This is a genomic window from Ochrobactrum sp. C6C9 (assembly GCF_022627935.1).
Classification (GTDB): domain Bacteria; phylum Pseudomonadota; class Alphaproteobacteria; order Rhizobiales; family Rhizobiaceae; genus Brucella; species Brucella teleogrylli.
The window spans coordinates 1-57671 of record NZ_JABXGB010000021.1 but is presented as its reverse complement, the minus strand read 5'-3'; the positions used below and the strand labels follow the sequence as shown (position 1 = coordinate 57671).

Sequence of the window (57671 nt, the reverse complement as noted above, 5' to 3'; positions counted from 1 at the left end):
CGTGGCGGAAGCTGGCGGCAACAGCACGGCCCGTGCGCATGAAACGGCGCGGCTCGGTTTTGATGCCGCCGACGCGCATCTCTTTACGCCCGATGGCCTGTCGCTCCAGCGCCGTGACCGCCATCCGCTGATCCTGTCTGAAAAGAAAACGCATCTTTAAAGAAGCATTTCCAGCAAAAGCGCGAAGCGGTTTTGCGTCGGATAATGCGTAAGGAAAAACAATCACATTATCGGAGAAAGTCCATGAGACTGAAAGACAAGGTTGCCCTCATCACCGGCGCTGCGCGTGGCATCGGGCTTGGCTTTGCGGCGGCCTACGCGCAAGAGGGTGCAAAGGTCATCATTGCCGATATCAATATCGAGCGCGCGGAAGAAGCCGCGCGCGGTATCGGTCCATCCGTGAAGGCGGTGAGGCTGGACGTGACCGATCTGGGCGCAATCGACAAGGTGGTGGCCGCCATCGATGCCGAATATGGCGGCATCGATATTCTGGTCAACAATGCCGCAATCTTCGACATGGCACCGATCAATGAACTGACCGAGGACAGCTACGAACGCGTTTTGGGCATTAATCTCAAGGGCCCCCTTTTTATGATGAAGGCGGTTTCGAATGTGATGATCAAGCGCGGACGCGGCGGCAAGATCATCAATATGGCGAGCCAGGCGGGTCGCCGTGGTGAGGCGCTGGTGACGCTCTATTGCGCATCCAAGGCGGCAATCATCTCCGCCACGCAGTCGGCGGCTCTCGCTCTGGTCAAGCATGGCATCAACGTCAATGCGATTGCGCCGGGGGTGGTCGATGGCGAACATTGGGATGTGGTGGATGCGAATTTCGCCAAATGGGAGGGCCTGAAGCCGGGCGAGAAAAAAGCAGCCGTGGCGAAGTCGGTGCCGATCGGTCGCTTCGCGACGCCGGAGGATATTACCGGCATGGCGGTGTTCCTCGCCTCGTCCGACAGCGACTATATTCTCGCCCAGACCTTCGGTGTCGATGGCGGCAACTGGATGGCGTAAGGCGAGGCCGGGATAGTGCAATGAAAGCGATCTATTTTACCGGCCATGGCGAAGCAGGCATGGCCGATCTGCCGGAACCGGCATTGCTGCCGGGTCACGCGCTGATCGACGTCAAGGCGTCGGGCCTCTGTCACACAGACATTGATGTCCTGCATGGCCGCTATGGGTCGAGTGCCTTTCCGCTGGTGCCGGGGCATGAATATGCGGGCAGGGTGATGGCCATCGCCGAAGACGTGACCAATGTGAAGGTCGGCGACCGCGTTGCGGTCGATCCGAATATTCCCTGTGGTCACTGCCGCGCCTGCCTCAAGGGGCTGACCAATCTCTGCTCCGACCTGAAAGCTTATGGCGTGACCCATAATGGCGGCTTTGCTGGCATGAGCCTCGTCAATGCCAGCCATCTCCATTCTATCGGTGATCTGCCTTATGATATCGCGGCCCTTGCCGAACCGTTGGCCTGCGTGCTGAACGGGCTTGGCGCGGCAGGCTTGAAGACTGGCCCGCACGGTACTGAAAATGCGCTGGTTTTCGGGGCAGGCCCAATCGGCCTGTTGCTGGCCCTGTCGCTGAAAGCGCAGGGCGTGTCCGAGGTTGCGGTCGCCGACATCAATGAACACCGGCTGGCTTTCGTTGAAAGCCTCGGGCTTGAGCCGGTCGTGTCCGGTTCGCAAGCGCTGGACAGGCGCCAGCGCAGCTTTGATTTTGTCGCCGACGCCACCGGCATAGCCGGGGTGGTCGAAAGCATGGTCGGCTTCACCGCCGATGGAGGAACCGTTCTGGTATTTGGCGTCTGTGCGCCCGACGCACGAATTTCAGTGGCACCCTTCGAGATTTTCCGTCGCCAGATCAGGATTGCCGGTTCGCATTCTTTGAACCGAAACATTCCGCAGGCATTGGACATATTGAAACAGGACTTTTCAAACGGTGGCTCTATGGCGCGGCTCATTTCCCACCGGCTGCCGCTGGAGCAAATGCTGCCATTCTTCACCAAAAATGGCGGCGATCCCGCGACCATGAAAGTCCAGTTCGTACCCGATTGAATAGAGGATACCGTCATGACCAAGCTATCGCGCGCAACGCTTCAAAGCTTCGATAAGGTGCACAAGCCCGGCTACGATCCTGCCGGGTTGAAGCCGGGTATCGTGCATTTCGGCGTCGGCAATTTTCACCGCGCCCATCAGGCAGTCTATCTGGACGATCTGTTTGCGACCGGCGAGGGGCATGACTGGGCGCTGGTGGGTGCCGGTGTGCGTGGTAGCGACGATGCCATGCGTGATACGCTCAAAGTCCAGGACTGGCTGACCACCGTTGTGGAACAGGAAGCCGATCATGCAGGCGCGCGCATCACCGCATCGATGGTCGATTATGTGACGATTTCGACCGAGGAAGGGCGCAAGGCCCTGATGGCCTATCTGACATCAGCCGATACGCGCATCGTTTCGATGACGATCACGGAGGGCGGCTATTATATCGACCCGGCGAGCCAGACCTTCGATCCGGCTCATCCGGATATCGTGGCGGATGCCGCGCATCCGGACCATCCGAAAACCGTGTTCGGCCTGATCGTTCAGGCGCTGAAACTGCGCAAGGCGGCGGGTGTCCAGCCTTTCACGGTCATGTCCTGTGATAACATTCCGGGCAACGGGCATGTGACGGAAGACGCCGTGACGGGGCTTGCCAAGCTGAGCGACCCGGCCTTTGCCGACTGGATTTCTGCCAATGTCGCTTTCCCGAATTCGATGGTGGATCGCATTACGCCCGCCACCGGCGCGCGCGAACGCGAGATTGCCGCGAAGGATTTCGGTGTCGATGACGGCTGGCCGGTCTTCTGCGAAGTTTTCAAGCAATGGGTGATGGAGGATAATTTCCCGACCGGACGCCCGGCTCTGGAAAAAGTCGGCGTCACCTTCACCGATCAGGTTGCCGCTTATGAACTGATGAAAATCCGCATCCTGAATGGCGGCCACGCGGCCATCGCCTATCCGGGCGGCTTGCTCGACATTCATTTCGTGCATGAGGCCATGGAGCATCCGCTGATCCGGCGCTATCTGGAGAAGTTGACCAAGGATGAGATCATCCCGGAAGTGCCGCCCGTGCCGGATACCGATCTTGAAGCCTATCGCGTGTTGATCGACAAGCGCTTCGCCAATCCAAGCATCGGCGACACCATCCGCCGCTTGTGTCTCGATGGCTCCAACCGCCAGCCGAAATTCATTCTGCCCACCGCTGCTGACCGCGTGGCGAAGGGCCATTCGGTGACCGGGCTTGCGCTCGTTTCCGCTTTCTGGTGCCGCTATTGCTATGGCACCACAGATAGCGGCGCTGTTATCGAGCCGAATGATCCGTCATGGGATCGCCTGACCAAGCAGGCAGCGCGCGCCAAGGCCGACCCGGCTGCGTGGCTTTCCATGGATGATATTTTCGGAGCGCTTGCCGCCAATCCCGCCTATGTCACCGCGTTCAGCTCTGCACTGAAAGCAATCTGGCGGGATGGCACGGTCAAGACATTGGAACGCTATCTTGCAGGTCAGCAGTTTTAATTACAAAGGAGCTGCAATCAGATGCCCGGTCGCGGCGTGGCGCATGACTTCCATCGGCACGCCGTAAATCTCCCGAAGCTGATTGGGCTCCATCACACCGGCGGGTGTTGATTGGGCGATCAGGCGGCCACTGTGCAGCGCGAAGATGGAATCGCAGAAGCGGGCGGCCATGTTCACATCGTGTAGGACGATGAAAACGCTCAGTTCCTTCTCCTGCGACAGCTTGCGTACCAGCGACAGAACTTCCAGCTGATGGGCAATATCGAGCGCCGATGTGGGCTCATCGAGAAGCAGGCATTGCGCATCCTGCGCCACCAGCATGGCCAGCCAGACGCGCTGGCGTTCGCCGCCGGAAAGCGTATCGACAAGCCGGTCCGCAAAAGGTGCTATGCCGGTCAGTTCGATGGCCTCTTCCACCTTCGCCCGGTCGGTATCACCAAAGCGGCCCAGAGCGCCGTGCCACGGATAACGGCCAAGCGCGACCAGTTCCTTGACCAGCATGCCCGATGCGGATGCCGTCTGCTGCGGCAGATAGGCAAGCTTGCGTGCAAATTCGCGGTCGCCCCATTGGTCGAGGCGCTTGCCTGCAAAATGGATTGTGCCTCCCGACGCTGGCTGCTGGCGGGCAAGTATTTTAAGCAGTGTCGACTTGCCTGAACCGTTATGTCCGATCAAGGCTGTCACACTTCCTGCCGGTATCGACATGGTCAAAGGCTGCAACAGCGTGCGCCCGGCAACCGAAAAGCTGACATTCTCAAGTTCGAACAAGTTGGTCATCAATCGTCGTCCTCTGGCGCAGTGCTTTCCCTGCAATAACGCAGCTTTTCGAAAGTTGCCACAAAAACATGAGTAAGTTATACCTCTTTTAGATTAAGATTTCAGGAAAGCAGATTTGGGTTTCCATCCGCATATGAAAAGCCGGATCGAAGACGTCACCTTGCTGGACGACCTTCACTATCGCGTCTGGAATGGCGCGATTGCCGACGTGTGGTCTGTCGAATGTGGTCCCGGCGCGCGCGGTGAATATGTCTCGCAAGCGCCACGCCTGTTTCTCGTCTGCGAAAGCCAGGGCGCGCTCGATATCCGTCCCGGCAGCAAGGGGCGTGCCGTTGCGCAAGGCGCGAACCCTTCGCGTCTTTGCTATATTCCGGCGGGCATGACGATCTGGAGCGAGAGTGCGAGACCGGGTAAGCTCAAGCATCTTGATCTGCATCTCGACATCAACACGCTGCAGCAGCGCTTTGGTGGCGCGCTCGACAGGGCTGCGGTCGAGCGTCCACGCCTTTTGTTTTCCAATGCCAGGATTGAGCAGATCGGCGGGCTTCTGGCGGAAGAGTGCCTGTCCAATGCGCCGTTGCACGATCTCTATGGTGAAGGCCTGATCAACGCGCTTGTCGCGGAACTGTTCGGGGCGGAAGCGCAGCCGCGTGCAGGCGCGAGCAGGCTGTCACCATGGCGGCTCCGGCGCGTGACAGATTTCATCGAGGACAATTACGCGCGCATCATCCGCTTGCAGGAACTGGCCGATCTGGCTGGTCTGTCGGAAACATATTTCTGCAGCGCCTTCAAGGCATCGACGGGGGTGTCGCCCCATAGCTGGCAGATGGAGCGACGCATCGCGCGTGCGCAGGCGCTGCTGCTTCAGGCGCACACGCCGCTGCCGCATATTGCGGCGCTGGTCGGGTTTTCCGATCAGGCCCATTTCACGCGTGTTTTCAAGAAGCAAACCGGCACAACGCCGGCGGCATGGCTGAGACAACAGGTGTAGCAGAGCCACAGAAAGGATTGCTTTTTTACTGCACGCTGAGATGAACTGAAGATCGTTCAATTTGCCATAAAAACGAACAATCCTGCCGAATATTCTTGATATAAGCACTCATATTAACGCGCCCGTCTGCGGGGTCGCGGGAGCCTGTGAAGGTTCGCGTTTTTATCCGTCTTAGGGGTCACATCATATGCCGTCGATGAAGCACAATCTTCTCGTCCTGCTGGCAAGCGGTACTGCGCTTGCCGCCATTCCTGCCTTGGCGCAGGAAGACAGCAAACCCCTTCAGCTAAACACGGTTGTCATTCAGTCTGATGGAAATGGCGGCACCACGCGGGCCGACGGTGTTGCGCCGGTCCGGGGCTTTGTGCCTCAGGCGACCACCACCGGCTCGAAGGACAGCGTTGCAATCGACAAGATCCCGCAATCCGTATCGGTCGTCGGGCGCGATCAGATGGATGCGCTCGGCGCGCAGAAGATCGACGAAGCCTTGCGCTATACGCCCGGCGTGCTGGCGCAGCCTTTCGGCGTCGATAATGACACGAACTGGCTCTATATTCGCGGTTTCGACGCGACGGCCAATGGCACCTATCTCGATGGGTTGCAGAATTTCAGCTACGGCTTTGGCGGCTTTTTAATCGACAGTTTCGGTATCGAGCGCATCGACGTGCTGCGTGGTCCGGCATCGGCTCTTTATGGCGGTGCCAATCCCGGCGGTATCGTGAATTACATCAGCAAGCGCCCGACCGGCGAACGCCTGCGCTATCTTGAGGCGGGCATCAACAGCTATGGCAATGGCTATCTCGGCTTCGACATTGGTGACAAGGCGACGGAGACGGTTAATTACCGCGTCAACGGCAAGATCCAGGGTGGCGACAACTATACGGATTTTTCCAAGGAATTTCGTGGCGTCATCTCGCCAAGCATCGAATACAAGCCGGATGAATCGACCAGCCTGACCATTCTGGCCAACTATACCCATCTGGACCTGACGCATGATGGCGGCTTTCTGCCTTACTATGGTACCGTGGTGCCGACCGAGTTCGGCAAGATTTCGCGCAAGGCGAATTTTACCGAGCCGGATGTCGATTCCTATAATCGCGAACAGCTATCGATCGGCTATGAATTCGAACACACATTCGACAGTGACTGGACCGTCCGTCAGAATGTGCGTTACGGCTTTGCCAATGTGAAGGAGCATAGCCTCTACCCTTACGGCTATGACGGATTTCTGGCGCAGCCAGCTGCTGGCAATCCCTACCTCGCCCGCATCAATTTCAAGCACGATACCACGGTCAACACCTTTCAGGCTGATAACCAGCTTGAAGGCAAGGTGACGACCGGGGCCATCGACCACAATCTGCTGTTCGGCGCGGAGTACCGCTATTTCCGCATCGACCAGATGCAGCAGACCGGCGGCGCAACGATCATCGACGCCTATAACCCGGTTTATGGCGAGCCGCAGGGGCCTATGTGGGACCCCTATATTGATCAGGATCTGCGCCGCAATCAGGTGGGTGTCTATGCGCAGGATCGCATGGAATTCGGCGATGGCTGGATACTGACGCTGAATGGTCGTTACGATCATGTCTGGACTGAAGCCTCAGGTCTGCCGAGCTTCGAATATGATACGGGCCGCTTCTCCGGTCGTGCAGGTCTCGGCTATGAGTTCGAGAACGGCATCACGCCTTATGTGAGTGCTGCGACCTTCTTCAATCCGATTATCGAGACCCTGTATGACGGCAGCTATGCCAAGCCGGAAACCGGCGTTCAGTATGAAGCCGGTGTCAAATATCGCCCGGCATTCTTCGATGGCCTGATCACCGCGTCCTTCTTCGATCTGACCAAGGAAAATTCGCTGACCGGCTCCAGCTTTGCCCGTGAACAGCTCGGCAAGGTCAATTCGCGCGGCTTCGAACTCGAAATGCAGGCCAATATTGCCGAGGACTGGAAGGTGACGGCAAGCGTGACCGCCTATGACCTGAAGGTCAAGGAAAACGCCTCGGACCCAACGCTGGTCGGCAAGCGTCCTTATCTCCTGCCGGAGCAACAGGCTTCGGTCTTCGTCGAGTATAAGGTGCCCGAAGGCGCGCTGAAAGGCGTGACGCTGGGCGGCGGCGTCCGTTATATCGGCTCGTCCTATGCCGACGAGCAGAACACGCTGAAAGTGCCCGCTGTGGCACTCGCCGATTTGAAACTCGGCTATGAAAAGGATAATTGGGGCATCGATCTCAACGTGACCAATCTTTTCGACAAGGATTATGTTGCTGGATGTCAGGGCGTCTATGTCTGCGGTTATGGCGAGGGCAGGAAGGCTTTGCTCAAGGTGCACACCAAGTGGTGATGCGACGGTTTTCGCCGCGCGTTCCGTCATGACAGTCACCCGTCGCGCGGTTCTCGGATTCGCAGGCGCCCTTTTTGCGGCGCCTGCACTGCGTTCGGCCCATGCCGCGACGATGCGTTTTGCGGTGATCGACTGGGCCATGCTTGAGACCGCTCTGGCGATCGGCGCTGTGCCGGTGGCAGCGGCAGAACTGCGCCAATACAGGCAAATGCAGCTTGAGCCGGCGGTGCCGGAAAATGTCGCTGATCTTGGTCTGCGCGGAGCGCCCAATCTTGAGCTTCTGCGCATGATGGAACCGGATCTGATCGTCGCGTCCAATTTTTACGAATATCAGCGTGCAGCCTTCGAGCGCATCGCGCCGGTCTTCGCGCCGACTGTCTATAGCGCCGGTCAGCCGCCCTATGCGATGCTGGAAGAGGCGACGTTAAGTCTTGGGGAAAAGCTCGGTCTGGCTGCGGAAGCGCGCGCTTACGTCGCGACTGTTGCACGCGAGATTGCGGAGGCGCGGCAGCGCTTCGCTGCGATACCGGGACGGAAGGTCTTCGTCATCAGTCTGGGCGATGCCCGGCATTTTCGCGCTTTCGGGCGCGACAGCCTGTTTGGCGATGTGCTGGTTCGGCTCGGTTTTGAGAATGCGTGGACGCGCGATACAAGCTATTCAGCCGCGGCGCCGGTGGGGCTGGAGCAATTGGCCGAAACGCCGGACGCATCCATCGTGATCGTCGGCCCGACCGATCCTGAAACGCTTTATCGTCTGCCGCAAAATGCCTTGTGGAACGCGCTGCCCGCTATCCGTGAAAAGCGGGTTCTGTTTCTGCCGCCGCTCGATCATTTCGGCGGATTGCCTGCCGCGCGCCGCTTTGCCCAGCTTCTTCGTGAAAACTGGAAGAGCAGCCCATGACGGAGAAGAGTGTTGCAGGCATAAGGCCGCTGCTGTTCTGGGCGCTGCTCGCGCTTGTCGCGGCACTGATGGCCGCTTTCGAATTCACGCGGGCGCTGAATGCCCCTGCCGGTTCACCGGAACTGCTGGCGCTGCACCGGGTCATCGCGTTTGACACCGTCTTACCGCGCAATGCTATGGCCCTGATCTGTGGCGCAGGCCTTGGGCTTTCCGGCCTGCTGTTGCAGCAGGTTTTACGCAATCCGCTCGCCGAACCCTCGACGCTCGGCATTGCTGCCGGAGCGCAGCTCGCCATGACGGCGGGTATACTTTATCTGCCCGCAGCCTTCATCTTTCGAGAATGGCTGGCTTTGGCGGGCGGTCTGGCGGCGGTCAGTCTGGTGCTGGCGCTCAACTGGAAACGCTCGCTGGAACCCGCTTCTGTCATTCTCTGCGGAATGATCGTGTCGCTGACCGCAACGGCGGCAAGCACGGCGCTCATCCTCGCCAATGGCGAATATGTGTTCTCGCTGTTCGTCTGGGGCGGCGGTTCGCTGGAACAACAAAGCTGGGGGCCGGGCATTGCGCTCTCCCTGCGGGTTCTGATCGGCGGCGGGATTGCCTTCTTCCTGCTGCGCCCGTTGACATTGCTGGCGCTCGACAATGCCAATGCGCGCAGCCTCGGCCTGTCGCTGGCGGCAAGCCGCCTTCTGGTGATTGCCATTGCCGTCTGGCTGGCGGCAAGTATCACGGCAGAAGTCGGCATATTGGGCTTTGTCGGTCTGGTCGCTCCGACGCTGGCGCAGCTTTCCGGCGCGCGCCGTCTCAAGACAAAGCTGATCGCCGCGCCCGCCATTGGGGCAATTCTGCTCTGGTTGACCGATGGCTGCGTCAGCCTGTTGCAGGCCGTCACCGGCGACCGCCTGCCGGTGGGCGCTGCGACTGCATTGCTCGGCGGTCCGCTGCTGCTCTGGATGCTGCCGCGTCTGCGCATGTTTGAATGGCCGTCGGGCCAGAGCGAGGCCAGCGCTGTTCGCCTCAAGCGTACCGGCTTGTTCTTCGCCATTTTGCTGCTGCTTGTCCTGCTTGTGGCCGCCATCACGCTGGGTCTCGGCCGGGGGCAGGACGGTTTTGTCCTTGCCCGTGGTGAAGTGTTCGATGCGCTTTTCGACTGGCGCGTGCAAAGACTTGCTCTTGCGGGCCTATCGGGCGGCATGCTGGCATTGGCCGGAGCCATTCTCCAGCGCATGACGGGTAACACGCTCGCCAGCCCCGAAATTATGGGCGTCGGCCTTGGTGCTGGTGCGGGTTTGGCGGTGGTTCTCCTGCTTCCCGTCGCAAGCCTTTCCCTGCAATGGCTGGGCGCTTCCATCGGCTCGGTGCTGGCGCTGATCTTCATTCTGGCGATTGCCGCGCGCAGCGGTTTTGGTGCGGAAAAGCTGCTTCTGGCCGGTGTCGGCCTTGGCGCTATGGTCAGCTCCATTCTGACAGCCATCATTGCAACCGGCTCTCCACAAGCCTTTGTCCTGCTCGGCTGGTTGAGCGGTACCGGCACGCAGGCGACGCCTATGCAGCTTTGGCTGGCCGCTCTTGCGCTGGCTGCCAGTTTCACGATCCTGCTTGCTTTGTCGCGCTGGCTCGACATTCTGCCGCTTGGTTCGGTGACGATGCGCACCCTCGGTCTTTCGCTCGTCCTGCCGCGTCTTGTGATCGTGCTGATTGCAGCGCTTCTGACAGCGATTGCATCGATGATGGTGGGGCCGCTCTCGTTTGTCGGGCTGATCGCTCCGCATCTGGCGCGCAATTTCGGCCTGCATACGCCGAAGCGCTTCCTGACGGCATCCATGCTGATCGGCGCGCTGATGATGGTAAGCGCCGATTGGCTCGCGCGGATGGTGGCCTTTCCCTACAATCTGCCGCTTGGCCTGTTCGCCTCGCTTCTGGGTGGGGCCTGCTTCATCGCGCTGCTATCGCGGCGCGGGTAGCCTTTATGACGTGGCCTTCGCCGGGGCGGTTCTAAGCACGCGCCAGCCGAGAAGACTGAAGCCGATGGTCATCAGCGGATTGAGAATGTTGAAAAAGCAAAAGCCGAGATAGGCGGTGGTGCTGACCCCCAGCGCCGCAGCCATATAGGCGCCGCAACTGTTCCATGGGATCAGCGGAGACGTCACGGTTGCGCTGTCGCCAATCACGCGGGAAAGAAGTGCCGGTGCCAGTCCGCGATTGGCAAAAGCCTGCTTGAACATGCGCCCCGGCAGGGCAATGGAAATATACTGATCGGACGTGACGACATTCGACAGGACAGCGGTTCCTGCGACGGTCGAGATCAGACTGGCATCGGATTTCGCGCGATGGATCAACGGGTCGATCAGGCGATTGAGAATGCCTGCATGTTCGATTACCGCGCCAAAGGCGAGCGCCGTGATGATGAGCCAGATGGTCGTCATCATGCTCGCCATGCCACCCCGGCTGAGAATCATGTCGATATCGGGATCGCCGACGGAGCTCGTATAGCCGGTGGCAAGCGCCAGCCATGCGCCTTTCAATAGGGCGAGCGCACTGGGAAGTGCTGCATCATTGGCAAATGCGATCACCCGTTGTGGGTCCATGATGACGCCCTGGATAGCGCCTGCCAAAGCGCCGCTGAATATCGCCACGACCGGAGATACCCGCGCTACCGACAGCACGAAGACCAGCAGCAGGGGCAGGAAAGCCCAGAGCGAAACCTGAATCTGGCTGTCGATCTTTGTGAGAAGCGAGCTTGCGTCAAAATCGTTTTGCTCACCAAGAAAGCCGAACAGCACAATGGACAAAAGCAAAGCGGGGATCGAGGTCCAGAGGGATTCCCGGATGTGGTCGAATATTTCCGAACCGGCGGAGGCGGCCGCCAGATTGACCGTGTCGGAAAGCGGCGATGCCTTGTCGCCAAAATAAGCGCCGGAAATGACGGCGCCCGCTGTGATTGCGGGGGAAAGGTCCATATGAGCCGCGACACCCATAAGCCCGATGCCGATAGTGCCTGCGACGGTCCATGAACTGCCGATGCTGAAGGCCACCACCGCGCAGACAATGGTGGTCGTCGCGTAGAAATAATCGGGGTTGAGAAGCTTCAGCCCGTAATAGACCATGGACATGATCGTGCCGCTGAGCGCCCATGTGCCAATCAACGCGCCAACCGCCATCAGGATGAGAATGGCGGGCAAGCCGGTCGCGATCCCGTCAACAACGGCGGCGCGGACCGCGGCCCAGCTCGATCCGTTCTTATAGGCAACACCGGCGGCGATCAGCCCGCAGACCGCAAGGGCGATCTGGTTGGGGCCGGACGAGGCCGCATCACCAAACAGATAATAGGAAAGGGCGAGGAAAACGATAAGCGCAATACATGGAACAAGTGCATCCAGCATGGATGGAATATGACCGCCAGTGGTCGGCGCCGGTTCGTTTTCGCTCACCTTGTGGTCTCCCCTGATAGCGACTTTAGTAGATTAAACGCTGAAAACTCCGGTCTTCCCTCAAAGACCGGAGCTTCCAATATTTCATTCAATGCCAGGTCAGTTTTGAAAAGCCTGTACTGACAATGGTTCCTTTTTTGCCATCGACAATGCCGGGAATGTCGGCCAGCGCGCCGATGGCGGCGGATTTTCCGGTCGCCTTGGCAAAATTGCAGGCGGCATCCACCTTCGGTCCCATCGAACCTGCCGGAAACTGATAGTGCGAAAGGGATTCCGGGGTCGCTTCGTGGATGCCCTTTTGCGTCGGCTTACCCCAGTCGGTAAAGACCGCTTCGGCGTCGGTCGCCATGATGAAGAGGTCGGCGCCAAGTTCACGTGCGAGAAGCTCGCTCGCCAGATCCTTGTCGATGACGGCCTCCACGCCGCCAAGCGAGCGTTCCTTGCCTTTCTCATACATGGTGGGAATGCCGCCGCCGCCCGCGCAGATGAGAATGGTGTTCTTTTCAAGCAGCCATTTCAACGGGCGAATTTCGAAAATCCGCTTCGGAAGCGGCGAGGGCACAACCCGTCGCCACTTGTCGCCGTCCTGCTTGAAGGTCCAGCCTTTTTCGCCACGGATGCGGTCGGCATCGTCTTTGGAATAGACCGGGCCGACGAACTTGGTCGGGTTTTGGAAGCCGGGATCATCGCCATCCACCTCAACCATGGTAAGGACGGTTGCGATGGGAATGTCGAATGGCAGAACATTGCCAAGTTCCTGTTCCAGCATATAGCCGATCATGCCTTCCGTCTGGGCGCCAAGCACGTCCAGCGGATAGGCCTCGTCAGGCTTGTAGGCAGCGCCCTGCAAGGCAAGCAACCCCACCTGCGGACCATTGCCATGGGTGATGATGACCTGATGGTCCTTGGTGACCGGCGCGATGGCTTCGACAGCGGTGCGGATATTCCTGCGTTGCACCTCGGCTGTCATCGGCTCGCCGCGCCGTAAAAGGGCGTTGCCGCCCAATGCGATGACGATGCGCATTCTCAATCTCCAATCGTTGCCACAAGCAGGGCCTTGATGGTGTGCAGACGGTTCTCCGCCTGTTCGAATGCGATATTGGCGTGGGATTCGAAAACTTCGTCGGTCACTTCAAGACCGTCCGAGATGCCGAACTGATCGGCAATCTGCTTGCCCACGACGGTTTCGGTATCGTGGAAGGCTGGCAGGCAATGCATGAACTTCACCTGCGGATTGCCTGCGGCTTTCATCAGCGCAGCATTGACCTGATAGGGCTTCAGCAGCTTGATGCGTTCGGCCCAGACTTCCTTCGCTTCGCCCATCGACACCCAGACATCGGTGTGGATGAAGTCCACGTCCTTGACCGCCGCCTTGACGTCATCGGTGATGGTGACCTTTGCGCCCGATGCAGCGGCGAGGTCTTCTGCAATCTTGCGATATTCGTCAGCGGGCCACAGTTCTTTCGGTCCGCAGATGCGGACATCCATGCCCATCAGGCTGCCGACGATCAGAAGCGAATGACCCATATTGGACCGCGTGTCGCCGACATAGGCATATTTGATCTGGGGGATCGGCTTGTCGCTGTGTTCCCACATGGTCAGCACGTCGGCCAGCATCTGTGTTGGATGATATTCATCGGTCAGGCCGTTATAGACCGGTACTCCGGCATATTTGGCCAGCGTTTCAACACCGCTCTGCGATGAGCCGCGATATTCGATAGCGTCATACATACGCCCCAACACACGCGCCGTGTCCTTGAAGGATTCCTTGTGGCCGATCTGGGATCCGGCAGGATCGAGATAGGTGACATTGGCGCCCTGATCCGAACAGGCGACCTCGAAGGCACAGCGGGTGCGTGTGGAGGTCTTTTCAAAGATGAGGCAGATTTCCTTGCCTGACAGGTGCTTTTGTTCGGTGCGGGCATATTTGGCGCGCTTCAGATCGCGCGCCAGATCGAGCAGGAAGCGGAATTCGCGTGGCGTGTAATCCTGCACCGTGAGGAGGGAACGATTGCGCAGATTAAAGCTCATGATACGTCTCCAAAACTATATAACGTTGCGATGGAAGTCCGGTCCTCAGACTGGATCGCGCCATATGGGGCAAGTCATGCAATGCCCGCCGCCCCGACCACGGCCCAGCTCTGAACCGCGAATGGTGATGACTTCAACGCCCGCCTTGCGCAACAGCGTGTTTGTGTAAGTGTTGCGGTCGTAGGAAACCACCACGCCGGGCTCCAGCGCGACGACATTGTTGCCGTCGTCCCACTGTTCGCGCTCGGCTTCGTAGGCGTTGCCGCCAGTTGCCACCGAGCGGAGTTTCTTCAGTCCCAGCGCTTCCGCCGTCACTTCCAGCAGGTGCTTTGTTTCGGGACGAACGGCGATTTTTCCGTCGTCGCCCGGATAAATGCTGAAGCAGCGAATTTGGTCCACGACTTCGCCAAAAATGGTCACGAGGTCGCGGTCGCAGAAGCTGAACACCGTATCGAGATGCATGGCCGCACGGCTTTTCGGCATCACACAGGCGATGACGCGGGTGGCGGCATTGGCGGCAAACAGCGCTTCCGCCACCTGACCGACAGCCTGATAAGTTGTGCGTTCGCCCATGCCGATCAGCACAACGCCATTGCCGATGGGCATGACATCGCCGCCTTCCATCGTGGCGTTGCCGTGGTCGGTGTCGAAATCGCCCCACCAGATTTTGAAATCGCCGTCCTTGAATTCCGGATGATATTTGTAGATGGCGCGCTGGATCAGCGTTTCCGGCTGACGGGCTGGCCAGAACATCGGGTTCACGGTCACGCCGCCGTAAATCCAGCAGGATGAGTCGCGCTGGAACAACGTGTTGGGGATCGGCGGAATAATGAATTCCGTACCGCCCAGCACGTCCAGCATCAGTTCCTTGCCCCATATGTCCGGCAGGTCGGAAACGGCCACGCCGCCGATGAGAAATTGGGCCAGGTTTTTTGATGGCAGTTCATCCAGCCAGGGGCGCATGGAATTGGCGACATTGCGCCCGATCTGATTAGGCAGAATACGCCGGTCGAGAACGAATTGGCGTGCTTCCTTGTCGTCCAGCGTTTTGGCGAGCAGGTCCTGCATTTCCAGAACCTCCACGCCGCGCTCCCGCATTTTGAGAACGAAGTCGAAATGGTCCTTCTGGGCCTCGTGCACCCAGATCACATCATCGAACAGAAGGTCATGGCAATTGGCTGGCGTCAGTCGTTGATGGGCGAGCGATGGGCTGCAAACCATCACTGTGCGTAGCTTGCCGACTTCCGAATGCACTCCAAATTGTCTCATCTCGATGCTCCTGTTTGAAAGGGTGATCTGGGCGGGAAGATTTTCCGGTAGCCGGCAAAAGATCGTTCCCGTGGATGAATGCGTCAGAAAGGGGTGATAACTCCCGTCCACATCAGATAGATGGCGACGAGGGCGAGCAGGGTTATGCCTGCCGCGATCCAAACTTCATGTCCCTCAAAGATCGGTTCTCCATGTTCCTTGCGGGCTTTCGCGTAAACCAGAATGCCGGGTGCGAAGAGCACCGTGCACATCAGTAGAAAGCTTAGTCCCGCCGCGTAGACGAGCCAGACGCCGTAGAGCGTCGCTATCAGGCTCACCCACAGGTCTCGCCGTCGCGACTTGCTGTTGGCGCCATATGTCTCGCCGCTGAGCGCGAGTTTCAGTGCAAAAGCGCCGGAAAACACATAAGGCGGCAGAATGGCGACCGATGCGATGAAGTAGAAGAACTGGTAGGCGCTTTCGGAAAAATAGGTCAGCAGCAGGAAGAACTGAATCGCGAGGTTCGTTGCCCAGAGCGCATTGGCTGGCGACCCGTTCTTGTTCTCGACCGCAAACCACTTTGGAAATGTGCCGTCGCGACCGCAGGAAAATGGGATTTCCGCGCAGAGCAGGGTCCAGGACAGGAAAGCCCCACCCACTGAAATCAGAAGGCCGATATTGATGAGCAGCGCGCCCCAATGACCGACAAGCGGCTCGAAGACGCCTGCCATGGAGGGCACTTTCAACCCGGCGAGTTCCGGCTGGCTCATCAGCCCGGTCGAGAGCAGCGATACCAGCACATAGATGCCGAGTGCGCCGAGAAAGCCGATCACGGTCGCGCGGCCCACATCCTTGCGGTTGGCGGCGCGGGCCGAATAGACGCTGGCGCCTTCAATGCCGATGAACACCCACAGCGTCACCAGCATCGTGCTTTTGATCTGGTGCGTAATGCTGCCAAGTGTGGCTTCCTCACCACGGCCCCAGAAATTGAAGGTGAACTTGTCCCAATGGAAAGCAACGATGGCGATCAGGATGAACAGCATCAGCGGCACAAGTTTGGCTATCGTCGTGACGATATTGACGAATGACGCCTGCTTGATGCCGTAGAGGACAAGCGTATGGATCAGCCAAAGGCAGATTGATGCGCCGATGATTGATGGCAGGTTGGAACCGTCGCCGAAAACTGGGAAAAAGAACGACAAGGCCGAGAAGATCGCCACCGCATAGGCAACATTGCCGAGAAAGGCGCTGAGCCAGTATCCCCAGGCGCTGTTGAAGCCGATAAACGATCCGAAACCGGCCTTAGCATAGGCGTAAGGTCCGGCATCGAGATCGGGACGACGATTGGCGAGCGACTGATAGACGCGCGCCAGCATCAACATGCCGATGCCGGTGATGATCCAGCCGATAATGATTGCGCCCGGCGATGCCGCGCGAGACATATCCGATGGCAGATTGAAGACGCCGCCGCCGATCATCGATCCCAACACAAGCGCAATCAAAGGAAACAATGTCAGTTTGTGCGGCTCTTTTTCTGCCGTGACTTGCCCACTCTGCGTATCGGCCATGCAATTCTCCAATCGTGCGCGATTATGAGCATGAAACGAAATTTCACAGACAATGATGTGATCGCTAATCTCACGTCATTGATCAAGATCAATGGTATAATTATTATTTATCAACTGCATAAATGCAGAGTTCGCAACTGATATTAGCGCAAATTAAATAAAGTCAAGAAATTTTGTCAACTTAAAATGATTTTAGATATTTCATATTTGGATAAACTATGAAATTTGACTGTTAATCAGCTAAACACGTTAAATAATATTTCTCGAATCGCGCAGTCTGCTTGAGATATATTTAATTGATACGAAAATACTCGGGCGTCAATGGCAGTCAAGCCATGCGCCGGTTGTGGTGGACCGATATCATTTTTTTTTAAGAGCCGATGAGCCGCGAAGCGGTCCCGGCTCATTCTTCAATAAGGTTTGTTTTTCATGCGATCCCCGCGATACGCGTTTGATCTACACCGCGACCAGATCCAAAGCTGGCTATTAAGCAAACAATAAATCAGACCAAGCTAACGGAAAGCTATGGCAGAGCTGGATTTTATCAATATGGTTTTCTTTAAAAAATTCGGGTGGTGCCGCGTTTCAAGGCCGGTCGCGCAAATGGGTTGCGCAGAGCGCCCACATTGCGGGGATGGCCGCCAGCGCAAGGGCGCCGACGATGGAAAAGAAGACGCCATAGCCGAAATATTGGGCCACATAACCCGCCGCCACACCGCCCGCCATGCTGATCAGCGCATCCATGCATTGGAACAGCGTGAAATCCACCCCTGCCTGGCGCGGGTCAGACCACAGCATAAATTGCGCATAAAGCGCGACGAAACCCAGCGCCACAACGCCGGATGAGCTGATAATCGCAACCGCTATCAATTGCACGCTGGCGGTCTTGTCGCCGGCATGTATGGCGAAAAACAGGAAGCACAGCGCCTGAAGCAAGAGCGCTGCAGCCAGTATCTTGCGCATGCCGAAGGCGCGCACCAGACCGCCACCGGCAAGCGCTGCGGCAAGGCCGACAAACATGCTTCCGGCACCGTTCAGCAATCCGACGGTGGTGAGGTCGAGACCGGTATCGATCAGGAAGGGTCCAAGCATTGCGAGCCCCGCCTTCTGTGCGATGACATAGACCGCTGCCGCCGCCAGTCCGCGCCGGATATCACGCCGCCGCAGTGCTGCCGCAAGCGATGGCACATGCGGGCGTGTTTCCGCGACGGAACCTTTGCGGGCGAAAAGCGCGAAGGGCAGGCCGAGGAGCACCAGAATAACCGCCATTGTCCAGATGGCGATATGCCAGTCGAATGCGCCGACGAGAACGAGAAACAATCCCGCGCCGATCGCCGAACCGAGATAGGCGCCGCCAACCTGTGCGGCATTGCCCCAACCGTAATTGTCTTCCGACAGGCTTTGCACGGCATAACCGTCGCAGGCGATATCGACGGTGGCCGTTGCAAAGGCGATCAGCATCAATATGCCGAGAAGCGGATAGACCTGTGATGGGTCGATAAGCCCGATAATCAGAAGGCCGATGACCGAGACAGCGCCGCCGCCCAGAATGATGGTTGCCGTTCGGGCGGCACCGCTATGCGGCAGCCGGAAACGTTCCACTGCGGGCGCCCAGAGAAATTTGAGCGCCCATGGCAGTATGATCAGCGAAACGAGGCCGATGCGGTCGAGCGGCACGCCGCTGTCGCGCATGATGGCAGGCAAGCCTGACCAAGTGATACCGCCAATGACGCTTTGCGCCACATAGAGCCCGCTGATCGTCAGGAACACGCGGGCTGGCGCGACGGTCGGTGACGGCTGGTCGGCCTGTTTCTGCATCGACGTCATCAGAAGCGATAGCGTAGGCTGCCGAATATCTGGCGGCCTTCCTGCTGGTAGCAATAGCCAGCGGTGCAGACCGGATCGCGATTGTCGAAGATGTTCTTCGCATTCACTTGCAGCTGCATGCCGTCGAGCTTCGGATTGCGATAGCTGAAGTCATAGGACAGCGCCGCATCCACCATGACACGCGAGTCGTTCTTGAAGGTGTTTTCGTCATCGCCATAGCTGGAGCTGACATAGCGCACACCGGAGCCAAAACCGAGGCCAGCCAGCACGCCGTTCTCGATCTTGTAATTGCCCCACAGCGACAGCACGTCATTGGGCGTGCCGGAAAGCTCGTTGCCTTCCGTACCTTCGGTGCCGCCTTCGATCTTCACGCGCAGATGGGTGTAGGACGCGATGATGCCGAGACCGTTATCGAGCGTGGCATTGGCTTCCAGTTCGAAGCCACGCGAGTTGAGATCGAGCTGGCGCTGCTTGTTGCGATCCGCCGAGGCGACGAGGACGACACCGTCTTCCTGATCGATATCGAAGAAAGCGGCACTCACTACGGCATTATAGCCGGGGATTTCGTATTTGACGCCGATTTCCTTTTGCGTGGCGATGGTCGGCTTGGCGACATGTTTGTCGTCGCTGGCGATATCGTCATAGACGAAGCCGATATTGGGCGAGAACGAGGTGGAATAGTTCACATAGGGGATGAAGCCCCATTCCGTCTTGTAGGCTGCGCCGACGCGACCGGAGAAGGCGCTGTCCTTCTGTTCGCTTTCCGAATAATCCACATCGGTGGTGTTGGTTTTCACCCAGTCATAACGGCCGCTGCCGAACAGGGTGAAATTATCCCATTCGATCTGGTCATGGGCATAAATGCCGACCTGATTCATCTTCTGCCCGCCATAATAGGGCACGTCCTGGGCCCGCATGTCCTCGACGGACACATAGGACAGGCCGCTATAGGCGTTATAATCCGACCAGCCATAATCGATGCCAGCGATGGCCTTATGGGTCATCGGGCCGGTGTCGAAATCGAACTGCGCCATCGTATCGACGACAAAATTCTTCATCCGCTCGGTGTAATGGCCCCAGTAGCGTGACAGGTCTGTGCTGCCTGCTGTCGTGTAATGGCCGCTATATTCGAGATCGGCATCGACATCGCTGTAACGCAGGTTCTGGCGGATGGTCAGCAGGTCGTTGAAGCGATGTTCGAACTCATAGCCGATGCGGCCCTGGTTCTGAACGAAGTCGTTATAGGCAGGGTCGCCCTCATAAATATCCGAAACCTCGCCATAGGACGGATTGTAGAAGGCCGCCGTTCCACCGGTCTTGGAGCGGGAAAACTCGCTTAGAACCGTGAATTTCGTGTCTTCGTCCGGCTTCAGCGTGAAGGCTGGCGCGATGTAATATTTGTCGTCGGGATAGCCGGGCAGTTCGGTATCGCTTATGCGGCCAAGGCCGGTGATGCGATAGAGGAAGGTCTTCTCGTCATTGGCGGGGCCGGATACGTCGAAGGCAGCCTGATACCGATTATGGTTGCCGAACAGCAGTTCCACTTCGCGGAAATCTTCGTCCTTCGGGCGCTTTGTGACGACATTGACGATGCCGCCGGGGCCGCTGACGCCATAGAGCGACGAGGCCGGGCCTTTCAGCACCGTGATACCTTCAATGCCGTAAGGTTCCGCCTTCAGCCATGTGGAAGGGCCGTTCATGACGCGGAGGCCGTCGCGGAACATGCCGTTGTAATAAGCGGGAAAACCGCGCAGGTAGAACGCGTCATAGCGCGTATCGAAACCGTAATTGTTGGGATTGGCGCTTGCCGTATAGCTCAGCGCATCGTTGAGCGTGTTCGGCTTCTGGTCTTCCATCTGGCGCTGCGTGACGACGGAAATCGACTGCGGAATCCGGGCGATTTCCGTGTCGATCTTGGTGCCGTCGCGATCCTTCTTGGCGACATAGCCATCCTGCACCAGCGTATCGTTGCTCTGCGACTCGATGGTCACGGTGTTGAGCACCAGAGGCTGCGAGGCGTCCTGCGCAAAAACGATGGCAGTGGAGGCGAGAAGGGTGGAACTGGCGAGTGCAAAGCGTAGCGGGAGGCGGAGAGCAGGAGTCGGCATGGATGTCCCTCGAACAACGATCTTGCGTCGCTCGGCTCCCCCGATCCGGCGATGCAAATTTGAGTATGAGACTCCACTATAAAATTGACTCTAAAAGTCAACTATAAGCAGTTCATTAAATTAGCTCTCAATGATATTGCGCTGCGGCTTGCGATTTTTCTGCAACAGATGGGCGCTGCGGCGTGCCCTTTGGCGTCAGCGATTGCGAAATTGCGGCGGGCGCTTTTCGGCACTGGTAGAGATGCTGATGAAGCTGACTGCCCCGGAACAGCAAGCGCTTCGAGGGCAGGTTGAGCCCTCAAAGCATGAGTGGGACGCTTATCGCGCCAGACCTGCATCCTTCAGGAACTTGACCGATGGCATGATCTTGTTCTTGTCGCGCAGTTCGAGGATCAGGCGCGGATTGCTTTCGAGTTCAGCCAGAGCCGCGAAAACGCCATGCCAGCGGATGGTGCCTTCGCCGATGCCCCAATGACGATCCGCATGGCCGTCCGCGTCCTGCAAATGAACATGCTGCAGGCGGTTGCCCGCACGACGGATGAAGTAATCGACCGGATGCGCGCCCAGCGAACCATAGGTGAAATGGGCATGGCCGGTATCGACCGAAACGGCGACCGATGACGACTGGAAGCTGTCGGCGAGCAGGCAGCGGGCATCGGTATCGATATCCTCGATATTTTCGATCACCAGCGTGCAGCCGATTTCTTCGGCGCGGTTGACGACCGGCGCCAGCGTTTCATGGGCGTAGTCGATGATCTGCTGGCCGCTTTCGACAAAATTGTCGAGATTGTTATAGGTCCAGAAATTATAAGGGCTGTGGATCACCATCTGCGTGGCGCCGATGAATTCGCAAACCTCCAGTCCCTGAAGATAGCGCTGGGTGACGATCTTGCGAATGTCTTCGTCCTGATTGGAGAAGTTGAGACCCCAGAATGGACCATGAATGCCGAGGCGGCCCTTATAACCGTTGAGCAGAGTCTTGATGCGGCTTGCAGGCGTCTTCCAGTCGGCCTTCAGGAGAGCGACATGGACAAAATCCTGGATCTCCAGATCGCGGTTTTCCGACAGGATGAAATCGAGATTTTCTTCGAGATAGGACAGCGGCACGGCTGCGCCGAGAAGCGGCAGGTCGGACATAATCAATTTCCTGGATTGACCGGATGGCATGGGATGAAAGCGGTCCTGCCTCGCCTCCGGACTAAAGTGCAGGCAGAACCGTACTTGTATCGCCTTTCAGGCTGCTGCTTCAGCCAGCGCCAGACGCGACGCGATCACCAGATCGGGGCTGTCGGAGGTGATGTAGGCAACATCGCGCTCCATCCAGCGGTCGATCAGCGCGCGGTCGTTGAGCGTCCAGACGCCAAGGCGGTCATCGGGAAACAGCGACGTGATGCGGTCAAATTCGGCTTCGAACAATTCGTGATGCACGCCAACATAACGGACCAGAGGTTCCACGCTGCGGAAGAAATTTTCCAGCCCGCCATTGCGTTCCACCCATTGCGCGTTGAGCGAAATCAGCCGGTCGATTTCTGGCGCAACTTCCGCACAGCGTTCGACGACACTGCGGTCGAAGGAGTGCAGCACCACATGGTCGCCAATATTGCGGGCGCGGATGATTTCGACGGCCTTTTCCACGAGGCCTTCATAGGGCTTACCGTCGGCATCGGATTTTAGCTCGATATAGAGATGCACGTCCGGGCGCGTTGCGAGAACGTCCAGCACTTCCTCAAAGGTCGGGATGTGATCGCTTGTGACGGTGCCCTGTTCGTTTTTCAGTCGGACAGCACGGCGACCGGCATCGTCGAGCGCGCGCACATTGCCGGAACCGGTGGTGGTGCGGTCGAGCGATGCGTCATGAATGACGAGTATCTGCCCCGCATCGCTCAGGTGAAGATCGAACTCGACGCTGTCGATTTCGAGAGCCAGAACGTTGCGAAAGCCGGTGAGCGAGTTTTCCGCCCACAGATTGCGCGCGCCGCGATGGGCCATGATCTTTTTCATGTCTGTATGTCCTATTGAACGGTTGGGTCGAGCTTGTCGCGAAGCCAGTCCCCGAGAAGAGAAATCGAAAGTGTGGTGAGAACGATCACCAGCGCCGGAGCCAGCATTATCCATGGCGCGCGTGTCAGATATTCGCGCGCGAACCCAACCATGTTGCCGAGCGATGATTCCGGCGGCTGAACGCCGAGACCAAGGAAGGAAAGGCCGGATTCCATCAGGATGATTTCCGGGAATGTCAGCGTCATCGAGACGATCAGCGTCGAGGCGACATTGGGCAGGATGTGGCGGAAATAAACGCGGAACGGTGTTGCGCCAAGCTGCACCACGGCGCTGGCATAGCCCTGCGCTCCGGCGGAAATGGCAAGGCCGCGCGCGATGCGGGCATAACGCTCCCAGCCGTAGAAACCCATCAGGCCGATCAGCAGCGGCATGGAATTGCCGAAGAAGGCGAGCACTGCAAGCGCCAGAACCATAAAGGGCAGGGCGGCCTGAAAATCGGCCAGCATCAACACGATATGTTCGACCCAGCCGCGAAAGCGGGCGGCAAGAAAACCCAGTAAGGTGCCGAAGACGGCAGAAAGGATCGTCGCGCCAAAGGCGATGACCAGCGACACGCGGATCGACTGTATCAGCCGCGAATAGACATCGCGGCCCAACTCGTCGGTGCCGAGCCAGTGTCCCGGTGATCCCACCGGAACAAGCCGCGCCATCAGGTCCATCTTGGTGATGGAATAGGGCCGCAGATAATCCGCGAAGATCACGACGAACAGCATCAGCGCGAGCCAGAAACAGGCAAAGGCGACGCTCATCGGCATGGAGGTGCGTAGGCGAGTGATGAGCGCGGGCGCCTTGACGGCGGGGGCAGGGATAAGGGCGGTATCGGTCATGGCCTTCCTCAATGCGCGGCTTTGGTGCGCAGGCGCGGGTCGAGAACGCCATAGAGCACATCGACAACAAGATTGGAGATCACCATGCAGCTCGCGATAATCAGCAGCAGGCATTGCACCACGGCGAGGTCGCGATTGGCGACTGAGACCACCAGAAGGCGACCAATGCCGGGCCATGAGAAGATTGTTTCGACCACCACCGCCCCGGCGATGAGCGCGCCCACCATGAAGCCCACGATGGTGACAATCGGCACGGACGCATTGGGCAAAGCGTGTTTCCACACCACATCGCTCCAGCTGATGCCTTTGGCCGATGCCGTGCGGATATAAGGCTGTCCCAGCACTTCGATCATGGCCGAGCGTGAGAAGCGCGCCAGAATGGCCGTGCCACCAATTGCGATGGTGAGGGTTGGCAGAATACCGTGGACCCACGTATCGCTGCCGCCGGACGGCAATACGCCGAGCTGTACCGAGAAGATCAGCACCAGCACGAGGCCAAGCACGAAAGATGGCACGGTGAAGCCGAGGATCGAAAGGGTGATGACGCCACGGTCAGCGATGCCCTGACGGTGCAGCGCGGCATAGACACCTGCCGGAATGCCTAGGCAAAGCTTGATGATCAGCGCCGGAATGGTGATCTGGAGCGTGGCAGGCACACGTTGCAGCACCAGATCGATAGCCGGCGCCTTGTCGCGCATCGAGATGCCGAAATCGAAGCTCAATATGCCTTTGAGATAGGACAGATATTGCAGCCAGATGGGATCATCGAGACCCCAGGCCTTGCGGAAGGCATCGATGGATTCCTGCGGCGCATCGGGACCAAGCATGATCTGCGCCGGATCGCCAGACAGGCGCAGCACCACGAAGGCAAAGGTCATCACCAGAAAGACGGTGATCAGCGCACGGATGAGGCGGGAGGCGATGAAAGTAAGCATGGGTGCCTCACGCAGCACTTTTTGCCGGCTCAACGAAGTGACAAGCCGTGCGCCGGTCAAAGCCGGTCGATTCCAGATCGGGCATCGTTGTCGGGCATTGAAAGCCCGCCACCGGACACCGGGGATGAAACACGCAGCCGCTCGGGCGGTTTGCGGGGTTTGGCGGTTCACCTTTGAGGATCATGCGCTGGTTGAATTTCTTGCCCGGAATGGGAACCGAAGACACCAGCGCCTTGGTATAGGGGTGCTGGGGTGTTTCGAAAATCACGCCGGAGCTGGCCTCTTCAACGATCTTGCCGAGATACATGACGGCGACGCGGTCGCAGATGTTGCGCACGACTTTCAGGTCGTGGCTGATGAACACCATGGCGATGCCGTGTTTTTCCTGCAGGTCGCGCAGGAGATTGACCACCTGCGCCTGAATAGAAACATCAAGCGCGGAAACCGGCTCGTCGCAGACAAGCAGCCTTGGGCTGGTCGCAAGGGCGCGGGCGATGATGACGCGCTGGCGCTGGCCGCCAGACAGTTCGTGCGGATAGCGTTCACCCTGATCGCGGCGCAGTCCAACGGATTGCATCAGCTCGCCGACACGTTCTTTGAGTTCCGCGCCGGAGGCGATCCCGTGAATTTGCAGCGGTTCGCCGATCTGTGTCGCGATCGGCAGGCGGCGATCTAGTGCCGCCAGCGGGTCCTGAAAAACAAGCTGCATTTGTGCCCGCAGTTTGCGCCAGTCGGCTGTGTGGCGGCGTGGCAATGGCTTGCTGTCGAACAGAACCTGACCTTCGGTGGCGTCGTCTATGCCGAGCAGCATGCGTCCAAGCGTGGACTTGCCGCAGCCGGATTCACCGACAATGCCAAGGGTCTCTCCGGGCCGGACACGCAGGCTGACACCATCCACCGCCTTGACCGGATCGGCCTTCTTGAAGAGGCCGTCGCTTCGGTAAACCCGAACCAGATTGTTTGCTTCGAGCAGGAAACTCATGCCAGAGCGCCTTCTGTCGGGATAGTACGGCTGTGATAGAGATGCGATGCCGCGCTTTCGCTATGGGGGTGGAAACAGGCCACCTTCTGGCCGTTGCGCATCTGCAAATCGGGAATTGCGCTCGTGCATGCTTCGCTGGTTTGCGAACAGCGGGGCGCGAAGGCGCAGCCTATCGGCAGATTGCGCGGGTCGGGTACAGTGCCGGGAATGGCGCGCAGGCGCTCACGTCCGCCGTCGAGGCGCGGGATGGCTTCGAACAAGCCGCGCGTATAGGGATGCTGCGGCCTGTCGAACAAGTCGACGGTCGGGCCGCTTTCAACGATGCGCCCGGCATACATGACGCAGAGGCGTTCGCAAATCTGGCTGACCGCGCCGAGATCATGGCTGATGAAAACCACCGCCATGCCGGTTTCGCGGCGAATCTGATCCAGAAGATCAAGGATCTGCGCCTGGATGGTCACATCGAGCGCGGTGGTCGGTTCATCGGCTATCAGCACATCGGGCTGACCGGCCAGCGCGATGGCTATCATCAGCCGCTGGCACTGCCCGCCGGAAAACTCGTGTGGATAGAGATTGAAACGACGCGCCGCATCGGGAATGCCGACGCGTTCCATCAGCTGGATGGCTTCGCTGCGCGCTGCCGTGTCTTTCAGTCCGCGATGCAGCGCCAGCGATTCAATGATCTGATGGCCGACTTTCTTGACGGGATTGAGCGACGAACTCGGGTCCTGAAAGATCATGGCGATGCGCCCGCCGCGAACGCTTTCCTTGACGGAGCGGGCGGAGCCGACCAGTTCCTGACCGTCGACGTTAACCGAACCTGACACAGAAGCCTTGCCGGGGAGAAGCCCAAGCGCGGCAAGCCAGGTTACGGATTTTCCGCAGCCGGATTCTCCGACGAGGCCGAGCGTCTCGCCACGGTCTACATCGAGATCGATCCCGTGCAGAACCTGCACGCCGCTGAAAGAGACCTTCAAGTCCCGGATGGAGACGAACGCCACGGGCGGCACCTTTTCATTGAGAGTAAGAAGGCTGGCATAGTGAAATGCCAGCCTTGGTCAGTGGATCAAACGTTCCAGTTGGTGGAACGGAAATCCATCGCGAATGCCGGTGCGGCTTTCCAGTTCAGTTCCTTCTTCATGCCGGTGAAGACGGCATTCTGATGCAGAACATTGTAGGCCGGGTCTTCCCGCTCGCAGATTTCCAGCATGCGCTTGATGGCCTTCTTGCGCTGGTCGCGGTCGGTGGATGTTTCCATGATGACCGACAGCTTGTTGACCTCGTCGTTCGACCAGTCCTTCTTCTGCTGCGCTTCGCCATTCGGGCCGAACTGGACCACCAACGGGGTGATCGGATCGTTGATGTTGTTGGATGCCGACCAGTCGCGGACGCCCTTGACGCCTTCCGGGTCGTGAACCTGCGCCCAGTTTTCCTTCATCTCGATTTCGACATTGAGGCCCACCTGCTTCCACATTTCCACCAGAACTTGCGCCGTTGGCGTCTGGTTGGTGTAGTAGTTGTTCAGCAGACGGTAGGGGATGGGGTCGCCCTTGTAATTGGCCTGCTTGAGCAGATCGCGTGCCAGTTCCGGGTCGAATTTCGGCGGCTGCCAGTCGTCGATGAACATATCGGAGGTGCGGAAGCTCTCAAACTGCATGCCAGCCGGTACGACCGTCTGTCCGGCCCACAGCGCATCCACAATCGCCTGACGATCGATCGAATGGGTCATGGCGCGGCGCACGAGCGGATTGCGCAGGATTTCGTTCTGCGTGTTGAAAACCGTGATGCGGTGGTTCCAGATGGTCGAGCTCTGGATTTCGAGGCCCGGATTGGCAGTAACAGTGCTGATCTGGTCTGGCGGCAGGTCGCAGGCAAAATCATACTGGCCGGAGATAAGGCCGTTCACGCGGCTTGCAACTTCCGGCACTTCGACAAAGCGGATCTGCTGCAGCGGCGGCTGTCCGCCCCAATATTCGTCATGGGCTTCAAGAACGAGTTCCACATCCGGCTTATAATCGGCAACCTTGTAAGGTCCGGTCGTGACCGGCTTGCGTGCCCATTCGGCATAAGACTTGGATTCATCCCAGGCGCGCTTGTTCGCGATCTGCGAGCCGAAGGCATAGAGACGGCCTTCCAGCGTCACATCCGGCGTCGCATTGTGGAAACGGACGGTATATTTGTCGACAGCTTCGACACCGCGCAGCGCAGGCCAGAGACGGCGCGAAATGCCCGGAATGGCGGCGGGCAATTCCTTGGCCGTCTGCGGTTTGAAATTGGCTTCGTAAAGCGTCTTGCCGCCAGCAGGCTCGGTGCCTGCAAAAAGGCGCTCGTCGGAGAAGGAGAAGACCACGTCTTCGGCGGTCAGCTCATCGCCATTGTGAAATTTCACGCCCTGACGCAGCTTCAGTTCGATGGTCTTGTCGTCCAGACGCTTCCATTCCGTGGCAAGGCCCGGAACCGGACCTTGATTGCCCATCCAGTCGCGCAGGATCAGGCCTTCCCACAGGTTCGGGAAGAACACGCGCTCGCCGACATTCGACTGTTCGTTCCAGATATCGAGCGTGTTGTTGTTGGTGATCTTCTGAACCGCGACGGTGACCGAGCGGCGCTGATTGGCGCGGACGATCCCCGGCATGATGAACGTGCCAGCGGCAGCGCCCATGAGACCCAAAGCGTGACGACGGTTGATAAGCATGTTTTCCCCGTTCCGTAGCGGCCACGGAAATCCGCTGGCCAGACTAAAACTGAGGGCGGGGAATAGGCCTCAAATGTAACAGGCTTTTCTCAGTTTATTGAAGCTTTCTTGACGCTGTTGTGTGTATGTCAATACAAAAGCATATATATCTAGTTGTATATCGAATTTATTGCTTATTTATACGTGTGAAATCTTTTGTTGCAGGATAGCGATTTATCGGGCCGCACATGGCCATGCTAATTTTTTTCATCCCCGCTTTCCGCCGATCATGACCTGCCGTACCTTTCGCCTGCAATCTGATTTGATCCGCGGGGTGTGCAAGCAGTGTTGACGTCCATCGATACCGGCAATCTGGAAAAACTCGCCTCGCAGCGCGTCAATGGCGTTGGCGGGCTGACCGTCCATTTCAAAGATGGGCGGACCCGCATTTCCAGGCTTTATCAGGAAGGCGCGGCCAAAATCCGCATGCCGCAAGTGGCGCGTGATCCGCTGGAAGCGATCCTGATCAACACCTCCGGCGGACTGACCGGCGGCGACCGGCTGCGCTGGGATGTGGAATTGCAGGAAGGTGCTTCCGCCGTCATCACAACGCAGGCCTGCGAGCGAATTTATCGCTCCGGCGGTGGCGATGCGCGCATCGCTACACGCATCAAGGCTGCAAAAGGCACGCGTCTTGCATGGCTCCCGCAGGAAACCATCTTGTTCAACCGTTCCGCGCTGTCGCGGGGGCTGGATGTGGAGATGGAGGAAGGCGCGGACGTGCTGCTGGTGGAGGCGACTGTTTTTGGGCGACTCGCCATGGGTGAGGCGGTCGAACAGGCATCGTTCAGTGATCGCTGGCGGGTGCGGCTTGGCGGGCGTCTGGTTCATGCGGAAGAGTTCCGCCTTGGGCCTGATGTTGCCGCTGAATTGCGGGCGAGAGCGGTCGCCGATGGCGGGCTTGCCGTTGCCACGGTGTTGCTGGTTTCGGATCAGGCCGAACGGCAACTGGGGGCCGCACGCGCGATCATCGGCGAAGAGGGCGGCGCCAGCATCTGGCAGGTCGGCGGCGCCTCGAAGCTCATGGCGCGGCTTTATGCGCCGGACAGTTATGCCTTGCGCAAGCGCCTTGTTCCTTTGCTGGCGCTGCTTAATGGAAAGGCAGGGCTGCCCAAAGTTTGGTCAATTTGAATTCGCGGCCATCGTGTCGCTTTTGGTGAGAAGGGTCGAAACAAGTCATGAATTTGACGCCCAGAGAAAAAGACAAGCTGTTGATTGCCATGGCGGCGATGGTTGCCCGCCGCCGTCTGGAACGCGGTGTGAAGCTCAATCATCCGGAAGCCATCGCCTTGATCAGCGATTTTGTTGTTGAAGGCGCGCGTGACGGACGCACCGTCGCCGATCTGATGGAAGCAGGCGCGCATGTCATCAGCCGCGAACAGGTGATGGCGGGCGTTGCCGAGATGATCCACGACATTCAGGTCGAAGCGACATTTCCCGATGGCACCAAGCTTGTCACGGTACATGAGCCGATCCGCTGATTTTGAAATCTAATTTTTGAAAAGGTGCACGATGAAGAAGATGACGGTCCTGACGGCAGCAGCGTTTGCGCTCATTGCAAACCCTGCCTTTGCCCACCTCAATCCCGCCGAACACGGCTCGTTTGCCGCCGGTTTCTCGCATCCGTTTTTCGGTGCGGATCATATTCTGGCGATGGTCGCCATCGGTCTCTGGGCGGCGATGCTGGGCGGGCGCGCGCTTTTCATCGTGCCTGCGGCTTTTGTCGGCGTCATGCTTCTGGGCTTCATGGCGGCGCTTCTCGGTATGCCGCTGCCATTCGTCGAGCCGGTCATTCTGGCCTCGGTGGTCGTGCTTGGTTTTCTCGTTGCACTGGCGCTGCCGGTCTCGCCGCTTGTCGGCGCGGTGATTGCCGGTTTCTTCGCTTTCTTTCATGGTCATGCGCATGGCGGTGAAATCGGCGCTGCGACCTTCTTCAGTTATGCGGCAGGCTTTGCACTGGCGACGGCCCTGCTCCACGCAGCGGGTATAGCGTTTGGTCTTGGCATCGGGCGTCTGGTGTCGGGCCCGAGCGGACGCCTCGCCCTGCGGGTTGCCGGTGGCGCGACCGCGCTTGGCGGACTGATGCTGATCGCTGGTTGAGGTGCGCCATGATACCCGGCGAAATCTTCACAGTTGATGGCGAAATTGAGCTCAATGCGGGGCAGCCCACGATCACGATCAAGGTTGCCAATACCGGCGACCGACCGATCCAGGTTGGCAGCCATTATCATTTCTACGAGGCGAATGCGGCACTTGCATTCGACCGCGAGAAGGCACGCGGTTGCAGGCTCGATATAGCGGCGGGAACCGCCGTGCGTTTCGAGCCGGGACAGGAACGCGACGTGACGCTGGTTCCGCTTGGCGGCAAGCGTGAGGTCTATGGGTTCCGCCAGAAAATCATGGGTAAGCTTTAATTCAGAGCCAGAGCACATCCCGAAAAGTGTGAAACGGTTTTCGGACGAGATGTGCGTCAAAACAAAGAGCGCCGACGGAGAATTTCATGCCAGCTAAAATCAGTCGCGCCACCTATGCGCAGATGTTTGGCCCCACCACTGGCGACAAGCTTCGCCTTGCCGATACGGAACTTATCATCGAGGTCGAACACGATCTCACCACCTATGGCGAGGAGGTCAAGTTCGGCGGCGGCAAGGTTATCCGTGACGGGATGGGCCAGAGCCAGCTCCCGCGGGCGCAAGGGGCGGTCGACACGGTCATCACCAATGCGCTCATTCTGGATCACACCGGCATCTACAAGGCAGATATCGGGTTGCGCGACGGGCGCATTGCAGGCATTGGCAAGGCAGGCAATCCTGATACGCAGCCGGGTGTCACGATCATTATCGGCCCGGGCACCGAAATCATTGCGGGCGAGGGCAAGATCGTCACGGCGGGCGGCATCGATTCGCATATTCACTTCATCTCGCCGCAACAGGTGGATGAGGCGCTGAATGCCGGCATCACCTGTATGGTGGGCGGCGGCACCGGCCCCGCGCACGGCACGCTGGCGACAACCTGCACGCCCGGACCGTGGCACATTGCGCGGCTGATCGAGTCCTTCGACGGCATGGCGATGAATTTCGGCGTCTTCGGCAAAGGCAATGCCTCATTGCCGGGCGCGCTGGAGGAAATGGTGCTGGCAGGGGCTTGCGGCCTCAAGCTGCATGAAGATTGGGGCACGACGCCTGCGGCTATCGACAATTGCCTTTCCGTGGCCGACCATTTCGACGTGCAGGTGGCGATCCACACCGATACGCTCAATGAAAGCGGTTTTGTGGAAGACACGCTGAATGCTTTCAAGGGACGCACCATCCACTCCTTCCACACCGAAGGTGCGGGCGGCGGCCACGCGCCGGATATTATCCGCGTCTGCCAATATCCCAATGTTCTGCCCGCATCGACCAACCCGACGCGGCCTTATACGATCAATACGGTGGCCGAGCATCTCGACATGCTGATGGTCTGTCATCACCTCTCCCCCGCCATTCCCGAAGATATCGCCTTTGCCGAAAGCCGCATCCGCAAGGAGACCATCGCGGCTGAAGATATTCTGCACGACATGGGCGCGTTTTCGATTATCTCGTCCGACAGTCAGGCCATGGGCCGCGTCGGCGAAATGATCATCCGCTGTTGGCAGACGGCGGACAAGATGAAGCGCCAGCGCGGCAGTCTGCCCGATGACAGACCGGGCAATGACAATTACCGCGCCCGACGCTATGTGGCGAAGTATACCATCAATCCGGCCATCGCCCATGGCATGTCGCATGAGATCGGCTCGATTGAAGTTGGAAAGCGCGCCGATCTGGTGTTGTGGAACCCGGCTTTCTTCGGCGTCAAGCCGGATATGGTGCTGCTGGGCGGCTGGATCGCAACGGCTCCGATGGGCGATCCCAATGGGTCTATCCCCACGCCGCAGCCGATGCATTATCGCCCGATGTTCGGTTCTTTTGGCAAGGCGCGCACCAATACCTCAATCACTTTTGTTTCGCAGGCGGCAATCGACGGTGGGCTGCGTGAGAAAATTGGAGTGGACAAGCAGATGGCTGCGGTCATCAATACGCGTGGCGGCATTGGCAAGCAGTCGATGATCCTCAACAATGCGATGCCGCAAATGGAAGTCGACCCGGAAACCTATGAAGTGCGCGCCGATGGCGAGCTTCTGACATGCGAACCGGTTGACGTGGTGCCGATGGCGCAGCGTTATTTCCTGTTCTGAGATTTGAGGTGGAACATGTTTCGAGCAACAAACATCATCCGCGCGCATGAAGTGATCGACGCTGTTCCGGCGGCGCATGCCGTGCTGGAGCGTGACGAACGCCATCTGCGCCGCAAGGCTATCACGCTCGATAGCGGCGAGAAGGTGCTTGCCGATTTTCCGGAGCCGGTGGTGCTGGAACATGGCGACCGGATTGTTCTCGACGACGGGCGGGAGATCGAGATCCGCGCCGCCAGCGAAGAGCTTTACGAAATCCACGGTCGCGACCAGTTGCATATCGCTGAGCTTGCATGGCATATCGGCAACCGGCATCTGGCGGCGCAGATTGAGGCGGACCGCATCTTCATTCTGCGTGACCATGTGATCAAGGCGATGCTGGAAGGTCTGGGCGCAACCGTGACCGATGTGGTGGCGATTTTCAGCCCGTTGCGCGGCGCTTATTCAGGTGGCCATTCGCATCATGACCACGGCGGGCATAGTCACGGACATGACCACGCACATGGTCACGATCACGGCCACGAGCATGACCATCACCACCACCATCACGACTGACCCCAACACCGCCCTCCTGCGGCTGATGGCGTGGCTGTCGCCGGTGTTTCCGGTTGGCTCGTTCAGCTATAGCCACGGGCTGGAGCAGGCGGTGCATGATGGCTTCGTCACCGATGCGGACGCATTGAAGGACTGGCTGCGCTGGCTCGTCACACGCGGTTCCGGCTGGAATGATGCGGTCTTATGCGCTGAAAGCTGGCGGCGAGCGATGGCGGGTGAGGATTTGCGGGAAGTGGCCGATCTGGCGGAGGCGCTGGCCGGTTCGCGGGAACGGCATATGGAAACCACGCTGCAAGGCGGTGCCTTCCTGTCGGCGGCGCGCAGCTGGCCGTCTCCAGTCTTCGATCAACTGCCGGTCGATTGCGCCTATCCGGTGGCCGTCGGGGCCGTGGCCGCCGCGCATGGTGTTCCGCTCGGCTCGACGCTGGCAGCCTTCTTGCAAGCCTTCTGCATCAATCTGTTGCAGGCATCTATCCGCCTGTCGGTAACAGGACAAAGCGGCGTGACCACTACCATGGCGGCGCTGGAAACCACGCTGGCGGAAACCGCCATGCGCGCAGGACAGTCTGGTCTGGACGGCCTTGGCTCGGCGACATTTATCGCCGACATTATGGCCATGAAACACGAAACACAGCATTCGAGGCTTTTTCGCTCATGACACAGAAAAACGGACCGCTCAGAATTGGTATCGGTGGGCCGGTTGGCTCCGGCAAGACGACGCTGACCGAAAAGCTCTGCAAGGCGCTGCGCGACACATATTCGGTCGCCGTCATCACCAACGATATCTACACGCAGGAAGATGCCTATATTCTGGCGCGCCACCAGGCGCTGTCCGAGGACCGTATCATGGGCGTGGAAACCGGCGGTTGTCCTCATACGGCAATTCGTGAGGATGCGTCGATCAACCTGCAGGCTATCGCCGAAATGAACCGGCGCTTCCCTGATCTGGATATCGTGTTCATCGAATCCGGCGGCGATAATCTGGCGGCGACCTTCTCTCCCGATCTGGCCGATCTGACGCTTTATGTCATTTCCGTCTGTCAGGGTGAGGAAATTCCGCGCAAGGGTGGGCCGGGCATCACGCGTTCAGATTTTCTGGTCATCAACAAGAGCGACCTTGCACCCTATGTCCGCGTCGATCTGGAGGTGATGGAAGGTGACGCGGCACGCATGCGCGGCAAGCGTCCGTTCGGCTTTACCGATCTGCATCGCGGCGAGGGTGTGCAGGCGGTGATCGATTTCATCGTCGAAAATGGCGGGCTGGATATTCGCGCCGCCTGATAAACGGCGTTTCGTTAGAGCGGTTCCGGTTAAAATGGAATCGGGGAACCGCTCTATCTATTTGTTTTTACGCATTATCCTACGCAAAACCGCTACGCACTTTTGCTGGAAATGCTCTATATCCGAACCAGCGGCGTATCCTCATCGAACAGGTCGGAGAGGTTGTGCAGCGGGTCGTTGAGCGACCGCTTGCGGATGGTCAGCAACGTATTCAGCCCGTTTGCAATGCGCCTTGCATAGCCGAGATCGTTGAGAAGCGAGCTCAGCTGCAAGCCGCTGACTTTTTCCTGCCTGTTCGCTTCGAAAAGCTTCGCGCCGAAATCCCGCTCGAAGTCTTTGACCTTCTCGGTAAAAGTCTGCTGGTGGATATCCCAATTGTCGCTTGCTGCGTCGGCGCGGCTCAAAACGCGCACTTCATGCAGCACATTGACCAGATGTTCGCGCAGCTCGACATAGGCGTCGCGCACGGGTGAATTGGTCTGCCGGAGATAGAAGCCGAGATTCTTCTGGAGATGCTTGGCATCCTTGACGATTTCCGCCATTTGCAGCGCGATGATCTGGGCGGTCATCCAGAAATTCTGCTGGTCCTTGTCGTTCCCCGGATCGACCTTGCCGATGAAACTCAATATGTCACCATAGACGCCTTTGATGTAGAGCCGGTAGAGCAGGTCGGCATCCACATAATCGGCATCGGGCGCGGCGCGCATAACGGCGTCGTCATGCTTGGCACGGTTGATCTCGCTGATCGGCAGATAAAGCGCGTGGCAGATCACCTCCACGCTCAAGCGCCCGAGATGCTGCAATTCATGCACCAGCGCCAGAGCCGCCGTTTCCGGCGAGCTGAGCGCCGTCTTGTCGAGATAACGGGCGCGCAGCGCATTGTCCGGCAGGTCCGGTGTGCCCGCCGGGATGAGAACGCGCGGTTCCGGCCTGTCGGGCAGCATACGTTCGAGAAACCGCGTGAAGGGAACCAGTGCGGGCCAGAAGATCAACACGCCTAGAATGTTGAATTCGCTGTTGAAGATCGCAAGCTGGATGAGCTGGTTGTCGCCGACGCCCATTGCCTCCGACAGCCACACGGCAAGGCGAACAAGCACCCACATCAGGACAAGTGAAATGCACGCGGTGACGACATTGAAAATCACATGCGCCAGCGCCAGCCTTTGGCCGCTGCGGTTGCCACCGAGCGCACCGGCAATGCCGGTGGTGACACTGCTGCCGACATTGGCCCCGATGGCAATCGCCGCCGATTGCCAGAGATCGACCTGCCCGAGACCAAGTGCTGTCAGCGTCAGCATCAGGGTCGCATGGGTTGATTGCAGCAGCAGGGTCAACACAAGGCCGATGCCAGCGAAAATGACCTGACCAAGCCAGCCATCGATCCTGTATTGCGCGAGATCGAAATTCTCGGTGACAACGGAAAAGCCCTGCTTGATGCCGTCAATGCCAAGAAAGATGAAGGCGATGCCGAGCAGAATGCGCCCGATAGCCTTGATCTTCGGTCCGAAGAAACTCGCCAACACGCCGAACACCATCAGCGGCAGCGCCAGCGACGACAGGCTGAAATTCTGCCCGGCCAGCGACAGCAACCATATGCCGGTTGCGGAACCAAGATTTGCGCCGAAGATGATGGATATGCCCGCGGCCAGTGAAATCAGGCCGGTGGTGATGAAGGCGATGGTCATCAGCGAAACGAGCGTGCTCGATTGCATCACCGTCGCGCCGACCAGCCCGACCAGCAGACTTTTCCACGAGGTCGAGGTGCCGCGCGCCAGCATGCGCTCCAGTGCGCTGCCTGCCAGATTGCGCAAGCCGTCTTCAAGGCACTGCATCCCGAACAGGAAGATTGCAAGTCCGGCGCAGAGCGTCAGCCAGCTTTCGTTGAGCCAGAAACTATAGCCGAGGACGGCGACCAGTATCAGGCCAAGAAAGCGCGCCGCCTTCTGCCCCATTCCATTTTCCGACGACACAAGCGCTGCCATGGTTGCTGTCTTTGTTTCCTTCGTGCGGGGATGTTTTGGGATTGCAATCAGTCGGTCAGATTTTTCGCGCCTTCGGATGAAGTATTGCTTGATGATAAGCAGCTCGTTCTGAAAGCGCTATCCGGAAATTTCGATCCGGGAAATCTGTTTGCTATGGGCACCCTGCCGGAGTGAAATTCGTTTCACCTGAATTAATTTGAATTGCAAAGCAAATTAATTCGTGCTTTATTGTCCCTATGCAATCCAGTTCGTCTTCTCCTCGGTCCCAATTCGGGATTCGCTTCTCGTTGCTTGCCCGACGCTGGCGGCGCGCGCTTGATACGCGCCTTGCTGAAGCGGGGCTTTCCGATGCCACCTGGGTTCCGTTGATCCATCTTCAGACCACCGGCGGCGGCGTGACGCAGAAGGAACTCGCCGCTCTGGTCGGGATCGACGGATCAAGCCTTGTGCGGCTTCTGGATATTCTGTCCCGTCAGGAACTGGTCGAGCGCCGGGTCGATGAAAACGACAACCGCGCGCGGTTGATCTTCCTTACGCCCAAAGGTGAGCAGCGCGTGGCCGAAATCCGGCGCGAACTGGCCAAAGGCGAGGAAGATATGCTGGCGGACATTTCCGATGCGGATCTGGCCACCATGCTTGACCATTTTGACTCTATCGAGCAGCGCCTCGCGGCCAAGCCGCTGAGACGCTCACAGGAAACCGGAGAATGAGTACCGAAACGTCTACGATGACATCGGCCCGCAGGCTGGATGCCGCGCGCCAGCTTTTGAAGCCGCAACAGTTTCGGGAAAGCGTCGCGCTTTCGCGGCAGCCTTCCATTCGCAATTCGTCGCTCGCTGGCCTTCAGTCAGCGGCCACGGCGGTCATCGCTTTGCCGCTGGTCTATCTTTCGCCCTGGTCGCATCTGATCGGCTTTGCTTCGCTTGGCGCTCTGGTCGCCCTGTTTGGGCGCTTCGCACCACAGGCACGCCGCAACCGCGTTGTGCTTCTGTGCGCCATCTGCCAGACGCTGGCCGTGCTCAGCATGTCGCTTGTCGCCGCAGCGGGTGCGCCGCTGGCTGTACAGCTTATGCTTCTCGCCGTTCTGTGTGGCGTGTTCTGTTTTGTGACCACCACCGGAAAATTCGGCCCTCCCGGAGCGTTGATCTTCATTTTTGCCGCCGGGGCGTCGATGAGCCAGTCGGTTACGGTACATCAGACGGCGGAACGCACCGCCGCCACTGCGCTGGTCGCGATACTGGCCTTTCTGGTCTGTGTGCTGACGGAGTATTTCCGCCATCAGGCAAGCCCAGAAAAGCCTTTCCCTTCGGAAGCGTTGCGACCAATTCGTCACCGGCTGATCGCTGCGGTGCGCGTCGCTTTTGGCGCGGGTGTAGCGGCGTTTGCCGCCTATGCGATGGACGTCGCGCACCCTGCCTGGGCGGCAATGGGCGCTGTTGCCGTAATGCAGGGCGCGCATCTGCATATCAATATGAACCGTGCCTTGCAGCGCATGGTGGGCACCCTTTTGGGTGCGGTCGTCGCGTGGATGATCCTGACGCAAGCACCGTCCATTTGGACGCTGATCGCGATACTGGGGCTCCTGCAATTTGCAACCGAAGTGATTATCGGTTCCAATTATGCGCTGGGGCAAATCCTCGTGACGCCGATGGCGCTGCTGATGACCTATATCGCTGCGCCGGGTCTGAATGGGGCCGATATGGTGTCGGAACGGGTTCTCGACACATTGCTCGGGGCTGCTATCGGCATTGTCTTTTCCGTGTTGTTTTCAACGCAGGACGACCGCGTCTATCTGGCCGAACATCACATAAAAAGAACGCAGCGCTGACGGCGCTGCGAGCGGATTAATTCCATTCGTTTTATAGAAAATAGAAAATGCTTTCTCTATTTGCGATGAGAAGGCAGTCAGCACCTTTGAACGCCAGTGCGTAGCGTGACACCATTCCGTTACGTTTGATCCGGTCGACCGGAGAGGCGATGACGGCAATAAACGATGGTGACAAGCATGGGCGATAAAGCGTTGAGATTGGTGGAAGATACGGCGGATATCGCTGTTTCACCCGATGAGCTTAAGGCTGCAATGCGGCAGCTCGCTGGCGGCGTCAGCGTTGTCACCGCAGGCTTCGGCGACGGGCGCACTGGCGCGACTGTCACCTCGGCGACCGCGCTTTCGGTCGATCCGCCAACGATCATCGTCAACATCAATCGGGGTTCGTCGGTCTGGCCCGCCATCAGCCGCCACAATCATTTCTGCGTCAATGTGCTGTCGGCGGCCCAACAAACGGTTGCGGATCGGTTTGCCGGTAAGGACGGTATCAAGGGTGTTGCGCGCTATGCCGGCGCCGAATGGTACACGCTGGAAAGCGGCGCGCTGGCGCTGACGGGCGCACTGGCCGCAGTCGATTGTGCCGTGGAAGACGTCATCGAGCGGCACACCCATGCCATCATTATCGGTCGTGTTTTGAAAATCGTAGCGGGCGGCGGCGAGCCGCTTGTCTATCACAATGGCGGCTACCGGCTGCTGGATCTGTTGTCAGGCGCTTAACCTGGCCCATTCTGGTGCGGTGCTGTCATCTTCGAGGCCACCGTTACGCGCGAATTGTTCCAGCGTCATCGTGTCGAGAACGCCAGCAATGGCTTCGCGCACGAGCAGCATCGAACGGCGCACCTGACAGGCGCGGTGATCTTCGCAATCTTCGCATGGCTGATAGGCCATGCGGCTTGCGCAGCGGATCGGCGCGAGCGGGCCATCGAGAACGCGGACAACCTGACCAATCGTAACCTCGGTTGCTGGTTTGGAAAGGCTGTAGCCGCCGCCGGGGCCCTTCTTGGAACGCAATATGCCGTCGTTGCGCAGTTCCAGAAGAATGGCGTCGAGAAATTTCTTGGAGATATTGTTCTTGGAAGCAATCTCGGCGACGAACGCGCTTTCGCCGGGTTCAAGCAAGGCAAGATGCGCCAGTGCTTTCAAACCATATTTGCCCTTCTTCGTCAGCATGGACACTCCACCGATAATCGCCAATGGTTGGTGCGCATGCTTTTGCATGAAATCGAGCGAATAGATAGTCTATTTACAGGTAGTAGACCCCGATCCGCTTCCCGCCGATAATTTCAACCGAGATATCCATATCGTAAATGGCGCTCAGGATTTCCGGATGGACCAGCGCGTCCGGCGTGCCCTGATGCGCGACCTTGCCGTTGCGCATGGCGACGATGTGGTCGGAATAGCAGGAGGCGAAGTTGATGTCGTGCAACACCAGCACGACCGTCTTGCCGAGCTCATCGGCAGCGCGGCGCAACAACTTCATCATCGATGCCGCATGCTTCATATCCAGATTGTTCAATGGCTCATCAAGAAGCACATAGTCCGTATCCTGACAAAGCACCATGGCCACGAAGGCGCGCTGGCGCTGTCCGCCGGACAATTCATCGAGAAAGCGATCGCTCAAGCATTCAAGGCCAAGATACTGGATCGCCTGTTCGATATGCTTGCGGTCTTCGCTGTTAGGTCGCCCCTTGGAATAGGGATAGCGCCCGAATGCCACCAGATCCCGCACGGTCAGTCGTGAATTGATGGCGTTTTCCTGCCTCAGTATGGAGAGGCGCTTTGCCAGCACATCGCCCGAGGTGGTGGTGACATCCAGACCGTCCACGGTCACGCGGCCTTTGTCCATCGGCAAAAGGCGGCTGACCATGGAAAGCAGCGTTGATTTGCCCGCGCCATTGGGGCCGATGATCGATGTTACGCCGCCCGCGGGCAGGTGCAGGGACACGTCATCGACGACAAGAGCGCCGCCATAGGATTTGCTGACTTGGCTTATTTCGATCAACGTGCATTTCCCCTGACAAGAAGGATAATGAAGACGAGACCGCCCAGGAATTCGATGATGACGCTGAGCGCGGTATTGAAGGCAAAGGCCCGTTCGAGAATGGTCTGGCCACCGACAATGCAGATGATGGCCAGCAGGACGGCAATCGGCAGGACGACGCGATGTTTCCCCGAGCCTGCCAGCATGTAGGCGAGATTGGCGACCAAAAGGCCGAAGAAGGTGATCGGTCCGACAAGCGCGGTCGAAACCGCGACAAGCACCGTTACCATCAGCAGGATGAGCCGCACCACGCGGCGGTGATCGACACCGAGATTGATGGCAGGCTCGCGTCCAAGCGCCAGTACGTCAAAGACATGCATCAGCCGCCAGCCATAAAGCGATACGGCGGCGACGATGATCGCCGAGAGCGTCAGAATATCGGCGTTGATCGTGTTGAAGCTGGCAAAAAACCGGTCCTGCAACACCGCGAAGAGATCGGGATCGAGCATACGCTGCATGAGATTGGACAGGCTGCGGAAGAACACGCCGCAAATAATGCCGACCAGCATCACCAGATGCAGGCTGCGCGCCGCGCCCGAAAACAGCCAGTAATAGAGTGAACCTGCAAACAGCACCATCACCAGCGTTTCGGTGACAAAGCGCATGTTCGGTCCAATCCAGTCGACCTGCACCGCGCCGAAGAAGAACACCACAACGGTCTGGATCAGAATATAGAGCGCATCGAAGCCCATGATGGAGGGCGTGAGGATGCGATTATTGGTGACGGTTTGAAACAGCACGGTCGATACCGCGATTGAATAGGCCACCAGCACCATGGCGGCGAGTTTGGTGCCGCGGAAGGACAGGATGAACGACCAGCTGCCCTTCGCACCGATTGTCATGAAGGCAATGGCGGCGAGTAGCGCGATCGCGCCGAGAAGCGGAATGAGGGTAGCGGGGCGTTTAAGCAAGGCGTGAACCCCGCCGCAACAGGAGGTAAAGGAAGATGACGCTGCCCACGACGCCCATCATCGTGCCGATGGGGATTTCATAGGGAAAGCGGATCAGACGCCCGGCAATATCGCAGGCGAGCACCAAACCCGCGCCGAGAACGGCGATCCATGGCAAGGCGCGGCGCATATTGTCGCCGACGAACATGCTGACGACATTGGGCACGATCAGGCCGAGAAACGGGATCATGCCGACGGTGACGACGACCGACGCGCTGACCATCGAAACGATGATGAGGCCGAGTGTCACCACACGGCGATAATTGAGACCGAGATTGGTGGTGAAATCCTCGCCCAGCCCTGCGACGGTAAACCAGTCGGCGGCGATATAGGCGACGACGGTGAGCGCGAAGGCGATCCACAGCAATTCGTAGCGTCCGCGCAGCACGCCGGAAAAGTCGCCGGTCGTCCACGAATTCAGCGATTGCAACAGATCGAAGCGGTAGGCGATGAAAGTCGTGATGGCGCTGACAACGCCACCGAGCATGATGCCGACCAGAGGAACAACCAGCACGGAGCGAAGCGGGATGCTGCGCAGGATACGCAGAAACAGCGCCGTTCCCGCCACTGCGGTGACGGAGGCAACCAGCATCTTGACGAAGACGGGCGCTTCCGGCGCAAAGAGAATAACCAGAAGAATGCCGAGACTGGCGGATTCGACCGTTCCCGCCGTCGAAGGCTCGACGAAACGGTTGCGGGTCAGCATCTGCATGATCATGCCGGCAACGGCCATCGACATGCCCGCCAGCACAATGGCGATGGTGCGCGGAATGCGGCTGACAAGCAGCAGTTCAAGCGCGCTGCCGGGGCTGCCATCCACGCTTTCACGGGAATAGAAAAGCGCATGCAGTGAGACGTCGCCGACCCCGATAAACAGGCTGATGACAGCCAGCACGGCGACAACAACTATAGCTGCAGCTAATCCCTTCACGCTTTATCCTGTTCTCTTGCCTTGTCATGCATCGGGCTGTCCGGCATGGCGGACAGCCCGGGTGACTGGGTCAGAAAGTGCCTGACTTTTACTTTGCCTTGTCGAAGACTTCCAACAATTGATCGATAGTGCCGTGCAGGCCATTGAGACCGCCACCGACGAGATACCAGTTCTGCGACTTCAGATAGACGATCTGGTCTTTCTTCGCCGCCGTGGTCTGGCGAACGAGATCATTGTCGAGAATCTGCTTGGCGGAATTGCCCTCGCGACCGATGGCGGCGTCGCGGTCGATCACGAACAGCCAGTCAGGATTGGTCTTCAGAATGAATTCCTGGCTGATCGGTTGGCCGTGATTGCCCTTGGTGGTCAGGTCTTTGGCGGCAGGCGTCACGCCATAGGCGTCATGCAGCATGCCAAAGCGCGAACCCGGGCCATAGGCGCTCATCTTGCCGCCGGTGGTGAGGATCAGAAGACCCGTGCCCTTGTCTGCGGCTTTCTGCTTCAGCGTGGCAACATCGGCGTTGAGCTTTTCGATTTCTGCCTTGGCTTCCGCTTGCTTGCCAAAAATCTGGCCAAGCTTTTCAACATTGGCTTCTGTGCCGCCGATGAGGTCCTTCGAGGAGACCGTCAGATCAATGGTGGGCGCGATCTTTGCAAGTTCCGGATATTTGGCTGCCGAACGACCGCCAACAATGATGAGATCCGGCTCGGCGGCATTGATGGCTTCATAATCCGGCTCGAACAGCGTGCCGACTTTCGGATAATCGTCGGACTGGTACTTCTTGAGGAAGTCCGGGGCAGTGACCAGCGTTGGCACGCCGGAAACCTTGACGCCGAGGCGGTCGAGATTGTCGAGCGTCGCCAGATCGAGCACGATTACCTTGGCTGGCGAAGCAGGCACTGCCGTTTCACCCTGCGCATGCTTGATGGTGATGTCTGCGGCGCTGGCGGCGGAGGCCAGAGAAAGCGCCACGACGGCTGCGCCACAGAGGCGGGCGACATGTTGGCCGAAATTCAGCATGGTGCACAATCCTTTCGTCAATCCTGTGCTTTATAGTCCAGTTTTCCGCAGGTCAAAGCCCGACGGACAAAAAACGCTCAATTGTCTGTGTGTTCGGGCTTCCTGCCGAGCAGAATGAAGTTCAGGCTGTCCGCCACTGTCAGCGGGATCATCGAACCATGCCCCTCGTTGGCGAAACGGTGAAAAGCCGTTTCCAGCTGCGGCAGCGGTTCCAGTTCCTTGTACACATCCGTGCCCGATGGCCCGCCGCGCAGCTTGCGCATGCGCTGGATATCCGCAGGCGATTGACCGGGGCGGGAACCGCGCTTGCCGGAGGTTTCCATCAGCAGACGCAAAGGGTGGGGAGCCGATTTGAACGAGGCGATGAAACGATCCTTGTCCGACAGGATCGAATGATTATCCCACCAGATCGAAGGGTCGGCAGCGCTGTAGGTCTGGAAGGAATTCGTGTGATTGAACAGCGCATAGAGCGTGAAAAGCCCGCCCAGGGAATGGCCGAACAGCGCCTGCCTGCTTTTGTCGATGGAGAACCGCTTTTCGATTTCGGGCTTCACCCGTACTTCGATGAAAGCAAAGAACGCATCGCGACCGCCGGTCTTTGGCTGGTTGGCCGGATCGGGCGTCAACTGTTCACTGGTCGCCGACGTCAGATCGAAATAGCGCAGCCGCACGATTTCATCAGCATCGTCGGTCGGATAACCAATACCCACCAGAACGGCCTTGAGGTCATCGTTCTTCGCCATTTCAGCAGCGGCAAGCGGCAGCATGCGATTGCCGTCGACCATATAAATGACGGGATAGCCGCCTTCGGGAGCGGCTTCAGCGGGCGCTGCGGTGAAAATGCGATAGGAAATGCCGTTGGCTTCCATGTCGAAGGAAGCGCGCACCTGTTCTGCTGCCTGAACCGTGGAGGCAAAAATCATGCTGCCGACCATTAGCCACAAGGTCTTCTTTATGTTCTTCAGAGCGCTCATTGAGCATCCATTCAATCGAAAAAATGACGCCAGCCTTTCGTTTGGCTGGCGTCACACTGCGTCAGATCAGAAGCGCGACGTCATGCTGACCCAAAGGCGACGACCATCGACAACCGTGTTGAACTCATCGACATCGATTTGCTTGTCGAAGATGTTGTAGATGGCTGCGTTGAACGTCACGTTCTCGCTGAAGTCATAGGAACCGCCGAGATCGACCGTCGCGTAGGGCTTGTACTTGCGCGCCAGAACGGTCTTTCCGTCCGCTGCATAGACCGGCGTACCTGCTGTTCCGATACGCGCGCCGGCATTGGTTTCCTCGCCATGATAATTGGCGGCGGCCCATGCCTTCAGCCCCTCGACGGGGGTGATCCAGTCGCCGCGCAGGCTCGCCATATGCTTCGGCGTGCGGGCCAGCGGAAGGCCCGCATAGGTGCCGGTCTTTTGTTCGGAATCCGTATAGGTGTAGTTGCCGCGAAGGGTGATCGTGTCGGTTGCTTCCCAGTTGAAGGTCAGCTCCACGCCCTGCATGACAGCTTCATCGATATTGAAGGCATACCAGAGACGGTAGTTCGGATCTTCGCTCCAGCGGACGGGATCGCCGTTGCTGTCGGTGACAAGCGCGTTGGAAATCTTGTCCTTGAAGTCCGTGTAGAAGTAGGTGGCGCCCAGACGAAGGCCGGTCTGGTTGTCCCACAACACGCTGGCTTCGTAGCTGGTGCTCTTTTCCGGTTCCAGATTTGGGTCGCCGATGATGACGCCGCAGGTGCCGGTCGGGCCGTAGGAGCAGCCGCCGCCGCCCGTCGTATAAGCATAACCCGGTGCGATGGTGCGGATATCGGGGGCCTTGAAGCCGGTCGAAATACCGCCCTTGAAGGTGATCTGATCGGTCGCGTGCCATACCGCATAGCCGCGGGGACTCAAATGCGAACCATAGACCTCGTGATCGTCCATGCGCAGACCGCCGGTCAGCGAGAAGTCGGGCGTCAGCCACCATTCGTCTTCGGCGAACAGCGCCCATTGGCGTACGCTGAATTCTTCGTCCAGTCCGGTGCGGCGTCCCGGATTCTGGTCGGTGAGAACCGTGTCCATGAACTGGCCGCCGGTGACGAGCGTGTGATTGCCGTACAGTTCGAACGGCGTGGTGAATTTGCCGTCGAGCACCGAGTTCTTCACATGCGGAGAGCGAAGGTTCTCGACATAGCTCTTCGATGCGTTGTTCCAGTTGAAGTTGGTCCGCTCGGACCATTCCTGCATGAAGGAGAATTCCGACGTGGTCGGGCCCCAGCGGCCGGTATGGCTGATCGACCAATGGTCGCGGTCGTTGTAATTGTAGGAATCGACAGCCGACGCGGTTTTTTCCGTCGTGTTGCCAACGGTGCTGTCGCGGCGCAGGCGCGTCTTGCCCAGTTCAAGCTGGATATCGTGGTCTTTGTTCGGGGTCCAGGTGATGCGACCCGTGATGTCGACATCCTGCTGCTCGGGCGAGCCGCTGACGATCTTGTCTTCCTGACGCTTCAGGCCGCGTCCCCAAAGCTGCACGCCGATAAGGTCCGGCACCAGCGGTCCCGTGATATAATAGGAACCCTGAAGGGAATTGCCGTATTTGGAATGCTGCTGAGCAACGCCGTCCACCGTGAACGAGCCGCTCCACTTGTCCGACACTTTCTTGGTGATGACGTTGATGACACCGCCCATCGCATCCGAGCCATAGAGCGAAGACATTGGACCGCGAATGACTTCGATACGCTCAATGGCGTTAGCAGGCGGAAGGAAGCTCTGTTCGAAACCGGAATTGCCGTTGGTGCGGGCATCGCGGGTGCTCTGGCGCTTGCCGTCCACGAGCAGCAGCGTATAGGAGCCGGGGAGGCCGCGAATAAAAATATCGCGTTCGGCGGCAGGGCCGGTCACGGCCACACCCTGCACGTCTTTCAAGGCGTCGGTCAGGTCGCGATAAGCGCCTTTTTCAAGCTCTTCGCCCGGCACGACGGTGATGCTGGCAGGCGCATCGGTGATGTTCTGCTCAAAGCCCGTCGCCGTCACCACGATCTGGTTCAGCTTGACCGTGCCATCGGATGCAGTGTCAGCAGCCTGTTCGCCTTCCGCAGCCTTTTTCTTCTGGGCTTCGGTTTCTTCAGCGGTGGCGCTGGTCGCACTATTTGCTGCTTGCGCGAAGGCGCCCGTTTCGCTTAACAAAAGGGCGGTTGAAAGACACGTCCCTGCAAGGATCGCTCTGGAAGCAAGCTTTCCTCTGGTAATCTGCCTGCCTTGCGCGCCACTGGCACACAAGCCCCAAAACAAGCTGGTCATTTTCACCACCGTCTAAAGTTGAGTTTTCTACTCTCCTTATGTATGGCTATAAGATGACGTCAATCATCATGTTTTAGAAACTTTCCAAGTTTCAAAAAACGCAACTGACGAGGCAGGCATCGGAAATGGCGGATAAGCGGGCGAAGAGCGCAAAACCGGCGGAAAAGGCCGAAAGCGATGGCGCCAATCCTCGTCTGGGGCAGTTGCGGCTGCTGATTGCGCTTGATGCACTTCTTGTGGAAGGCAGTGTCGGTGGCGCGGCCAAGCAGATGGGCTTGAGCATTCCGGCGATGAGCCGTCTGCTGGGGCAGATCCGCGACCATTTTGACGATCCAATCTTTGTCCGCTCCGGTCGCGCCATGATCGCGACGCCAAAGGCGGAAGCATTGCGCGGTCGCTTGCGGCGTTTGGCGAATGAAGCCGATGCCTTGATGAAGCCCGATGCAGAAAACGCGCATGTGTCAGCCTGCACCGGACATCATGGATGGAACCGCAGCGCTATCGTTACGCCGCCGCCACTGACCATCCGCAAGGTGACGGATCTGGAGAACCACCCGTCGGCGGAATATACCGCCGCGCAGTTCGCCGATATCCAGAGCGAGAACGACCCGACGCGGCGGCTGGCCAAATATATTGCCGTCGTTGGCCGCAAGGTGGGGCACACCCGTCCGCTGGAACTGCATGAGGCGGAAGATGCCTTCACGACCATTTTCGCGGGCGAAGCGGACCCGATGCAGATCAGCGCGCTGTTGCGCCTGATCCATTATCGCGGGCTGACCGCGCCGGAGCTTGCAGGCATGGCGTGCGCATCCGCGCGGTTTTATGCGGCGGGAACGAGTATCAACACGCCTGCGCTGGATTGGCCCGCCTACCTGTCTCCCAATTCTTCGCAGTCGCCATGGTTCATGCTGTCTGCACTGCTCGTCGCGCGCGCCGGTTACCCGGTGCTGATGCATGGCAGTTGCGGTGTCGGCGAACTGTCCGGCAAACTGGAGATTGCGGCGGAAGCGATCAACATGCCGATTGCCACATCGCATGAACTGGCGGAAAGTGCGCTCAGAGCGCATGGCATATGCTTCATGCCGATGGCGGGTTTTGCGCCGCAGGTGCAGGCGCTGCTGGCGCTTTATCCGCTATTCGAGTCCCGTTCGCCGGTGAACAGTCTTGTCCACCTCCTGAACCCGTTGGGGCTGAAATCGTCATTTCTCGGCGTGTCGCAACCCGCTTATCGCGAGTTGCATCGCGATGCTGCCGTGCTGCTCGACATGCAGTCGGTTTCGGTCGTCTCGACCAGCCGCGATGTGGCGGAACTGGTCCCGCACCGCAAACACACCATATATCGCCACGTGCAGGGGCATTCCAGCGCCTTGCAGCTGCCGACGCTTTCGAAAGCCAGCAGCGACAAGCATTCCAGCCTCAGCTCTTTTGAATATTGGCACGGTGTTTGGAGTGGCACCGCCACCGACGAGCGCGCCGAAAGCATAGTCATCGCAACGGCAGCCATGGCCATGATGACGGTATCCGCCGCTGATAATAACAGCTATGATGCGTTCCACCAGAAAGCCGCAGCCATGTGGCGCAACCGTCATTCGGCTAATACACAAGTCGAAAATCGGTAGGGGTTAACCCCAATATCTAGACCGCATCCTCCGTCCTATTATCCCCCTATCAAGCAAATGGGGAGGATTTGCCGGAGGAGCGATACGTGCGAACTGATGGGCCAGGTTCTGGCACCCGTTCTGCCACGACCCACCCATCCAGCGTCCTTTCAAGCTGACTCACCACACCACCGCTTCAAGGCGTGCAGTGCGCGTATCCGCGCCGGTCAAGCCTCCCCATTTGGCGTCTGGTGCGGCGACCTGAGGAAGATCAGAAAGGACCCACTATGTCCAAGAAGAAATGCGCGATCATCGGTTCCGGCAATATTGGCACGGATTTGATGATCAAGGTGATGCGCACATCGAAGAATATCGAGATGGGCGCAATGGTCGGCATCGATCCGAATTCGGATGGTCTGGCACGCGCCGCACGGCTCGGCGTGCCGGTGACCCATGACGGCATCGACGGCCTGATGCGTATGCCCGAATATCGCGATATCGATATCGTGTTCGATGCAACTTCGGCCAAGGCGCATCTCCATAATGACGCGCTCTTGCAGAAGGACGGCAAGAAGGTCATCGACCTGACGCCTGCCGCCATCGGCCCCTTCACCATTCCCGCCATCAATGGCGACGCCAATATCGACGAGCCGAACGTCAACATGGTCACATGCGGCGGTCAGGCGACGATCCCGATGGTCTATGCCGTCAAGCGCGCCACCGACCGCGTGGTCTATGGCGAAATCGTCGCTTCGATCTCGTCGCGTTCGGCTGGTCCCGGCACCCGCGCGAATATCGATGAGTTCACCGAAACCACGTCGAAGGCAATCCGTGAACTGGGCGGCGCTGAACGCGGCAAGGCGCTGATCATTCTCAACCCGGCAGAACCGCCGCTCATCATGCGCGATACGGTGTTTGTTCTGTCGCAGGGTGGCAGCCGCGAAGCCATCGAGGCTTCGATTGCCGAAATGGTCAAGACGGTACAAGCCTATGTGCCGGGCTATCGCCTCAAGCAGAAGGTTCAGTTCGAAGTGATCGGCGACAATGCGCCGGTTCGCGTACCGGGCATCGGGCTCGTATCGGGTCTCAAGACGACCATCCTGCTCGAGGTCGAAGGCGCTGCGCATTATCTGCCCGCCTATGCCGGCAATCTCGACATCATGACATCCGCTGCATTGGTCACCGCTGATCATTGGGCAGCAAAAGCGCTTGCCAAGGAGGCTGCATAATGGCCCGCTCCAATCCCGATAAGCTCTATGTTCAGGATGTCACGCTGCGCGACGGCATGCATTCGATCCGCCATCAATACACGCTGAAGGATGTCGTCGCGATTGCGAAGGCGCTGGATGCCGCCAAGGTGGACGCGATTGAAATCACCCATGGCGACGGCCTTGCCGGTTCGACCTTCAATTACGGCTTTGGCCTGCATGACGATGTCGAATGGATCGGCGCGGTTGCCGAGGCCTGCGATCATGCCCGTGTCACCGTGCTGCTCATTCCGGGCATCGGCACGGTGCATGACCTGAAGGAAGCGTATAACGCCGGCGCGCGTTCGGTTCGCGTTGCGACCCATTGCACCGAGGCCGATGTATCAAGCCAGCATATCGAGGCTGCGCGTGAACTGGGCATGGACACGATCGGCTTTCTGATGATGTCGCATATGGCCGAACCGGAAAAGCTGGTCGAACAGGCGAAGCTGATGGAAAGCTATGGCGCGGAATGCGTCTATGTTACCGATTCGGCAGGCGCGCTATTGCCTGAGCAATATACGCTTCGCGTCAAGGCGCTGCGTGATGCGCTGCAACCTGAAACCGAAATCGGCGTTCACACCCACCACAATCTGACGCTTGGCGTTGCCAATGCCGTTGCCGGTATCGAAGCAGGCGCTGTTCGCGTCGATGCGTCGCTCGCAGGCATGGGGGCAGGGGCCGGTAATGCGCCGCTTGAAGGTCTGATAGCGGTTCTCAACCGCAAGGGCATCGATACGGGCTGTGACCTCTATGGCCTGATGGATGCCGCCGACGATCTGGTGCGTCCGTTGCAGGACCGTCCGGTGCGGGTGGATCGTGAAAGCCTCTCGCTTGGCTATGCGGGCGTCTATTCGAGCTTCCTGCGTCATGCGGAAAACGCCTCGAAACTCTATGGCGTCGATACGCGCGAAATCCTCATCGAACTTGGCAAGCGCCGCATGGTCGGCGGCCAGGAAGACATGATCATCGATGTCGCGCTCGACATTCTCAAAAACAAGGCCGCATAAGCGGCCCACTCAGGAGGAAATGCTATGACCGTCTTGGAGGGCGCGGCTTCTGCACGCGTAGAAAAAGACACTTTGATTACCGATGGCGATCGCCGTCGCGCGCTGATTGGCAGCGCGGTAGGCAGCACCATCGAATGGTATGATTACTTCCTTTATGGCACCATGTCGGCCATCGTGTTCGGAAAGCTGTTCTTTCCGTCCGATGATCCGGTGACCAGCCAGCTTCTGGCGCTTGCCTCTTTCGCGCTGGCTTTCCTAATCCGCCCCATCGGCGGCATCGTGTTCAGCCATATCGGCGATCGTATCGGACGCAAGAAAACGCTCGTCATCACTCTGTCCATCATGGGCATTTCAACGGTGTTGATCGGCCTGATGCCGACCTATGCCACCATCGGCGTCTGGGCACCGATCATCCTGACGCTGCTGCGTCTGTTGCAGGGACTCGCGCTCGGCGGCGAATGGGGCGGCGGCGTGCTTCTGGCGGTGGAATATTCCCCGCGTAACAGGCGCGGCTTCTATGGCGCTGTGCCGCAGACGGGCGCATTGTTCGGTCTGGCGCTCGGCAATCTGGTGACGTCCGGCCTTGCGCTCGGCTTTTCGGAAGAAGCGTTCCTGTCCTATGGCTGGCGCATTCCGTTCGTGCTGTCCATCGTGCTGGTCGCCATCGGTATGTGGATCCGCAACACGGTTGATGAAACCCCGTCCTTCAAGCGCGTGGCTGCGGCCAACACCGCCAAGAAAGTGCCGTTGGTCGAAACACTGACCAAGCATTGGCGCGCGGTTCTGATCGTCATCGGCGCGAAGTTCATCGAAACCTCGACCTTCTTCCTGTTCGCAACCTTCACCGTGTCCTATCTCGTGGGACTGGGTTTCGAGCGCGTCCATGCTCTCAACTCGGTGCTGATCGCCGCATTGATCGCTGTTCCGGTCATGCTCTACTTTGGCAGCCTGTCCGACCGCATCGGTCGCAAGAAGGTCTTCCTGCTCGGCACTGTCGCCATGGTCATCTATACGGTGCCTTATTTCTGGCTGCTCAATCAGGGTTCGTGGGTCGTGGCGACGCTTGCCGTCGTGATCGGTTTTGCCATCATCTGGTCGACCTATGGTTCGGTTCTCGGCACGTTCTTCGCCGAAAGCTTCCCGGCAGATGTCCGCTATACCGGCGTGTCGCTCGGCTATCAGGTGGGTGCAGCTATTGTCGGTGGTCCGCTGCCGCTGATCGCAACGGCTCTGCTTGCCAAATATAATGGCAGCTATCTGCCGATTGCTGTGTTCATCGCGGCTTGCGGCGTTATTTCGCTGGTCGCGGTCGCCTGCACGACCGACAGAAGTGGCCAGCAGCTCGACGACTGATCCTGTTCTGCAAAACAAAGGGAGCCGGCTTATGCCGGCTTCTTTTTTGCGCCTTCGCTGAAGGACAGTTTCTGGCGCACCAGCTCCGCCACATTCGTCACCTGCATCTTTTCCATCACGCGGCTGCGATGCACTTCAACCGTCTTGATGCTGATATCCATCAGATCGGCGATCTGCTTGTTGAGCTTTCCCGCCACGATATATTCCAGCACTTCTTTTTCGCGTTGCGTCAGGCTTTCATAGCGGCGGGCAAAATCATCCGCCTGCTGGCGCAACCTTGCGTTCTCCCGCGCCTTGGCGAGACAGAATTCGATCCGCTCCAGTACATACTTGTCGTCGAGAGGCTTTTCGATGAAATCCACCACACCGTCGCGGAAGGCCGTGACGGCCATCGGCACGTCACCATGACCGGTGACGATGATTGTCGGCAGATCGACGCCAAGCGTTCGCAGGCGCCGGTGCAGTTCAAGACCGGTTATGCCCGACATGCGCACATCGGCTATCACACAGCCGGACATGTCCGGGGATGCGGCATCCAGAAAAGCTTCCGCCGAATCGAAAGCGCGGACGGTGTACTGGCTCGATTCCAGCAGCCAGACGAGCGAATCCCGAAAAGCCTCGTCGTCATCGATGACATAGACCGCTTCGCTCATACGGCTTTTTCCCCAAGCGTGCCGCTGACAGGCAGCGTGAAATGAAAAGCTGTCCCGCCGTCCGGATTTGGCTCCGCCCAAAGCCTGCCCCGGTGGAACTCCATGATCGAGCGACAGATATTGAGCCCCACGCCCATGCCTTCGGCCTTGGTCGTGTAGAACGGGTCGAATATCTTGGCCATCTCGTCTTCAGCAATGCCTCCTCCGAAATCCAGCACAGCTGTTTCCACCTCCTGCCCGTCAGGACTGATTCTGGCCGAAACGACGATATCGCGCCGTGGCGCTGGCACGGCTGACGTGGCCTCGGTGGCGTTTCGCAACAGATTGAACACAACCTGTTCGATCATAACGCGGTCGGCCAGTACGGTCGGCAGGTCTTTCGCTATATCGACCTTGATCTTGAAACCGCGCCTGCGCGATTCAATCTCGGCGATGGATGCGGTCTCCTCGACAATCTCCCGCAATATTTGCGGCTGCGGGGTCGGCTCGCTGCGGCGCAGAAAATCGCGGATGCGCGACACGATGCCAGATGCGCGGCTTGCCTGCCGTGACGCTTTCTTCATGGCGTCGAGCAACGCTGCGCGGTCGTCGGTGCCTGCTTCCAGCCGCCGCACCGATCCCATGCAATAATTGCTGACCGCAGCCAGCGGCTGGTTCAGCTCATGGGCAAGGCTGACAGCCATTTCGCCCATCGAAATCAGCCTCGCCGTCTGTTCGAGCCGCAGGGCGCTGTCGCGCTCGAAGGCAAGGGCCGCTTCGCGTTCGGCCTGCGCTTTCGCTTCCTGCTCGCGCATCTTCGCCTGCAAAACCTCGAATTCCTGGCCGGTTTTCTTGAAAATCTCCACGGCGCGCGCAATATCGCCAATCTCGTCGCGGCGATCCTGATCCTTGACGGTCAGATCGTATTTGCGGCGGGTCAGTTGCCCGATTACCGCTGTCAGTCGCCCGAGCGGTCGCGTGATGCTGCGCGACAGGAGAATCAGAAGCGCCGTGGTGACAACGGCGATGGTGGCGAGAATCCCGCCTGCGCGCAGCAGCACGGCCTTGGTTTCACTGTCCACATCTTCCAGATAAATGCCCGTCGCGATAAACCACCGCCACGGCTCGAACGGCATGACATAGGCCATTTTCTCGCCGCTCACATTCGTGTTGGGCTTGGTGAATTCATAACGCACCACGCCGCCGCCGGACTTGGCGGTGTCGATCTGCATCTGCACGTAATGGCGGCCTTCGGAATCGACCAAGGCGGAAGCGTCGGTGCCTTCAAGATCGGGCCGGATCGGCAAAAGCACGGAATTGCCGTCGAAATCGTCGATGAAGAAATATTCGTCATTGGCATAACGCAGCTTGCGCAGCGTTTCGACGGCATTTTCCTTGGCGGCAGCTTCGCTGATCTCGCCGCTTTGGAAACGATCATATTCTTCCTGAATGATCTTGCGGCCGATTTCGGTCAGGTTGCGAACCATGGTGACACGGTCATCGATCATCTGTTCGCGCAGCGCATGCACCGTCACCGCCGCCATGACCAGCAGGCCGATCAGGCTGACAAGGCTCGACAGAAGAAGTTTGGAACCGATACCCAGTTTGATTCTCATCACGCCCATTCGCAGCAGCCGACGGGGCAATCTGCCCGCAATTCCCGTTTCCACGCACTGTTGCAGCAGCGTGGCGCTGTTGGCAACCGGCAGTGCACGCGGATTTTTCCGATGCCGGGGTCTATCAACTTTGTGTCATTTGCCCTAGATCATCCAGGAATACGATACAGATTATCAGCCGTTGTCGTCGGAATAGTGCGACAACCAAATATGCCGGGTTCCAGCCTGTTTGCAGTGCATGCCTCCCAATGCCACGCGACAGGCCAGCTGGTTGCATTTCTGAAGGGCCTAAAATGGAAAAAGCAGATATCGGAATGGTCGGTCTTGGCGTGATGGGTTCCAACCTGGCGCTGAACATAGCCGAGAAAGGCTACACGGTGGCTGTCTATGATCGTGACGAGCCGGTGCTGAAAGCTTTCCTCGATAAAGCCGGTCCGCTACGCGACAAGATCATCCCCTGCGCCACTTTCGAAGAATTGGCGGAAAACACGCGCAAGCCGCGTCCGTTCATCTTCCTCATCAAGGCGGGCGCGCCTGTCGATGCCGAAACGACTCGGCTGAAAGCTCTTCTCGAGAAGGGCGATATCATGATCGATGCGGGCAATTCCGATTATCGCGATACGGTCCGCCGCCTCAAGGCTCTTGGCCCGAATGATCCGACCTTTGTTGGCATGGGCGTTTCCGGCGGCGCGGAAGGCGCACGCCATGGCCCGTCGATGATGGTGGGTGGAACGCCGGAAGCTTATGAGCGCATCGCGCCGATCCTTCTCGCCGCCGCCGCGAAATATAAGGGCGAACCATGCTGCGCGCTGGTCGGTCCTGACGGTGCGGGCCATTTCGTCAAGACGATCCACAACGGCATTGAATATGCCGACATGCAGATGATCGCCGAAATCTACGGCATCCTGCGCGACGGTCTCCGCCTTTCGGCTCCGGCCATTGGCGATGTGTTCGAAAAATGGAATTCAGGTCCGCTCGATTCCTATCTGATCGAGATCACCGCCAAGGTTTTGAAAACCACCGATCCGGAAAGCGGCAAGGCGATGGTCGATATGATCCTCGACGAAGCCGGACAGAAGGGCACCGGACGCTGGGCCGCCATTGAAGCGCAAATGATGGGCGTTCCGGCAACGGCGATTGAAGCTGCGGTCGCCGCGCGTTCGCTTTCGTCTTTGAAAAGCGAGCGTGAGGAAGCCGCGAACATCTACAAGCCTGCGCCGCGCACGCTCGACGTCGCGGATCACACCAAGTTCCTTGCCGATCTGGAGCAGGCATTGCTTGCTGGCAAGATCGCTGCCTATGCACAGGGCTTTGCCGTGATGGAAGCCGCGTCGAAGGAGCATGGCTGGAACATTCCGCTGGCCACCACAGCTCGTATCTGGCGCGCCGGTTGCATCATCCGTTCGGAACTGCTGGACGATATCGCCCAGGCATTCGAGGGCAATGAAAGCCGCAACCTTCTGCTGGCTCCGGCTTTCGTGGAGCGCATGCAGAAGGCGTCGAAGGGCCTGCGGAACATCGTTTCCAAGGCTGCGATTGCTGGTTTGCCGGTTCCCGCACTTGCATCAGCGCTCAACTATTTCGACAGCTATACGCAGTCGCTTGGTACGGCGAATCTCATTCAGGGCCAGCGCGATTTCTTCGGTTCGCATGGCTTCAAGCGCATCGACAAGGATGGCGATTTCCACGGCCCTTGGGGCGAATAATCGCTTCCAACACCTACTGCTTAAAAAAGTCGCTTTGGCGGCTTTTTTCATGTCGCATCCAGATATGGCTTTAAAGGCATATCGTCATGGGTAGGAACGGTTTGGCGTTCGATCATGTGATGGATGCGGGGAGGGCTGTCGCCACGATGCAACTCATCAAGATGTTTTGCAATCTCGGCATCGGCATGGGTCAGCCGCTGGCTGTGGCGGATATATTCGATCCAGGTCGGCACATGATAGCTTTCCGTCCAGACGCTCGGGTTTTCGAGATCACGCAATAACACCCATTGCTTAGCTCCGTCGCGAATTCTGGTGCGCCGCCGCAGCGCCATTGTGGCGAGAAATTCCGGCACGTCTTTCTGGTCGATGGAATAATCGACCATCACCATGATAGGGCCGCTGCGGGCGCGCAGGTCGAGCTGCAGTTGCGGCTCGCTGAAGGCGTTCGTCGGATCAAGGTTCAGCGATTCGAAATTGGGCTGGCGCAAGATGAAGCCGAGCAGCCCGCCGACAATCAGCACGGCGCTCGCGATGAACAGCGCACCCGATACGCTGTGCAGGTCGGCCAGTTGCCCCCAGACCCAGCTACCCAAGGCCATGCCGCCGAAGGTTGCCGTCTGGTATAATGACAACGCACGACCGACGACCCAGCGCGGGGTCGAAAGCTGCACAGTCACATTGAACAGTGAGAAAGCCTGCACCCAAGCCATGCCAGCTGGCATCAACAGAAGGCAGCTCAACCACACCCGGTTGCTCATGGCGAGGAAGAAACAGCTGACAGCGAGCGCGAAGAATGCGCCGCGGATCACCCATTCATTGCTGAGAATATCGCGCACCCGCCCGATCAGTAGCGCGCCGCAGATCGCGCCGAAACCGAAAAAGCCCAGCATAATGCCATAGGTAATGGCGGTGCCCTGCACCTGATCGCGCGCAACGAGTGGCAGGAGCGCCAGAATCACCACGGCGCTGAAGCCGAAAGCGAATGAACGCACCATGACCTTCAAAAGATTGGGCGACATGGTCACATAACGAAAGCCCGCTGACATGGCGCTGCCGAAGGATTCGCGCGGCAGCGGGTTGCGCGGTGTCACTTTCTTCCAGCGGAAAAGCGCGAAGATCAGGGCGAAATAGCAAAACACGTTAAAGAGAAAGGCAAAGGCCGCACCCGCCGTCGCGACAATGATGCCGCCAATGGCCGGGCCGATACTGCGCATGAGATTATAGCTCATGCTGTTGAGCGCCACTGCGCCCGGCAGATGTTCACGGGGAACAATGTCGCCCATCGAAGCTTGCCAGGAAGGATTATAGAGCGCGCCGCCGCATCCGATCAGAAAGGTGAGGCTGAGCAACAGCCATGGTGTCAGTGCATTACTATAAGAGAGTAGCGCCAGCATCGCCGAAAAGCATAGCATCATCATCTGCGCGATAAGCATGATGCGTCGGCGGTCGTAATTGTCAGCCAACGCCCCGGCGGCGAGCGAGAAAATCATCACCGGCAGCGTCATCGATGCCTGGACCAGTGCCACCATCCCATGAGATGTGGTCAGACTGGTCATCAACCAACCGGCGGCGACGCCTTCGATAAGTCCCCCCAGATTCGATACCAGCGTGGCAGACCACAGCGAGCGGAACGTCCGGGACTGAAAGGATTCGAGCGGAGAGGCGCTTTTGGGCATGGCGTTTTCTGCATCTACGGGCTTGTCTTCGATCCCCTGGAAAAGAGCACGAAGAAAGCGCATCGGCGGGATACAAACCACGGTATAATGAATTGCCCGCTACGGAAACACGCGAGTACCGTTCCGGCCATCACTGAACAAAACAAGATGAAATATCCCGTCGTTCTGGCTCTGGCCCGGTGAAGTGGGCTGTCGCTGGCGTATTCGAGACGCTCTTCCTTACTATGGCACCATGAACGACGCTGTCCGCGCTTTACAGAATCGGGTGTCCATGCAGCTTAATAAGGAGTAAATTTCGTTCCTTATCCCTGTGGAAAAGAAAATCGCATTTTTATCGAAAGCTGTGTTGACAGTTTGTGAGTGCGGGGCCTATATAGCGCCACAACGAGGGCGGCGACGCTGCTAGCGGCAGGTTGCTTCGTCCTTGAGTTCTGGTG

Annotated in this window: 50 protein-coding genes (1 of these 50 running past the window's edge); 24 read left to right on the top strand and 26 right to left on the bottom strand. The window is 58.6% G+C overall.

What is annotated here, in order from left to right:
• The 4 genes from HWD97_RS16770 to HWD97_RS16755 form a co-directional block, all read left to right on the top strand.
• Positions 1-160, top strand: partial view of an ABC transporter ATP-binding protein gene (locus HWD97_RS16770; protein ID WP_109366948.1) — the 3' portion only. 968 nt of this gene lie to the left of the window's left edge; 160 of the gene's 1128 nt are visible here — the last part of the coding sequence; its start codon lies beyond the left edge, outside the window; the stop codon is at positions 158-160.
• Between the two features lie 83 nt (positions 161-243).
• The gene (locus tag HWD97_RS16765) at positions 244-1014 is read left to right on the top strand and encodes an L-iditol 2-dehydrogenase (RefSeq protein ID WP_109366949.1); all 771 of its coding nucleotides are present in this window, start codon (positions 244-246) and stop codon (positions 1012-1014) included.
• A gap of 20 nt (positions 1015-1034) precedes the next feature.
• The gene (locus tag HWD97_RS16760) at positions 1035-2054 is read left to right on the top strand and encodes a zinc-dependent alcohol dehydrogenase family protein (RefSeq protein WP_109366950.1); all 1020 of its coding nucleotides are present in this window, start codon (positions 1035-1037) and stop codon (positions 2052-2054) included.
• Positions 2055-2069: 15 nt separating this feature from the next.
• On the top strand, positions 2070-3554 hold the full coding sequence (locus HWD97_RS16755) for a mannitol dehydrogenase family protein (protein WP_283736225.1): 1485 nt from the start codon (positions 2070-2072) through the stop codon (positions 3552-3554).
• Here HWD97_RS16755 and HWD97_RS16750 read toward each other — a convergent pair whose 3' ends face one another.
• Positions 3555-4331, bottom strand: coding sequence for an ATP-binding cassette domain-containing protein (locus HWD97_RS16750; RefSeq protein WP_109366952.1), 777 nt, complete (start codon positions 4329-4331; stop codon positions 3555-3557).
• A 115-nt stretch (positions 4332-4446) separates the two neighbouring features.
• Here HWD97_RS16750 and HWD97_RS16745 point away from each other — a divergent pair, with 115 nt between their 5' ends.
• The 4 genes from HWD97_RS16745 (at position 4447) to fhuB (ending at position 10528) form a co-directional block, all read left to right on the top strand.
• Positions 4447-5322, top strand: a complete 876-nt coding sequence (locus HWD97_RS16745) for an AraC family transcriptional regulator (protein ID WP_109366953.1) — start codon at positions 4447-4449, stop codon at positions 5320-5322.
• Between the two features lie 187 nt (positions 5323-5509).
• Positions 5510-7663, top strand: coding sequence for a TonB-dependent siderophore receptor (locus HWD97_RS16740; RefSeq protein WP_109366954.1), 2154 nt, complete (start codon positions 5510-5512; stop codon positions 7661-7663).
• Positions 7664-7691: 28 nt separating this feature from the next.
• Positions 7692-8564 carry an iron-siderophore ABC transporter substrate-binding protein gene (locus tag HWD97_RS16735; RefSeq protein WP_235859047.1) on the top strand — a complete coding sequence of 291 codons (873 nt, stop codon included), beginning with the start codon at positions 7692-7694 and terminating at the stop codon, positions 8562-8564.
• Positions 8561-10528, top strand: a complete 1968-nt coding sequence (fhuB, locus tag HWD97_RS16730; protein WP_109366955.1) for a Fe(3+)-hydroxamate ABC transporter permease FhuB — start codon at positions 8561-8563, stop codon at positions 10526-10528. The genes HWD97_RS16735 and fhuB overlap by 4 nt, the downstream gene beginning before the upstream one ends.
• Positions 10529-10531: 3 nt before the next feature.
• Here fhuB and HWD97_RS16725 read toward each other — a convergent pair whose 3' ends face one another.
• From HWD97_RS16725 to HWD97_RS16660, 14 genes are all read right to left on the bottom strand, one after another.
• Positions 10532-11995: a Na+/H+ antiporter NhaC family protein gene (locus tag HWD97_RS16725; protein ID WP_209446017.1), complete on the bottom strand. Its 1464-nt coding sequence runs from the start codon at positions 11993-11995 to the stop codon at positions 10532-10534.
• A gap of 88 nt (positions 11996-12083) precedes the next feature.
• Positions 12084-13019 (bottom strand): carbamate kinase, encoded by a 936-nt coding sequence (gene arcC, locus HWD97_RS16720; RefSeq protein WP_109366956.1) that lies wholly within the window; start codon positions 13017-13019, stop codon positions 12084-12086.
• A 2-nt stretch (positions 13020-13021) separates the two neighbouring features.
• On the bottom strand, positions 13022-14026 hold the full coding sequence (locus tag HWD97_RS16715) for an ornithine carbamoyltransferase (protein WP_121539445.1): 1005 nt from the start codon (positions 14024-14026) through the stop codon (positions 13022-13024).
• Between the two features lie 45 nt (positions 14027-14071).
• Entirely contained in the window at positions 14072-15295 is a 1224-nt protein-coding gene (gene arcA, locus HWD97_RS16710; RefSeq protein WP_121539446.1) for an arginine deiminase, read from the bottom strand.
• A gap of 83 nt (positions 15296-15378) precedes the next feature.
• A complete protein-coding gene (gene arcD / locus HWD97_RS16705; protein WP_109366959.1) occupies positions 15379-16842 on the bottom strand; it encodes an arginine-ornithine antiporter in 1464 nt (487 codons plus the stop codon).
• A 585-nt stretch (positions 16843-17427) separates the two neighbouring features.
• Positions 17428-18669, bottom strand: a complete 1242-nt coding sequence (locus HWD97_RS16700; RefSeq protein WP_235859048.1) for an MFS transporter — start codon at positions 18667-18669, stop codon at positions 17428-17430.
• Entirely contained in the window at positions 18669-20777 is a 2109-nt protein-coding gene (locus HWD97_RS16695; protein WP_371835268.1) for a TonB-dependent siderophore receptor, read from the bottom strand. The genes HWD97_RS16700 and HWD97_RS16695 overlap by 1 nt, the downstream gene beginning before the upstream one ends.
• 318 nt (positions 20778-21095) lie before the next feature.
• Positions 21096-21914 carry a sugar phosphate isomerase/epimerase gene (locus HWD97_RS16690; protein WP_109366961.1) on the bottom strand — a complete coding sequence of 273 codons (819 nt, stop codon included), beginning with the start codon at positions 21912-21914 and terminating at the stop codon, positions 21096-21098.
• A 96-nt stretch (positions 21915-22010) separates the two neighbouring features.
• The gene (locus tag HWD97_RS16685; protein WP_109366962.1) at positions 22011-22778 is read right to left on the bottom strand and encodes a glycerophosphodiester phosphodiesterase family protein; all 768 of its coding nucleotides are present in this window, start codon (positions 22776-22778) and stop codon (positions 22011-22013) included.
• Positions 22779-22789: 11 nt separating this feature from the next.
• Positions 22790-23665, bottom strand: coding sequence for an ABC transporter permease (locus tag HWD97_RS16680; RefSeq protein WP_109366963.1), 876 nt, complete (start codon positions 23663-23665; stop codon positions 22790-22792).
• Between the two features lie 8 nt (positions 23666-23673).
• Positions 23674-24600: an ABC transporter permease gene (locus HWD97_RS16675; protein WP_109366964.1), complete on the bottom strand. Its 927-nt coding sequence runs from the start codon at positions 24598-24600 to the stop codon at positions 23674-23676.
• Positions 24601-24607: 7 nt separating this feature from the next.
• A complete protein-coding gene (locus HWD97_RS16670; RefSeq protein ID WP_121539449.1) occupies positions 24608-25582 on the bottom strand; it encodes an ABC transporter ATP-binding protein in 975 nt (324 codons plus the stop codon).
• A complete protein-coding gene (locus HWD97_RS16665; protein WP_121539450.1) occupies positions 25579-26583 on the bottom strand; it encodes an ABC transporter ATP-binding protein in 1005 nt (334 codons plus the stop codon). The genes HWD97_RS16670 and HWD97_RS16665 overlap by 4 nt, the downstream gene beginning before the upstream one ends.
• Positions 26584-26648: 65 nt before the next feature.
• Positions 26649-28277, bottom strand: coding sequence for an ABC transporter substrate-binding protein (locus HWD97_RS16660; protein ID WP_121539451.1), 1629 nt, complete (start codon positions 28275-28277; stop codon positions 26649-26651).
• Between the two features lie 327 nt (positions 28278-28604).
• Between HWD97_RS16660 and HWD97_RS16655 the strand changes: the two genes are divergently transcribed.
• From HWD97_RS16655 to ureG, 8 genes are all read left to right on the top strand, one after another.
• Positions 28605-29447 carry an urease accessory protein UreD gene (locus HWD97_RS16655; RefSeq protein WP_121539452.1) on the top strand — a complete coding sequence of 281 codons (843 nt, stop codon included), beginning with the start codon at positions 28605-28607 and terminating at the stop codon, positions 29445-29447.
• 47 nt (positions 29448-29494) lie between these two features.
• Positions 29495-29797: an urease subunit gamma gene (locus HWD97_RS16650; protein WP_109366969.1), complete on the top strand. Its 303-nt coding sequence runs from the start codon at positions 29495-29497 to the stop codon at positions 29795-29797.
• A 31-nt stretch (positions 29798-29828) separates the two neighbouring features.
• Positions 29829-30416 (top strand): HupE/UreJ family protein, encoded by a 588-nt coding sequence (locus HWD97_RS16645; protein ID WP_121539453.1) that lies wholly within the window; start codon positions 29829-29831, stop codon positions 30414-30416.
• A gap of 8 nt (positions 30417-30424) precedes the next feature.
• Positions 30425-30730: an urease subunit beta gene (locus HWD97_RS16640; RefSeq protein ID WP_109366971.1), complete on the top strand. Its 306-nt coding sequence runs from the start codon at positions 30425-30427 to the stop codon at positions 30728-30730.
• An 86-nt stretch (positions 30731-30816) separates the two neighbouring features.
• The gene (gene ureC / locus HWD97_RS16635; RefSeq protein WP_109366972.1) at positions 30817-32529 is read left to right on the top strand and encodes an urease subunit alpha; all 1713 of its coding nucleotides are present in this window, start codon (positions 30817-30819) and stop codon (positions 32527-32529) included.
• 15 nt (positions 32530-32544) lie between these two features.
• On the top strand, positions 32545-33081 hold the full coding sequence (gene ureE, locus HWD97_RS16630) for an urease accessory protein UreE (RefSeq protein ID WP_109366973.1): 537 nt from the start codon (positions 32545-32547) through the stop codon (positions 33079-33081).
• Entirely contained in the window at positions 33053-33739 is a 687-nt protein-coding gene (locus tag HWD97_RS16625; RefSeq protein ID WP_109367946.1) for an urease accessory protein UreF, read from the top strand. Before ureE ends, HWD97_RS16625 begins: the two co-directional genes overlap by 29 nt.
• A complete protein-coding gene (gene ureG / locus HWD97_RS16620) occupies positions 33736-34362 on the top strand; it encodes an urease accessory protein UreG (protein ID WP_109366974.1) in 627 nt (208 codons plus the stop codon). Before HWD97_RS16625 ends, ureG begins: the two co-directional genes overlap by 4 nt.
• 116 nt (positions 34363-34478) lie before the next feature.
• Here ureG and HWD97_RS16615 read toward each other — a convergent pair whose 3' ends face one another.
• On the bottom strand, positions 34479-36344 hold the full coding sequence (locus tag HWD97_RS16615; RefSeq protein ID WP_209446018.1) for a Na/Pi cotransporter family protein: 1866 nt from the start codon (positions 36342-36344) through the stop codon (positions 34479-34481).
• A gap of 287 nt (positions 36345-36631) precedes the next feature.
• Between HWD97_RS16615 and HWD97_RS16610 the strand changes: the two genes are divergently transcribed.
• From HWD97_RS16610 to HWD97_RS16600, 3 genes are all read left to right on the top strand, one after another.
• Positions 36632-37054 (top strand): MarR family winged helix-turn-helix transcriptional regulator, encoded by a 423-nt coding sequence (locus tag HWD97_RS16610; protein WP_235859049.1) that lies wholly within the window; start codon positions 36632-36634, stop codon positions 37052-37054.
• Positions 37051-38172, top strand: coding sequence for an FUSC family protein (locus tag HWD97_RS16605; RefSeq protein WP_109366977.1), 1122 nt, complete (start codon positions 37051-37053; stop codon positions 38170-38172). Before HWD97_RS16610 ends, HWD97_RS16605 begins: the two co-directional genes overlap by 4 nt.
• 177 nt (positions 38173-38349) lie before the next feature.
• Positions 38350-38889, top strand: coding sequence for a flavin reductase family protein (locus HWD97_RS16600; RefSeq protein WP_235859050.1), 540 nt, complete (start codon positions 38350-38352; stop codon positions 38887-38889).
• Here the strand turns inward: HWD97_RS16600 and HWD97_RS16595 are convergent.
• The 7 genes from HWD97_RS16595 to HWD97_RS16565 form a co-directional block, all read right to left on the bottom strand.
• Positions 38878-39342 (bottom strand): Rrf2 family transcriptional regulator, encoded by a 465-nt coding sequence (locus HWD97_RS16595; protein ID WP_109367947.1) that lies wholly within the window; start codon positions 39340-39342, stop codon positions 38878-38880. The genes HWD97_RS16600 and HWD97_RS16595 overlap by 12 nt on opposite strands.
• 73 nt (positions 39343-39415) lie before the next feature.
• Complete coding sequence (locus HWD97_RS16590) at positions 39416-40174, bottom strand: ABC transporter ATP-binding protein (protein ID WP_140024736.1); 759 nt, start codon at positions 40172-40174, stop codon at positions 39416-39418.
• Positions 40171-41124 (bottom strand): iron chelate uptake ABC transporter family permease subunit, encoded by a 954-nt coding sequence (locus HWD97_RS16585; RefSeq protein ID WP_121539456.1) that lies wholly within the window; start codon positions 41122-41124, stop codon positions 40171-40173. The genes HWD97_RS16590 and HWD97_RS16585 overlap by 4 nt, the downstream gene beginning before the upstream one ends.
• Positions 41117-42094, bottom strand: coding sequence for an ABC transporter permease (locus HWD97_RS16580; protein WP_121539457.1), 978 nt, complete (start codon positions 42092-42094; stop codon positions 41117-41119). The genes HWD97_RS16585 and HWD97_RS16580 overlap by 8 nt, the downstream gene beginning before the upstream one ends.
• A gap of 88 nt (positions 42095-42182) precedes the next feature.
• On the bottom strand, positions 42183-43115 hold the full coding sequence (locus HWD97_RS16575) for a siderophore ABC transporter substrate-binding protein (protein WP_121539463.1): 933 nt from the start codon (positions 43113-43115) through the stop codon (positions 42183-42185).
• Between the two features lie 77 nt (positions 43116-43192).
• Entirely contained in the window at positions 43193-44089 is an 897-nt protein-coding gene (locus HWD97_RS16570; protein ID WP_121539458.1) for an alpha/beta hydrolase, read from the bottom strand.
• 66 nt (positions 44090-44155) lie between these two features.
• Positions 44156-46396 (bottom strand): TonB-dependent receptor domain-containing protein, encoded by a 2241-nt coding sequence (locus tag HWD97_RS16565; RefSeq protein WP_109366983.1) that lies wholly within the window; start codon positions 46394-46396, stop codon positions 44156-44158.
• A gap of 125 nt (positions 46397-46521) precedes the next feature.
• Between HWD97_RS16565 and HWD97_RS16560 the strand changes: the two genes are divergently transcribed.
• From HWD97_RS16560 to HWD97_RS16545, 4 genes are all read left to right on the top strand, one after another.
• On the top strand, positions 46522-48015 hold the full coding sequence (locus tag HWD97_RS16560; RefSeq protein ID WP_121539459.1) for a glycosyl transferase family protein: 1494 nt from the start codon (positions 46522-46524) through the stop codon (positions 48013-48015).
• A gap of 266 nt (positions 48016-48281) precedes the next feature.
• Entirely contained in the window at positions 48282-49223 is a 942-nt protein-coding gene (locus tag HWD97_RS16555; RefSeq protein ID WP_109366985.1) for an acetaldehyde dehydrogenase (acetylating), read from the top strand.
• The gene (gene dmpG, locus HWD97_RS16550; RefSeq protein WP_371835267.1) at positions 49223-50251 is read left to right on the top strand and encodes a 4-hydroxy-2-oxovalerate aldolase; all 1029 of its coding nucleotides are present in this window, start codon (positions 49223-49225) and stop codon (positions 50249-50251) included. The genes HWD97_RS16555 and dmpG overlap by 1 nt, the downstream gene beginning before the upstream one ends.
• A gap of 24 nt (positions 50252-50275) precedes the next feature.
• Positions 50276-51604 carry an MFS transporter gene (locus HWD97_RS16545; RefSeq protein WP_109366987.1) on the top strand — a complete coding sequence of 443 codons (1329 nt, stop codon included), beginning with the start codon at positions 50276-50278 and terminating at the stop codon, positions 51602-51604.
• Positions 51605-51633: 29 nt separating this feature from the next.
• Here the strand turns inward: HWD97_RS16545 and HWD97_RS16540 are convergent, their stop codons facing one another.
• A complete protein-coding gene (locus HWD97_RS16540) occupies positions 51634-52257 on the bottom strand; it encodes a response regulator transcription factor (protein WP_109366988.1) in 624 nt (207 codons plus the stop codon).
• Positions 52254-53852, bottom strand: coding sequence for a cache domain-containing protein (locus HWD97_RS16535; RefSeq protein WP_167836164.1), 1599 nt, complete (start codon positions 53850-53852; stop codon positions 52254-52256). Before HWD97_RS16535 ends, HWD97_RS16540 begins: the two co-directional genes overlap by 4 nt.
• A gap of 293 nt (positions 53853-54145) precedes the next feature.
• Between HWD97_RS16535 and gndA the strand changes: the two genes are divergently transcribed.
• Positions 54146-55558, top strand: coding sequence for an NADP-dependent phosphogluconate dehydrogenase (gene gndA, locus HWD97_RS16530; RefSeq protein ID WP_109366990.1), 1413 nt, complete (start codon positions 54146-54148; stop codon positions 55556-55558).
• 47 nt (positions 55559-55605) lie between these two features.
• Here the strand turns inward: gndA and HWD97_RS16525 are convergent, their stop codons facing one another.
• On the bottom strand, positions 55606-57234 hold the full coding sequence (locus HWD97_RS16525; protein WP_121539464.1) for an MFS transporter: 1629 nt from the start codon (positions 57232-57234) through the stop codon (positions 55606-55608).
• Positions 57235-57671 lie beyond the last annotated feature (437 nt).

Bases quoted from the DNA above. Each gene is read 5' to 3' on its own strand.
- HWD97_RS16765 (WP_109366949.1), top strand. From the start codon at position 244: ATGAGACTGAAAGACAAGGTTGCCCTCATCACCGGCGCTGCGCGTGGC.
- HWD97_RS16760 (WP_109366950.1), top strand. From the start codon at position 1,035: ATGAAAGCGATCTATTTTACCGGCCATGGCGAAGCAGGCATGGCCGAT.
- HWD97_RS16755 (WP_283736225.1), top strand. From the start codon at position 2,070: ATGACCAAGCTATCGCGCGCAACGCTTCAAAGCTTCGATAAGGTGCAC.
- HWD97_RS16750 (WP_109366952.1), bottom strand. From the start codon at position 4,331: ATGACCAACTTGTTCGAACTTGAGAATGTCAGCTTTTCGGTTGCCGGG.
- HWD97_RS16740 (WP_109366954.1), top strand. From the start codon at position 5,510: ATGCCGTCGATGAAGCACAATCTTCTCGTCCTGCTGGCAAGCGGTACT.
- HWD97_RS16735 (WP_235859047.1), top strand. From the start codon at position 7,692: ATGACAGTCACCCGTCGCGCGGTTCTCGGATTCGCAGGCGCCCTTTTT.
- fhuB (WP_109366955.1), top strand. From the start codon at position 8,561: ATGACGGAGAAGAGTGTTGCAGGCATAAGGCCGCTGCTGTTCTGGGCG.
- arcC (WP_109366956.1), bottom strand. From the start codon at position 13,019: ATGCGCATCGTCATCGCATTGGGCGGCAACGCCCTTTTACGGCGCGGC.
- HWD97_RS16715 (WP_121539445.1), bottom strand. From the start codon at position 14,026: ATGAGCTTTAATCTGCGCAATCGTTCCCTCCTCACGGTGCAGGATTAC.
- arcA (WP_121539446.1), bottom strand. From the start codon at position 15,295: ATGAGACAATTTGGAGTGCATTCGGAAGTCGGCAAGCTACGCACAGTG.
- arcD (WP_109366959.1), bottom strand. From the start codon at position 16,842: ATGGCCGATACGCAGAGTGGGCAAGTCACGGCAGAAAAAGAGCCGCAC.
- HWD97_RS16700 (WP_235859048.1), bottom strand. From the start codon at position 18,669: ATGACGTCGATGCAGAAACAGGCCGACCAGCCGTCACCGACCGTCGCG.
- HWD97_RS16695 (WP_371835268.1), bottom strand. From the start codon at position 20,777: ATGCCGACTCCTGCTCTCCGCCTCCCGCTACGCTTTGCACTCGCCAGT.
- HWD97_RS16690 (WP_109366961.1), bottom strand. From the start codon at position 21,914: ATGTCCGACCTGCCGCTTCTCGGCGCAGCCGTGCCGCTGTCCTATCTC.
- HWD97_RS16685 (WP_109366962.1), bottom strand. From the start codon at position 22,778: ATGAAAAAGATCATGGCCCATCGCGGCGCGCGCAATCTGTGGGCGGAA.
- HWD97_RS16680 (WP_109366963.1), bottom strand. From the start codon at position 23,665: ATGACCGATACCGCCCTTATCCCTGCCCCCGCCGTCAAGGCGCCCGCG.
- HWD97_RS16675 (WP_109366964.1), bottom strand. From the start codon at position 24,600: ATGCTTACTTTCATCGCCTCCCGCCTCATCCGTGCGCTGATCACCGTC.
- HWD97_RS16670 (WP_121539449.1), bottom strand. From the start codon at position 25,582: ATGAGTTTCCTGCTCGAAGCAAACAATCTGGTTCGGGTTTACCGAAGC.
- HWD97_RS16660 (WP_121539451.1), bottom strand. From the start codon at position 28,277: ATGCTTATCAACCGTCGTCACGCTTTGGGTCTCATGGGCGCTGCCGCT.
- HWD97_RS16650 (WP_109366969.1), top strand. From the start codon at position 29,495: ATGAATTTGACGCCCAGAGAAAAAGACAAGCTGTTGATTGCCATGGCG.
- HWD97_RS16645 (WP_121539453.1), top strand. From the start codon at position 29,829: ATGAAGAAGATGACGGTCCTGACGGCAGCAGCGTTTGCGCTCATTGCA.
- HWD97_RS16640 (WP_109366971.1), top strand. From the start codon at position 30,425: ATGATACCCGGCGAAATCTTCACAGTTGATGGCGAAATTGAGCTCAAT.
- ureC (WP_109366972.1), top strand. From the start codon at position 30,817: ATGCCAGCTAAAATCAGTCGCGCCACCTATGCGCAGATGTTTGGCCCC.
- ureE (WP_109366973.1), top strand. From the start codon at position 32,545: ATGTTTCGAGCAACAAACATCATCCGCGCGCATGAAGTGATCGACGCT.
- HWD97_RS16625 (WP_109367946.1), top strand. From the start codon at position 33,053: ATGACCATCACCACCACCATCACGACTGACCCCAACACCGCCCTCCTG.
- ureG (WP_109366974.1), top strand. From the start codon at position 33,736: ATGACACAGAAAAACGGACCGCTCAGAATTGGTATCGGTGGGCCGGTT.
- HWD97_RS16615 (WP_209446018.1), bottom strand. From the start codon at position 36,344: ATGGCAGCGCTTGTGTCGTCGGAAAATGGAATGGGGCAGAAGGCGGCG.
- HWD97_RS16605 (WP_109366977.1), top strand. From the start codon at position 37,051: ATGAGTACCGAAACGTCTACGATGACATCGGCCCGCAGGCTGGATGCC.
- HWD97_RS16600 (WP_235859050.1), top strand. From the start codon at position 38,350: ATGGGCGATAAAGCGTTGAGATTGGTGGAAGATACGGCGGATATCGCT.
- HWD97_RS16595 (WP_109367947.1), bottom strand. From the start codon at position 39,342: ATGCTGACGAAGAAGGGCAAATATGGTTTGAAAGCACTGGCGCATCTT.
- HWD97_RS16575 (WP_121539463.1), bottom strand. From the start codon at position 43,115: ATGCTGAATTTCGGCCAACATGTCGCCCGCCTCTGTGGCGCAGCCGTC.
- HWD97_RS16570 (WP_121539458.1), bottom strand. From the start codon at position 44,089: ATGAGCGCTCTGAAGAACATAAAGAAGACCTTGTGGCTAATGGTCGGC.
- HWD97_RS16565 (WP_109366983.1), bottom strand. From the start codon at position 46,396: ATGACCAGCTTGTTTTGGGGCTTGTGTGCCAGTGGCGCGCAAGGCAGG.
- HWD97_RS16560 (WP_121539459.1), top strand. From the start codon at position 46,522: ATGGCGGATAAGCGGGCGAAGAGCGCAAAACCGGCGGAAAAGGCCGAA.
- HWD97_RS16555 (WP_109366985.1), top strand. From the start codon at position 48,282: ATGTCCAAGAAGAAATGCGCGATCATCGGTTCCGGCAATATTGGCACG.
- dmpG (WP_371835267.1), top strand. From the start codon at position 49,223: ATGGCCCGCTCCAATCCCGATAAGCTCTATGTTCAGGATGTCACGCTG.
- HWD97_RS16545 (WP_109366987.1), top strand. From the start codon at position 50,276: ATGACCGTCTTGGAGGGCGCGGCTTCTGCACGCGTAGAAAAAGACACT.
- HWD97_RS16540 (WP_109366988.1), bottom strand. From the start codon at position 52,257: ATGAGCGAAGCGGTCTATGTCATCGATGACGACGAGGCTTTTCGGGAT.
- HWD97_RS16535 (WP_167836164.1), bottom strand. From the start codon at position 53,852: ATGAGAATCAAACTGGGTATCGGTTCCAAACTTCTTCTGTCGAGCCTT.
- gndA (WP_109366990.1), top strand. From the start codon at position 54,146: ATGGAAAAAGCAGATATCGGAATGGTCGGTCTTGGCGTGATGGGTTCC.
- HWD97_RS16525 (WP_121539464.1), bottom strand. From the start codon at position 57,234: ATGCCCAAAAGCGCCTCTCCGCTCGAATCCTTTCAGTCCCGGACGTTC.